Below are 57,671 nucleotides of genomic sequence, written 5' to 3' on the forward strand. Positions count from 1 at the left end.
CCCAACGCGCCCCAGTGGCAGGCGACACCTTCAGCCGCAACGCAGCCGCACGCCCGCTTAACCCTTCTTCAATCAATCTCTGAAACCGCGCCCGAAGAGCTTCCGGTAAAGGTGCCGACATGATCCACCTCCACATATGGTGAATCACAATTCAGCTCTCATGGGAATCCCAACGATTCAGGTATTTGGCGGGGTGCTTTAACACGCCGCTGTCACGCTCGGCGTTGCGGATGCTGCGCGGGTGGATGCCCCCGGAAAGCCCCTCGGGCACGGTGAGATCGCGTGGACCTATCGCCCTGCCTTCTGCTGACCGCCTGCAAGCGCCGGTCGCGGGCCGTTCGAAGGCACGCCCGTCCGTCTCGACCGCTATGCCCCGCCAAGTGTCGAACACCCGTCGGAGCGGCGCGTTCCTTCAAGTGGATCGGCGGCGCACTCACGGTGACGGCGGCCAGGTCTATCCCCTTGCCGCGCCAAGCGATCTGCGGGTCGAAGTCCGGGTCGTGGTGGTCATGAGCCACCTTGATCGGCCGGGAATCGTCGGGTCCATCAGAGCGGCAAGGTCCGGCATCAGTTTAACCGGGCGTCCGCGTGGGTGTTGGGCTGAATTGGGGTCTTTGGGGTCATTCTGCCTCCCCAAGGATGCCGTTAAGGGCGTCGAGATAGCGGTTCAACTGCTGTTCCTGCCAGTCCTGCGCCTGCGGCCAGGTGGCCGGGTCATTGATGCTGGCCGGGGTGGTCTGGCCAAGTTCGGTGCCGTCGCCGGAGCGGTTCTCGATCCCCAGCCGCGCCTCAAGCGCGGGGATGAGCGGCATGATCGTTGCCCGAAAATCCGGTGCGTTGCGTGTCGTGGCGCCGCGGACGAAGATGCCCGCCTGCGTCTGGCCGATCCAGAGGACGATCCGGACGTCGGGCGCCCTTTCGGGGTCCAGAGACCACCAACTGCCACGCCCCACGTTCAGGCGCGAGGTCGGGTGGCGGTCCTTGTAGCTTTGCCAATAGGCGAAGCGCTTGTCGCCAAGCTCCGAGCTGCCCTTGGCCGCGGCGGTGGCCTGCCGGGTGATCGTGCGCTCCCAGTCGTTGGGCTTTTCCACCACCTCGAAGATCGGCGCATAGGGGCTGTTGCCGATGCGCACGATGCGGGCCTTGATGGCGAAGAAGGATAAGCCATCGGCGGTGTGTTCGTTCAGCCAGCGGATCGCCGAGAGGTGCGGTTCGCGGAAGGCCGGGGCGATCCAGATCACGGTCTGCGCCTCCAGCCCGGCGAGATAGGTCATGATCTGGCCAAGGTGCGTGTGGTCGGTCTGTTCCAGCTGGTTCTCGATCAGGACGATGGAGTCGTCCATCGGGTTGCGGGCGAGGATGTCGGCCGAGAAGCTTTCCACCGCGACCTCTGTCCCGGTCAGTTCCAGCGGGATGCCGATGACCTCTGACAGGTGGTCGATGTTGGTGGCGAGCCAGGGGGTGAACTGATGCGCCTCGTGTTTCCAGGCCTCGCGCAGAGGAAGGTCGGTGAGGCGGCCAAAGGTGATGTCGGTCATGCGGGTTTCGTCTGAAGTCTGTCGGTGTTGGCCTTGTCCAGCTCCGGGCCGACGTCTTGGATCGGTTCTGTCATCGACCCAAACGTCCCGGCCGCGCGCTTTGCAATGCAGCAGAGTTGCGCATTCCGGACAGGGAAGCAAACCGCGAGGAACGGCCGTTCCCGGCCCCGTTGGCCCACCCCATCCGTGCGAGCGGACCGGCCCGGTCTGTCCCCTCCCGGTACCCCGGTTGGTGCTCTCCACGGTCCACGGGCAAGTGCAATGCCCACCTGCCCCGCATACGCATACCGGTTGATCGCGGTCCCCTATCCCAGGGCCGCGATCACGGCCTCTGTCCTTGTCACCAGGGACACGTTCTGCAACGCGTAGTCGATGCTGGCCCTGTGCCAGTCGGCGTTCATCGTCGAACAGCCGTCTTCCGGGATCACCATGACATAGCCCTTGTCGGCCCCGGTCCGCGCGGTGTGCTCGATCGACATGTTGGTCCAGGCGCCGGTCTCGATCAGGATGTCGCGGCCCTCGGCCTTGAGGATGGTTTCCAGGCTTGTCCCCTCCCAGGCCGACATGCGCATCTTTTCGACCACGTGATCGCCCTCCTGCACCTCGCAGCCGGGGGCCGGGGCCGCGCCCCAGGTGCCGCGCACCAGCGCATTGTTGTCGATCACCCCCTCGAACAGCGGCGCATTGAGCGTCAGCCCCCTTGCGCCCGGCGGCACGACGAAATGCACGTGGATCACCGGGATGCCCAGCTCGCGGCAGCGCCGCGCAAGGCGGGCGACGTTTTCCAGCGCGTTCTGGTCGCGGCAATGCTGCGGCGAGCCGGAGTCGGCAAAGGCGCCGCCCTCCATCACCACGTCGTTCTGCATGTCCTGGATGATCAGCGCGCAGCGCGCAGGATCGAGGCGCAGCACCTCTTCGCCCTTGGACCCGGCCGAACGGGCGGCCGGCGGCCGCGCCCGCATGAAGGGCTCATTGCGGGGGCCCACCTTGACCGGGACCGCGTAGACCGAGGTCGAGGCGCAGACATAGAGCGTGCGCCGATCCTCGCCGCCCCAGTGCAGGTTGGCGGGCAGTTCCGGGATCGCCACCTTGCCGATCAGCTTGCCCGCCGGGCTGTAGACCCAGAGCCCGCCCGGCGCCGTGACCCAGACATTGCCCTCGGCATCACATTTCATCCCGTCCGGCACGCCCGGCCTCAGGCTGTCCTTGATGCCGGAGGCAAAGATGCGACCGTTGGACAGCCGGCCGTCCCTGCCCACGTCGAAGACCCGGATGTTCACCTGTTCGGTATCGTTGATGTAGAGCAGCGACTCGTCGGGCGAAAAGCACAGCCCGTTCGGCATGGTGAAAAGGTAGCGGTCGACGACCAGCTGCGGTTCGGCCCCCGGCTGGTGGCCGGGGGGCAGGCGAAAGACCCCCTGCCAACCGAGCTGCCGGGGCCGTTCGACCCCGTAATGCGGCATCCGCCCGTACCAGGGATCGGTGAACCAGACCGATCCGTCGGATTTCACGCAGATGTCGTTGGGCGAATTCAGCTCGCGCCCCTGGAAATGGCTGGCCAGAACCTCGCGCCGCCCGTCCGGCGAAAACCGCGTCACGGAAGATGTGGCATGTTCGCAGACCAGCAGGTTCAGCTGCGCGTCATAGGTCATGCCGTTGCCCTTGTGCGACGGGCGCAGCACCTCGCGCACGCCCGCCCGGTCAAGCCTGCGGCGCACGTCGCCCGGCATGTCGGAGAACAGCAGGTAATGGTCGGCCGGGTGCCAGATCGGGCCTTCGGTGAAGATGAACCCCGAACCCGCCTGCCGGACGGGCGCGTGTTCGTCGATCAGGCGGCGAAAGGCGGGATCGAGGGCTTCGTGCGCCATCGTCGCGCCCTCAGGCCGGGAACCAGTCGCGTCGCGGGACGGACTGGCTGACAGGACCGGGCACCACCATGTCGAGCCGTCCCACGACCTGCCCGCGGTCGATCTTGGCCGGCTTGTCATGGATCGGCAGCAGGAATTTCGACGTGCCGTACATCAGCTTGCGGATCGCGCCCTTTTCGCCGCGCTTCGATCCGCCGTGGTTGCCGGTGACCTGGTATTCCTCGGGACCGAAGCTGCGCATCGGATTGATGATCTGGTCGTTGAAATCGTAGATCACGTCGCCGCAGATCGTCGCGCGCCCCTCCGCGGTCTCCACGTGCACGTTCATCGACCCTTCCGTATGCGCCCCTGCCGCCTCGATAAAGACGCCGGGCATCAGCTCGATCTCGCCGGTGATCTCCAGATCCTCGAGCCGCAGCGCGCCGGGATGGTGCAGGCGTTCGATCAGGTGGATGATGTCGGGCTTGGGGTATTGCGGATGCATCAGCCCCGAGACCGAGTATTCCAGCTCGCGCCGGTTGATGACCACGGTGGTGTTCATCGGGAAATGGTCGTCCTTGCCGGCGTGGTCGATATGCAGGTGGGTGTGCAACACGTAGCGCACATCGCCCGGCTTGACCCCGTGATTGGCCAGTTGGCGCTCGATCATGTTCTCATGGAATTGCAGGCCGCGCATCCCGAGCGTTTCCATGATGGCGTTGTCGCGGTAGCCGGTGTCCACCACGATGGGATATCGCCCGCCGAGGATGAGAAAGCCGTAGACCGGCACCCGCCGCACCCGTCCGCAATCGCGGCCGAGCACCAGAAACGAGCTTTCCAGCTCGATATCGCCGTAGTCGAGTATCCTGATTTCCAGGGCCATCCCCGTTCCTCCCTAGTTCAGCCGGTAGACCCGGCATGCGGTATCGTGGAAAATCATCGTCTGTTCGCCGTCCGACAGGCCCCCGGCCGCCTGCCGGTGCACCTCCAGAAGCGTCGCGTAATCGGTCCAGAGCTTTTCGATCGGGAAATTCGACCCCCAGAGGCAGCGACCCGCGCCGAACAGCGCCACCGTCTCGGAGGTGAGCCAGGCGATATGCGCCGGATCGCAGCGGTGCAGGAAGGTGCCGAAGCCCGACAGCTTGGCAAAGACATTCGGCCGCCGCGCGAGATCGGTCATGGCGCTGCGCCATGCCGCGCGGCCCTCGTCGGACAGATCCTCCAGCATCCCGGCGTGTTGCAGGACGAAACTCACCCTGGGGCAGGCTTCGGCCAGCGCGGCGGCACCCGCCATCTGCCCGTCAAAGACCTGCAGGTCGAAGGCCAGCCCGTAGTCCGCCAGCCGCGCCACGTTGCGCTGCACGGTCGCGTCAGAGCACAGGTCAGGCGACGCAGCGAACCGGTACAGCGGATTCTCGTGCCAGTGAAACTGCTGCCGGATGCCGCGCAGGCGGGGAAACCGCATGAGCCGGTCCAGCGCGGGGCGCACGTCCGGCACCGTCATGTCGGCATAGGCGACGATGCCATGCGGCCAGCCGGTCCTTGATGCCAGCGTCTCCAGCCAGTCCACCTCGGCCTCGGCCCGATCAGTGGGCCAGTTGGCCTGCACATAGACGGCCTTTTCCACACCTGTCCCGGCGCGGTCGTCCAGGTATTCCTCGACCGGGTAATCCCGCCGGATCGGCTCGTAAGGGCCAAAGATCCGCGGCTGCATCGGCCCCGAAAGCCAGGGCAGGTCCGCCTGCCGCCAGACATGGAAATGCGCGTCAACCACCCTCATCGCCGCGCCCCCTTGGAGAAGTGCAGGATCTCGCCCGCGATCGTGCCGGGGTCGGATCCGTCGCCCAGCCGGTCGAGCAGGGGCAGGATCGCTGTCATCGCGCCAGTTTCGGGCCGGTAGGCCGGATAGGCGGCCAGCGGCGAAAGCCACAGCACGGACCATGCCAACCCGTGCAGCCGCTGCATCGCGGCCACCAGCGCCTCTGGCCCGCCCCGCTCCAACCCGTCCGACACGACGATGACCAGCGCACCGCGGGCATGGGAGGCAAAGCGCGGCACGGAAAGGAAGACCGCCAGCGCCTCGCCCAGCCGCGTGCCGCCGTCCCAGTCGGCCACAAGCCCCGAGGCCAGCACCAACGCCTGCTCCGGGCTGCGGTGCCTCAGCGCCCGCGTGACGCGCGTCAGGCGCGTGCCAAGGGTAAAGGCCTCGACCCGCTCGCCGCCCTGCACCAGGGCATGCGCCAGCCGCAAGGCGCCGTCAGTGCCCGCCTTCATGCTGCCCGACACGTCGACCAGCATCAGCACCCGGCGTTGCCGCGTGCGGCGGCGGCGCGTGGGCAGCTGCGCCAGTTCCCCATCGCGGCGCAGCATCTCGCGGAAGGCGCGGCGCGCATCGGCCAGCCGCCCCTTGCCCGATGCGGTGCGCCGCGAGCGGCGGCGCGGCAGCGCGCCCGGCAAGGCACGGGCAAAGGCGCGCAGCATCGCCGCCTCGTCGCCCGGACCCAGGTCGCGGCGGAACAGGCGTTCGGCGGCGGTCGCATCGGCGCCCGAAGGCTCTTCCTCGTCGGCTTCGGGCATCAGGTCGAAATCGCCCGCGTCATAGCTGCGCGGCATCTCCTCTGGTTCACCCGGTGCGGGCGCGGCAAGGGTTTGGCCCAGGAAGACCCGGTTGAAGATCGCGTCGAACTGCGCCGCCCGCTCTGGCCCCGGCCCGTAGACCGCATGCGCCGCGCGCCGGATATCGCTGATCGAGCGCGGCCCCAGCAGGCCGGTTGCGGCGATGAAACTCTCGGTCTGCTCGGGCGAGGCAGGCAGGCCGGCCGCGCGCAGCATCTGCGGAAAGGCGAGGAAGGGATCGAGCGCGCGGGGGATCATGCCGCCGCCCCCGCCAGCAGCGCCTCGATCCGAGGTGCGATGAACTCGATATCGTCCTGGTCCTTGAGCGCGACCCCGATGGCGCGCAGGAAGGCGCTTGGCCAGGGCGCGCCGCCCTCGTGCAGCAGGGTCGCGGCCTCGGCCCATTCGACGGTTTCGGCAACGCCCGGCGGCTTGGCCAGCGGTTCGGCCCGCAGCGCGCCCACCGCGCGCACCACCCGCTCGGCGGTGTCGCGGGCGACGGTGGAGGACCGCATCATCACGATCTCCGCCTCCAGCGCGGGTTCGGGGTAGCCGATCCAGTGATAGACGCAGCGCCGCCTGAGGGCTTCGTGCAATTCCCGCGTGCGGTTGGAAGTCAGCACGACCACCGGCGGCATCTCGGCCCGGACGGTGCCGCGTTCCGGGATGGAGACGGTGAAATCGGACAGGAATTCCAGCAGGAATGCCTCGAATTCATGGTCGGCGCGGTCGATCTCGTCGATCAGCAGCACCCGGTCTTGCGGCGCTTCGAGCGCTTGCAGGATCGGTCGGGCGATCAGGTATTCATCGGCATAGAGGTTGACGTAGGCATCCCCGGCCTGCCGGATCGCCAGCATCTGGCGCGGGAAGTTCCATTCGTACATCGCCGCCGCTGCGTCGATCCCCTCGTAGCATTGCAGCCGCACAAGGTCGCGCCCGAGGACCGAGGCGACGGCCTTGGCGGCCTCGGTCTTGCCCACGCCCGGCGCGCCTTCGAGCAGCAGCGGCTTGCCCAGCGCCAGCGCGAGATAGACGGCGGTCGAAAGCCCCTCGTCCGCGATGTACTGGGCATCGCGCAGCGACCGGGCCAGAGGCCCGGGCCCGTCGATGCCCTGTATGACGCGGCGCACCACCATCAGGCGCCCCCCCGCCGGCCCGGCGCGGCAAGCCCGTTCGAACGGGTTTGGGCAACGGCCTTCGAAGGCCGTTGTCCCGCGCCCCGCACCGCCGTCACAGCTGCCTCCGCGGTTTCGCGCCGCCCTGCGCCTTCAGCGCGCGGAGCACCTTTTCGGGTGTCACGGGCAGATCGTCGATGCGGATGCCCACGGCGTCGTAGACCGCGTTGACCACCGCCGGCAGCACCGGGTTGGCGCACATCTCGCCCGGGCCCTTGCCGCCGTAGGGGCCGTCCTCGGCGGGGCGTTCCAGCACAGAGATGTGATGCGGCGCCAGATCTCCGGGGCCGGGCATGAGGTAGCCGTTGAAATCGACCGCGCCGTGGTCGCGGCTGGGGTACTGCGGCTCGGTCGTCTCCCAGGCCGCGTGGCTCATGCCCATCCAGGCGCCGCCGCGCAACTGCTGCTCCACCAACCGCGGGTTGAGCGCGCGGCCGACCTCGTAGGCCGATTGCATGTCGGTCACGGCAACGTCGCCGGTCTCGTCGTCCACCTCGACCTCGACCAGCATGGCGGCATGGGCAAAGGTGGTGACGGGCGACATTTCTCCGGTCTCGGGGTCCACCTCCGACAGCGGGATCAGGAAGATGCCGCGCCCGGCGATGGTTCGGCCCTGCTTGAACTGCGCCGCCTGCGCCGCCGCCATGGTGGTGATCGAACGCGACGGCGCGCCCTTGACGTGGATATTGCCCTTGCCGTCCGTCACCAGATCGGCGGCGTCCACCTCCAGCTCTTCCGCCGCCGCCTCCAACATCACCTGACGCGCTTCCTCGGAGGCACGGATCACCGCATTGCCCATCCGGTGCGTCCCGCGCGAGGCGAAGGAGCCCATGTCATGCGGGCCGGTATCGCTGTCGGCGGTGTCGACATAGACGTCCTCGATCGGCACGCCCAGCGTCTCGGCGGCGATCTGGCGGGTGACGGATTTCATCCCCTGGCCCAGGTCGATGGCCGACAGCGCCACGGTGAACTTGCCGTCCGGGTTGGAATGCACCAGCGCCTGGGACGGGTCGCCGCCCAGGTTCATGCCGATGGGGTAGTTGATCGCCGCAAAGCCGCGGCCGCGATGCAGGGCCATCAGCGCCTCCTGAAACCGGAGAGGGAGGAGAACCGCATCGCGCCGCTGCGCGTCGGTTTCTGCGCGGGCGCCGGGGCGGCGGGCGGCGCAGGCGGCTCGGGCGGGGTCCGCGCCGCCGAAGACGGCGCAGGCGGCGTCTGGGCGGCAGGCCTGTAGGCGGTCGCGGGCTGCGGCGCGGGGCGTGCGGTGGCGGGTTCCGCCGGGCGCGGCCCACCCTTGCGCGCGTAGCCTTGCGCCTCGAAGCCTTCGACACGCCCGGACGTGTCGGTCGCGGTCCGGGCGGGTAGCTGCGCCCGCGCTCCGCCACCATCCTTCAGCGAGGAGGCCGCGCGCGCCGCGTCCGAGATGCGGATGCCCGCCTTTTCCGCCACCACCTGGCAGCATTCGATCAGCGCGCAGTTCTTGGCCACGCGCCTGTGCGCCTTCATGTCGCCGTCGCGGTAGGCGTTGAGGATGCGCAGATCGACCGGGTTCAGGCCCACCGTCTCGGCCACCTTGTCCATATGCGCCTCGATGGCGAAATCGACCCCGGTGATGCCAAAGCCGCGCATCGCGGTGGCGGGCGTGCGGTTGGTGTAGACGCAGTAGACGTCGGCATAAACGTTGGGGATCGTGTAGGGGCCCGGCAAGTGCCCCACGCCCTTGATGATCGCGTAGGAGGACAGGCGCGTATAGGCGCCAGAGTCGAAATAGCCGGTGAACTTTCGCGCGACGATGCGGCCGTCCTTCATCACGCCGTCCTTGATGTACCAGCGTTCGGCGCCGCGCGGCGCGCCCACCTGCATCTCTTCCTCGCGGTCCCAGGCGTATTTCACCGGCCGCCCGGTCAGCATCGTGCCGAGGATGGCAAGCGGTTCGTGGATCGAATCCACCTTGCCGCCAAAGCCGCCCCCCACCGTGCCGCCGATGAAGTGCAGCCGCGAGGACGGCATCTTGAGCACCTTGGCCGCCGTGCCGAGCGAGAAGAACAGCGCCTGCGTGGAGGTGTAGCAGACGTAGCGGCCATTCTGTTCGGGGGCGGCGATGGCGCCGCAGGTCTCGATCGGCGCCTGTTCGATCGGCGACATCTGGTAGCGGCCTTCGACCACGTGGTCGGCCTCGGCAAAGCCTGCCTCCACGTCGCCATAGCGCAGCTTCTGGTGGTCGTACTTGCCGTGATAGACGAACTTGTTGGCGGGGTAGATGTCCAGCACCACGGGCGCGCCGGGCTTGATCGCCTCCTCCACGTCCAGCACGTGCGGCAGCACCTCCCAGTCCACGCGCACGGCGGCGACGGCGGCGCGGGCCTGCGCCTCGGTCTCGGCGATGACCGCAGCGACCGGCTCTCCACGATAGCGCACGCGGTCGGTGGACAGGATCGGTTCGTCGTCCAGGCCGAAATCCAGCAGCGACAGCAGCGTGTTCAGGTTCAGCGGCACATCCGCGCCGCGCAGGATGCGCACGACACCGGGCATGCGTTCCGCCTCGGCCGTGTCGATGCGGCGGATGCGGGCGGCGTGATGCGGCGAGCGCACGCAGCGCAGGTGCAACAGCCCGTCGAACAGGTGATCGTCGAAAAAGGGCGAGCGCCCCGTCACGTGGCCGGTGATGTCCTGCCGCCGTGTCGGCTTGCCGATCTCGTTGAGGTTGTCGTCACGCTCATCGGCGAACAGGTCCTTGCGGAACTCGATCTTGCCCGGTCCGGTCATCTCGGTCATGCGCGCATCCTCCCCTCGGCCACCGCGAGGATCGCGGCGATGATCGGCTCGTACCCGGTGCAACGGCACAGGTTGCCGCTGATCGCCTCGATCACCTCTTCGCGCGAGGGGCGCGGGTTGCGGTCGAGCAGCGCGCGGGCCGACATCAACATCCCCGGCGTACAGTAGCCGCATTGCGCGGCGAAATGCTCCATGAAGGACTCCTGCAACGGGTCGAGCGCGGGGCCTTGCGCCAGTCCCGCCGCGGTGCGCACCTCGCGGCCCTCGACGCTCTCGGCCAGCGTCAGGCAGGCGAGGTGCGTCGCGCCGTCAATGGTGACCGTGCAGGCGCCGCAGGCCCCCTGCCCGCAGCCGTATTTCGGCGAAAGATCCCCGACACCGCGCCGCAGGAAGTCGAGCAGGTTCTGCCCGTCGTCGGCAAAGGCCGCGCGCGGGCTGCCGTTCAGGGTGAAATTGACCGGTTTCTTGCCCATCAGCCCCGCTCCATCCGGTGCAGCAGACGCTTGAGGTACACGCCCGCAACCTCGCTTCGATACCAGCCCGAGGCGATGGGATCGGTCGGCGGGTCCAGCCCCTCGGCCGCCGCCGCGGCGGCGCGGTCGATGGTCGCGGCGTCCAGCGACTGGCCCTCGAGCAGACGTTCCACCGCCTGGCCGCGCAACGGCATCGGTCCCATCGCGCCCCAGGCGACGCGGGCGCCGCGGATGCGCCCGACCTCGCGCGGCAGGTAGGCCGCGACCGACAGGATGGACACGCCCTTGGGCGTGACCCGGCTGGCCTTGAGAAAGCCGAAGGCGCGGGGATCGCGCGGGCGCGGCACCTCGATCGACGCAACCAGCCCCGCATGGTCGCGGTCGCGCAGCATCTCCTCCACGGGCCGGGCCCCGCCCTGCCCCGCGAACACCACCCGCGCGCCCAGCGCCAGCAGGGCCGCGGCGAAATCGCCGTAGGGATGCGGCGCAAAGAGGTTGCCTGCCACGGTCGCCATGTTGCGCACTTGCGGCCCGCCGATGGCGCGCGCCACCGGGTGCAGGAAATCGAGGTCGCGGCTGGCCAGGACATCTGCCATGGTGACACCCGCGCCCAGGCTGACGCCGTCGCCGGTCGTGCGGATCGTGCCGAGCGCGGCGTCCGTCGTGCGCAGCACCCGCGCGGGTGCCGTGCCGGCGTTCACGTCGCGCATCACGATGGTGCCGCCGCCCAGGTAGACGGCGCCGCGCCCCAGCGCGCGGGCCGCCTCGGCCAGCGTGGCGTAGGTTTCCACGGTGGTGGTCATGCTCCCTCCAGTCCCATATGGCTGCGGATCGCGTCCATTCCGCCCTGGTAGACGTTTTCGGCCACCATCTGCCGCAACTCCTTTTCGCGCCCCGCGGGCGTGTCGAACCGGCTTTCCCAGTGCCAGAAGGTCATGTCGCCATCCGTCACCGGCGCCAGGCGCACGTGTGCGACGTAGTTCAGCAGCGGCACCGGCGTGTCGAGAAGGCAGTAGCTGAAGGCCATGTCCGCATCCGACAGCGTCAGCAGCTGCTCGCGCAGTTCCGAACCATCCTGGAGGTGAAAGCGGCGCACGCAGCCGATGCGATCCGACGTCCAGCCCTTTTCCACCACGCTGTCCCGCACGATCGGGTGCCAGCGGTCATGCCCGTTGAAGTCGCGCAGCACGTCCCACACCGCCTCGACGGGGGCTGGCAAAACCGTGCTCTTGACCACCTTGACCATGGTCAGCCCGCCATCCGCCGCTTGAGCGCCGAAAACCCGGCCTGAAAGACATCGTTGCCGATGCCCGTCACGAGACCCTCGGCATCGGCCTCGGCGCAGTCGAATTCGGCGGTCCATTCGGCAAAGGTGCGGTTGCCGTCCGTGACCGGCGTCAGGCGGATCGTCGCCACGTAGTCGGTCAGCGGCATCGGGCTTTCGAGAATCGCGTAGGTGCAGAACATGTCGTAGTCCGACAGGCCGAGCAGCTTTTCGCGGATGCGGTCGCCGTTTTGCAGGTGGAAATCCCGGATACAGCCGACCCGGTCGGCGGGTTCGCCATTTTCGATCCGGCTGTCACGGATGCGCGGGTGCCAGCGCGGCAGGCCGTTGAAATCGCGGATCCGTTCCCAGACCTTTGCCGCCGGCGCGTCGATGACGGAGGAAATGTAGACGCGCGCCATCTACTTCTTGCCTCCCTCGGGGGCCGCGTCACCCTTGCCGCCGCCGGACTTCTTCGTCGCATCGGCGATGCGCTGCATGTCCGACGCCTCGCGGATCAGCCCGCCCTGCTTGGACAGATTGCCGCCCTCGATGCCGATGTCGGACAGCAGCGAGTCGATCAGCGGCGCCTGCACGCGGTAGCGCAGGGCCGAGTTGATCACCTCGTCGGTCGGGCTGCCGTCGCGGCTGCCGCCGCCCCCGCCCGTGACGCCGTCCAGCTGCATGATCCGGATGTCCTGGATCTTTTCCAGCGGCTTGACCGAGGCGGCGACGATGCCTTCGACATGCTCCAGCATCTTGCGCTTGAACAGCGAATGGCGCGCCTCGTCGGTGAGAATGTTCTCGGCCTCGTTGATCAGCTTGGCCGCTTCGGCCTCGACAACCGCGCGGACCTGCGCCGCTGCGGCCATGTGCTTGGCCTCGGCGGCGGCCTTTTCGGCCATCAGCACGTCGATCGACTTGCGGCGGTTCGCGGCCTCGGTTTCGCGCACCGTCTTGACCTTTTCCTCGGCCTGGGCCGCGTGGGCGCGGGCGGCATCCGCCTCGGCCCTTGCCGCGCTTTCCTCGAGCGATTTCTGGTAGAGCGCGATGGCCTTTTCCATCTGCGCGGTCTCGACCGTCTTTTCGCGCGTCACCTCCAGCTGGCGACGGATCGTCTCGTGGTCGATCCGGATCTCGTCGAGCCCGCGCTCGGAGGCGATCCGGGCGCGTTCGATGTCCTCGCGGCTGGCGATCTCGGCTTCGCGGAGCGCCTGGACGCGGGCGATCTCGAGCTGTTCGAGCGACCGGCGCCGTTCGAGCCGCGCGGCTTCGACCGCGCGTTCACGTTCCACCTCGGCGGCCTCGATCTGGCGCTTGGCCACGATCTCGGCCTGGCTGACGCTGGCCTCGGCGGCGACGCGCTTCTGCTTGGCGTCGGATAGCTGCACCACGCGGGCCTGCTCGGCCTCCTCGACGGTGCGCTTGCGGTCGATCTCCTCGACCTCGCGGGTTTTCTGACTGGCGATGCGGTCCTTCTCGAGCGACAGCTCGGTCGCAACGCGGGCCTTCTCGACCGCCTCGCGGCGGGCGATCTCGGCGGCTTCCAGCGCCTGGTCCTTGTCGATCTCGCGGGCGCGGACCTCCTGTTCGGCGGCGATGCGCTCGGCCTCGAGCGCCCGCCTCTGGGCGATCCGCGCCTGTTCCACCGCCTCGTCGGCGGCGACGCGGGCCTCGTCGATCACGCGGTTGCGCGTGATCTCGAGCGACCTGGTGTCCTCGTCGGCGGCGATGCGGCTTGCGGCGATCTGCTTTTCGCGCGCGATGCGGGCCGCCTCGACGGCCTGGCCGGCCGCGATTTCAGCGGCCTCCACCGCCTGCTGCCGCGCGATTTCCAGCTCGCGGATGCGGCGGTCCTCGGCGATGCGCGCCTCGCTGATCTGCGCGTCCTGCAGGATGCGCATCCGCTCGGTCGCCTCGCGCGCGGCGATCTCGGCCTCGTCCAGCGCCTGCTGGCGGGCGATCTCGCGCTGGCGGATGTCCTCTTCGCCCTTGATGCGGGTCTGGGCCAGCAACAGGTCCTGCGCCATGCGCCGCTTTTCGTTGGCCTCGTTGGCCTCGATCTCGGCTTCGCGGATCGCCTTCTGGCGCGCGATCTCCAGCGCCTGGGTCTCGCGTTCCTTGGCGATGCGGGCCTCGGCCAGCGCCTGCTCCTGGGCGATGCGGGCGCGTTCCGTGGCCTCGCGCGCGGCGATCTCGGCTTCTTCGATGGCCTTCTGGCGGGCGATCTCGCGCGATTGCGTCTCCTGCTCGTTCTGGATGCGCGCTTCCTTGACGCTGCGCTCCTGCAGGATGCGCGCCGTCTCGGTGGCTTCGCGCGCGGCGATCTCCTCGGCTTCGTCCTCCTTCTGGCGGGCGATCTCGCGGGCGCGGACCGACCGTTCCGACGCGATGCGCGCCTCGGCGATCACCCGGTCGTTGGCGATGCGGGCCTTTTCGATGGTCTCGCGCGCGGTGATCTGCGCGGATTCCGCCTCGGTGTCGCGCTCGGCGCGTTCGCGGGCCAGTTCGGCGCGCTGCTGGGCGCGGCGGAATTCGACGTCGCGTTCCTGGCTCAGGCGGGCTTCCTCGCTCTCGCGCTCGATATCCAGCGCCAGCTTTTCGGCCTCGAGGTTGCGCGCCCGGATCTTGATCATCGAATCCTGCTCGATGTCGTTGCGCAGCTTGCGCCGCTCTTCGATGTCCTTGATGAGCGCGGTCAGACCTTCGGCGTCAAAGCGGTTGGAGGGGTTGAAATACTCCAGCGGCGTCTGGTCGATGTCGATGATCGCGACCGATTCCAGCTCCAGCCCGTTCTTTTCCAGGTCCTCCTGCGCGATCTCCTTGACCCGCGCCACGTAGGTGTGCCGCCCCTCGTGCATCTCGCCCATCGACATCTCGGCCGCGACGGCGCGCAACGCGCTTTCGAACTTGCCGGCAAGCAGCCCGTGCAGGTTCTGGGCCTCCAGCGTGCGCCGCCCCAGGGTCGAGGCGGCCTTGGACACCGCGGTGCGGTCGGACCGGACACGGACGTAGAACTCTGCCTCCACGTCCACGCGCATGCGGTCCTTGGTGATCAGCGCCTGTTCCCGCGTCCGGCTGACCGCCAGCGGCAGCGTGTTCATGTTCACCGGCGTGATGTCGTGGATGATCGGCCAGACGAAGGCGCCGCCGTCGATCACCACCTTTTCGCCCAGGAAACCGGTTCGGACAAAGGCGATTTCCTTTGTCGAACGGCGGTAAAGCCATTGCATGACCCAGTAGACGATGGCGATGACGACCACCGCCACGATGAGCCACAGGATGAGCTGCCCGATGATCTGGCCGGTCATGATCTCTCCTCCCCCGTTGCGCGGTCAGCGGCCCTTGATGGCCTTGAAAGCGCGTGTCTGTTCCGTCAGCGCAACCTCGGTCGGCAGGCGCTCCATCGAGGAGGCGCCGTAGAAACCGTGGCAGGCGGACGTGTTCTTCAGTATGAATTCGGCGTCCTCGGGCATGGCCACCGGCCCGCCGTGGACAAGGATGATGGCATCGGGATTGACCCGCAGCGCGGCCTCGGCCCAGGCATCGACCAGCGCCGGGCAATCGGACAGCTTGAGCGCCGTTTCGGCCCCGATGGCGCCGCCGGTGGTCAGGCCCAGATGGCAGACGATCACGTCCGCCCCGGCGCCGGCCATCGCTGCCGCGTCGTCCTCGTTGAAGACGTAAGGCGTGGTGAGCATCCCCTTGGCGCGGGCCATGGCGATCATATCCACCTCGAGCCCGTAGGACATGCCGGTTTCCTCGAGGTTGGCGCGGAAGGTGCCGTCGATCAGACCGACGGTCGGAAAGTTCTGCACGCCCGAGAACCCGATGCGCCTGAGGTCGTCCAGGAAGACATCCATCAGGCGGAACGGGTCGGTGGCGCAGACCCCGGCCAGGACCGGCGTCTTCCTGACCACCGGCAGGACCTCGGCCGCCATCTCGACCACGATGGCATTGGCGTCGCCGTAGGGCATGAGGCCGGCAAGGCTGCCGCGTCCGGCCATGCGGTAGCGCCCGGAATTGTAGATCACGATGAGGTCGATCCCGCCCGCCTCCTCGCATTTGGCGGACAGGCCGGTGCCCGCGCCGCCGCCGACGATGGGGATGCCGCGGTCGATCATGTCGCGGAACCGGGAAAGGATGGACTCTCGGTCGATCATCTTCGTGCCTCTCTCTTGCGGGCCGGACGGCCGCCATGCAGCTCGCGAAAGGCGGCGACGATGGCGGCGGCGAAGGCCGGGGCGTTGATGTTGTGCGGCAGGCGGATCAGCTGGCGTTGCGCGGTCTGGCGGACGGTATCCTCGAGCGCGGTGAACAGCGAATGCCGCGCCTGCGGATCGTCGAAGGGCTGGCCCGGCGCATCCAGCGCCGAAACGCCGCCTTCGGGCAGGAAAAAGCGCACCAGACCTTCCATCTCGTTCAGCCGTGCGCCGATCCAGCGGCCCATCTCGGCGGATTCCGACGGCGTGGTCCGCATCAGCGTGACCTGCGGGTTGTGTTCGTAGAACAGGCGGTCGCGGTATCGTTCGGGGACGGTGTCGGGCGGGCCGAAATTGACCATGTCCAGCGCCCCGACCGAGCCGATATAGGGGATCCGCTTGCGGATGACGGCGCCAAAGCGGTCCTCGGTCGCCGGGAAAACCCCGCCGAACAGCATGTCGCAGATCTCGGTCGTGGTGATGTCGATGACCGCCGGTATCTTGCCGGAATCGATCAGTTTTTCCATCGACTGGCCGCCGATCCCCGTGGCGTGGAACACCAGGCAGTCGTAGTCCGCGTCGAGCGCGTCGGTGATCTGGCTGACGCAGGGCGTCGTCACGCCGAACATCGTCAGGCCGATGGCGGGCTTGCCCGCCTGCCGTGCCGGGGCGGCCTTGCGGGCCGCGACCATGCCCACCATCGCCTGCGCGGCGTTGGCCAGCACCTCTTCGGTGATGGCGTTCAGGCCCTGCACGTCGGCCACCGAATGCATCATCATGATGTCGGCCGGCCCCACGTATTTCGACACCTCGCCCGAGGCGACGGTCGAGACGATCAACTTGGGCACCCCCACGGGCAGCGCGCGCATCGCCGGCGCCACGATGGCCGTGCCGCCCGATCCGCCCGCCGAAAGGATGCCGGCGATGCCCTCCTGCCGGGTGATCCAGCGCTGAAAAGCCAGCGTCATCCCCGCCACCGATTTTCCCCGGTCGCCGGTAAAGACCCCTGCGGCGCCGCGTGGATGAAACGCGGCGATCTGGTGCGCCGGGATCTCGGCGCCGGAGTGCCCGCCGCCGGTCGACAGGTCCACCATCCGCACCGGCAGGCCGGCCGCGCGGATCAGGTCGCGCATGTAGCGCAGTTCTGGCCCCTTCGTGTCCAGCGTCCCGGCCACGAGGATGACCTGCGCGCCGGACGCGGCAAGCGGCCGTATCTCGGCCTGCATCGTCTCGAAGGCCGGCGCACCGACCGTCACGACCCGCGCCGCGCGTTCGATCTGCGCCACCGGCACGGGCTGCGACCAGCGGGTCGGAGGTTTCGGGTTGGACAGGTAGATCTTGGCCGCCTGTGGGGCGGCGGGCCGGTCGCCGTCCGGCGTGTCCTGGCCGGACGGCGCCACGGTGGGCGTGTCGTCGTGGGCGTGACGCCCGACGCCCAAAAGCCGCTGTTGCAGGTCGCGGTCCGCCGCCAGTTCGCGGGCCGGCACGATCCGGTTGACCTGTCCGTTGACCATGATCGCCACGCGATCGGCCACCGCGCAGGCCACGCCGATGTTCTGCTCGATCACGACGACGTCCATGTCGCCTTCCTCGGCCAGCCGCAGCAGCATGTCTTCGACCTGCGAGACGATGACCGGCGCCAGACCCTCGGTCGGCTCGTCCATGACCAGGAGACGCGGATTGGCCAGCAGGGCCCGCGAGATGGCAAGCATCTGCTGTTCGCCGCCCGAAAGCTGGCCGCCGCCGTTCGACTTGCGCTCGGCAAGGCGGGGGAAGGTCGAATAGATGCGCTCGATGCTCCAGGCGCCGCCCTTGCGCTCGACCATCTTGAGGTGTTCGTCCACCGTGAGCGACCGCCACAGCCTGCGCCCCTGAGGCACGTAACCGATGCCGATGCGCGAGATCTCGGCGGGGCTGCGACCGGCCAGCGCCTGGCCGTGAAAGCTGATCGACCCGGACGCAACCGGCACAAGGCCCATGATTGCCTTGCACAGCGTGGTCTTGCCCATGCCGTTGCGGCCGACCACCGACAGGATGCCCGAGGGCAGCGCCAGGTTCACGCCCTGCAACGCATGGGACGCGCCGTAATAGACGTTCAGGCCCCGGATATCCAGCGCCGGGGCGCCTTTCCGCTCGCCGCGCTCAGCCATGGCCGCCCCCGAGATATAGCTCCTGCACCTCGGCGTCGCTCTCGATCTCCTCGGGCGTGCCCTCCTTGAACACCTTGCCGTTGTGCATCATCGTCACGCTTTCGGCGACGCGCAGGGCGACGTCCATGTCGTGCTCGATGATGATGTAGCCGATGTGCGACGGCAGGCTGGTCAGGATCGTCACCAGTTCGCCCCGCTCGGTCGGCGAGAGGCCCGCCGCCGGTTCGTCGAACAGGATGAAGCGCGGCGCGCCCGCCAAGGCCAGCGCGATCTCGAGCTGGCGCTGCTGGCCGTAGCTGAGATTGGCGACCGCCGTGCCGCTGGCCTCGGTCAGGTGCACTGCGTCGATCAGTTCCTGGGTGCGGGCGCGCAGGGCGTCCTTTGCATCCGGCCGCAGGAACGAAAACCGCCCGCGCGACACGCCCCGACAGGCGAGATAGACATTGTCCGAAACGGTCAGCCCGCCGAACAGCAGGCTGATCTGGTAGGTCCGGCGCAGGCCGCGGCGGATGCGTTCATAGGCCGGAAAGGCGGTCACGTCCTCGCCGAACAGCCGGATCGTGCCCGAGGTGGGCAGGAAATCCCCGGTGACGCAGTTGAACAGCGTCGTCTTGCCCGCCCCGTTGGAGCCGAGCACGGCGCGCCGTTCGCCCGAGCCGACGGTCAGGGTCACATCCTGGATGGCCGCCAGCGCGCCGAACATCTTGGTCACGCCGCGCAGTTCCAGCGCATTGCCGGAACTGACCGACCCGATCCGGTCCGCGGCGCTGGAGGTCTCGACCAGGGTCATTTGCCGCCTCCCCTGAGCGGATCGCGGGCCTTGCGCCGCCGCGCGCGCCAGCGTTCCCACAGGCCAAGCACACCGTCGGGCGAGAAGAAGACCACGGCGAGAAAACCGATGCCGATCAATAGTTTGAACCGCTCGCTCGACAGGCCGAAGGCGGTCAGGACATCCGGCGAAAAGGTCCGCAGAAGGACATAGATCAGCGCGCCGATGAACGGCCCGATGGGCCGCGAGATGCCCCCCACGACCGCGATGACAAGAACGTCGATGACCGCCGGAATGCCGGCCGTGCCCGGCGAGATCTGCGCATTCTGCCAGACCAGCAAGATGCCCCCGACAGCGGCAATCACGCTGGCCACGGTATAGGCCGCGACCCGGTGTGCCGTCACGTTGAAGCCGAGCGCCGCCATGCGCCGGGGATTGTCCCGCACGCCCTGAAGCGCCAGCCCGAAAGGCGCGCGCGAGAGGTAGACCACCACCGCGTAGCAGATCGCCGCCGCCCCCAGCGAGAGATAGAAGAAGGGCATGGGCTGACGCCAGTCCACGCCGAACAGCTGTGGCGGCACGACGAGGTTGAAGCCGGAATAGCCGTTGAAGATCTCGTAGTTCTGCCGCGTGAAGTAGAAGAAGGCCGCCGCGATGGCCAGCGTGATCATGATCGTGTAGATGCCCTCGGTCCGGACGGCGAGCGCGCCGACGATGGTGCCGAAGATCGCGGCGATCACGATGGCGACCGGGATGTAGACCCACCAGGGCAGGCCCATGCTGATCGCCGACACGCCCGACGTGCCGAAGATCGCGACCATGTAGCCCGCCATGGCCGCGACCGACATCTGGATCAGGCTGACCATGCCGCCGTAGCCGGCGAGAAACATCAGGCTCAGCGCGATGATCCCCAGGATGAAGGTCCAGCCCATCACCTGGAACAGGATGAAATCGTTGGCCCAGGCGGGCATGGTCAGCAGGATCAGGATCACCGCCCACCACGCCGCCGGCACCCGATCGATCCACATCGGCTGGAGGGCGGCGGGTTTGCGGCGCTGGTCGATGAGAGCCATTTACCGCGACGCCCCCAGCAGCCCCTGCGGGCGAAAGGCCAGGACGGCCGCCATGATGAGGAAGGTGAAGACCACCGAGTAGGTCGGCGCGTAGACCAGGCCCAACTGCTCGGACAGGCCGATCACCAGCGCGCCGATGGCGGCGCCCGGGATGGAGCCCATGCCGCCGACGATCACGACGACAAGGCTGGCCAGCAGGAAACGCGTGTCCTCGCCCGGCGACAGCGACTGGAACGTGCCGCCGACGATGCCGCCGATGCCGGCCAGCCCCGCGCCGAAGGCAAAGACCGCGAGAAAGACGTAGTGGATACGCACGCCCGAGGCGGCCAGCATCTCGCGGTCGTCGACGCCCGCGCGGATCAGCATCCCCAGGCGGGTGCGGTTGAGGATAAGCCACATGCCGACACCGATGACGATGGCTGCGAACAGGATCGCCATGCGCACGGCGGGGTAGCGAAGATAGGCGATCTCGCCCGTGTCGCGCACCGACGAGATCACCGGCAGCGTCATCGGCCCGGACAGCCAGTCGGGCGACAGGATCGTGTAGGACTGCCCGCCCCAGATCCACAGCAGGATATCCGCGATCACCACCGACAGCCCGATCGTGACCATGGTTTGGCGCAGCTCTTCTCCCTCCATCCGGCGGAACACCTGGTTTTGCAGGACCAGGCCAAGGATCGCGACAGCGACAAAGACGACCGGAAAGGCCAGCAGCCAGGATCCCGTCGCCTCGGACACCTCGAACCCCAGATAACCGCCAAGCAGGTAGAGCGACCCGTGCGCGAGGTTCACGTTGCGCATCAGCCCGAAGATCAGCGTGAAGCCCGCCGCCACGAGAAAATAGAGCGCCCCGAGCGTGACGCCGCCGAAGATCGCGTTCAGAAAGACACGCTTGCGGCCGAGGACTTCTTCGAGCGCGTCCGACCAGGGGGCAAAGACAAGCCACAGAAAGACCGCGACGACGATCGCGATGATCAGTGCCCAGACCGGATGACGCCTGACGAAATCCTGCACGCTGCCCTACTCCCGAGTCCCGGCCTGCTGCCGGAACGGACCGTGGAGAGCCTAGCGCGATGCCGCGCCCGTACAGATACCCGACAGTCTCATCCTTGTGCCCCTGATCGGGAAACCCGGTCAGGACAGGTGAACGGACCGGCGATAGACCGAGGGTGGCACGACACCATTGGCGATGAAGAAGCGCGAAAAGCTCGCCTGGCTCGAAAACCCGAGATCGAAACCGATATCGGCCACGGCCTCCTCCGTCGCGGCCAGCCGGTCGATCGCGCGCTCCATCCGGAGCGCGTTGGCATAGAGGTTGGGTGTCAGGCCGACCTGCGTGCGGAACAGCTTGAAGAAATGCGGGCGCGACAGGCCAACCTCGCGCGCGACGCAATCCAGCGCGACCGCTTCGCCGACGTTTTCCTGCATGAGCTTCAGCGCCTTGCGTATACGAAAGTCGCGCCGGGTAAAGTCGGGGCCGGTGAACGCGCTGCCGCGCATCGTCCATTGCCACGACTGGTCAAAGGACATCTGCGTCAGCGCGCAGAGCTTGTCCTCGAGCAGGTAGTCCTCGCGGTCGGGGTCCAGCATCGTCCGGGCCGTGGCGATGACAAGACGGTCGATCGGATCCGTCACCTCGACGCCGACCCGCCCGAAGGACAGCGAGGCCGAGGCACGCCGCGCGGCATCCAGGAACCACGCCGGACGGATGTAGAGAACCAGCGCAAGCGTCGGTTCCGCCGTGGTCACCGGATTGTAGTAATGCGCCTGCCACGGGCTGACGGCGACGGCCTGCCCGGGCGACAGCGGCCAGGCCTTTCCGTTCACGACGACCTGACCGGGCGGTCCCTGCACGTGATAGATCAGATGCCCTTCGCGATGCCCGTGCGGCACCATGCGGCGGTCCATCGAATACAGGCAGACGCGACCGAAATCTCCGTGAAACACGGACAATGACCCACTCATCGTCTCCCCCCCGATGCGTGCAATATGAAGGATCGGGGGTTGGCCCCCGTTATGGATATGTCCCACGTTAAGGCCAGTCGGCCCGATCTCCAAAGGGATTTGTCGCGTCTCATCGGCCCCTCACAACGCGGCCGCCATCATGGCTTCGTAGTCGCGGGGCGTGGCATGACGCGGATTGGTCTGGTTCACCGGGTCAGCGGCAGCCCTCCGGGCCGCCCTTGGCACCGCCGACATGGCCACGCCTGCCGCCGACAGGCGGACCGGCAATCCCACCGCCTCGGCCAGCCCGCGAATCGTGTCCGCCAGGTCCGCCTGCCGCCCGAGACCGAGCACCGTGCGAATGACCGGCAACCGGTCTTGCACCACCGGCGCGTTGAAGGCCAGGACCTCGGGCAGCAGGGCGGCGTGGAGCGCGCCGTGGCGCACCGGCACCTCCCGTTCGAGCCCGCGCGAGGCGGCCTCGATTCCGCCGAACCCCTTCTGCTCGGCCAGACCCCCGCTCAGCGCTGCCGCGAGAAGATCGCGGCGCGCGTCGATGTCGCGCCCGTCCTGCACAGCGGCGGCGAGGCTGCGCATCGCGCGGCGCAATCCCTCGAGGGCGATGCCATCGGCGGGCGGATTGAAGGCCGTGCTCAGAAATGCCTCAAGGCAATGGATCAGCGCATCCATTCCCGCGGCCGCCGTCTCGGCCGGCCCGCGCGCAACCATGAGCGTCGCGTCGCAGAAGATCGCCGCCGGGATCAGCGAGGGCCGCGTCGCATGGTGGGCAAACGCGACGCCCAAAGGCCCCAGCCCGACGCCGTCGGTCGCCGTGGGCACCGCGATCACCGGCGTGCCCGATCTGCCCAGGACCCGCGCCAGATCGAGCGTCGCAGCGCCGCCGAGGCCGATGATCCCGTCGCACCCCGTCTCGGCGAACAGCGCGGCCGCCGCGCGCAGGTCCTCATCCACCGGCAGATGCGGCCGCATTTCAAAGATCACCCCGGATGTGGAGAGCGGCAGCGCATCCTCGAGCCTCTCTCGTTCCTCACCCTCGGCGAGGGCGCTGTCGCAGACGATCATCGGTCGCCGGACGGCAAGGCGCGACAACTCCTCCAACAGCGCGTCCTCGAGCACCCGGTCGGCGAAATGGATTCTCGTCAGGAACGTGATGAGAGACATGGCGGAAGCCCCCCGCAGAACACGCCCGCACCGCTGGCCGGAAGACACACACTTGTCTGTGTAGGCCAGGAGGAGCCCACACAGATGAAACCGGGGCCGCTCATGCGCGGCCCCGGCCCGTTCTGGTACGCGGATCAGCCCTTGCCGCCGAGAGCGGCGCAATCCGGCGTTTCGCGCGACGGCAGACCCATGGCACGGAACTCGTCCGGGGTCATGCCGAGCGTCTGGTTCACGTTCTCGACCTTGCCGACCATCACGTTCTTCAGCCCGCCTTCGCCGTTGTCCTGCACTTCGTTGATGAACACCGTGCCGGTGGCCTGCCTGTTCTCGTTGAGCGAGACCGGGCCCAGGGGCGTGTCCAGCGGATCGTCCGCCAGCGCCGCGCGGAACTTGGCCTGGCCGTCGGACAGGTCGCCGTCGATCTCGTTCAGGGCGTCGATGGCCGCCAGTGCGGCGATGTAGTAGCCCACGCCGAACAGCGACGGCGACGGGAAGCGTTCGCTTTCCGGGAAGGCCTCCTGGTAGGCCGCGACATAGGCCTGCCATGCCGGATCGGGGTTGTCTTCGGCCAGCGCGCCCGAGGTGGGCGTGCCGACAAGCGCGTCCTTGGCCCGGCCCTTGGAGGTCAGCACCGTCTGGTCGGCCATGATGGTGCCGCCGATCAGGTTGGTCTCGGCGCCGGCCTGCGCGTACTGGTTGAGGAAGTTGATGGCATCCGTGCCGCCGACCCCGAGATAGATGGCGTCCACGTCATCGGGCAGCGCAGCGATCACGCCGCCGAAGTCGGACGATCCGAGCGGCACCCAGAAACGGTCCACGATCTCGCCGCCCGCGCGGCAGAAGTCGACCGCAAAGCCGAGGAAGTTCGTGTAGCCAAAGGAATAGTCTGCGGCCACCGTGGCGACGCGTTTCCAGCCCTTCTCGTTCACGACATAGGTGCCTAGGCCCGCGCCCCATTGTGCACCGTCGAGGTTGAACCGGAAGAAGTTCTCGGCCGGATCGACCCATGTCGTCTCGAGCGCGCCCGAGATGCCGTTGATCACCGTATGGTTGGGGATCGTCTTGGCATAGTCGCGCATGGCGATGCCTTCCGAGCCGGACAGCGGCCCGAGGATGAAGTCCACGCCGTCCTGCTCGATCAGTTTGCGCGCCTGCCGGACGGTGGTGTCCGGCGTGGTGTCGGTGGGCGCGACGACGATCTCGATCGGCCGCCCGCCGGCGACCCCTCCGGCCTGCTTGACGGCCAGTTCGACGTTGCGGACGCCATCCGCGCCACCGGCCGCAAATGCACCCTCGAGCGCGACAAGCACACCGATCTTGATGGCTTCCTGGGCCATGGCGCCTGCAGGAAGCAGAAGCGCCATCGCCGAAACCGAGGCGATCATTGCCTTCTTCATCAGTCTCCTCCCGTTCAAACGCAGGCCGTTCGTTTTCATGCCGCCATCCGCCGCCTGCACACAGAGCCTTGGGCAACGCCGAATTATAGGAAGCGGGAAGAGGCGGCACGACGCCCGGCCGTGGGCAATAATATCCCATCGTATCTTTTTTCGCCCCGCGCGGGCTGTCGCGGCCAAGCATGCCGACGGTTGACGACATCCGATTCGGCACGGCGTCGCCCGGTGCGACACGTTCTGGCGTCGATCTGCACGATCGCCGTCGTGCAGGGCGTCCCGAGGATTGCGATGTCACAGACGCAGGCAGCGCCAGGTTTCATCCCGGCGCATACGGATATCTCTGCGCGGCAAGACCCGGTCGGGAAGGACAGCCCGGCGTTCAGCGGCGCCAATGCCCCTGGGCCGTCTTGCACAGGTCCCTGTCCGGTCTGCGGGCGGAATGGCCGGCAAAGGACCGGAGCCCGAACAGGATGATCCGACGCGCGCGGAGCACCTGTCGCCCTTTGGATGTTGACAGCGGCACGCGGTTGAAGGCACCTTCCGGCCCGTCAATGGATGGAGTTTGCGTGCGGACAGGTCTCGTCTTGCTTCTTGCGTGGTTGGTGGCTGCGGTTGTTCTGCCGGGCGAAAGCCTGGCGCACGGCGTGGCCGCTGCGCATGACGATGTCGTGATGCAAGACATCGTCGAGCCGGGCGAGCAGGATGACACGACGGTGCTGCCCTGTTGCAATTACATGGCCGGTTGCGGGCATGCCGTCGTGTCCCCTGGCGCCGATATGGCTGTCCCGTTCTTGCTGCTGACCGCGCAGCACGTCCGGCCGCCCGGAAGTCCGGTCAAGTCGGTCTCTCCCCCACCGGATCTGCCACCTCCGCGAACCTGAGGATTTCTTGCGAACCGCGGGCCTCAGGCTCGTGACCGTTCACCGCCGCGGGCTGCATGTCCGCGCGATCAAGGACTTCAGGATGAACAAGATATTGCTGGCTGGGGCTGTAGCGGTCTTCGCTGCGGCTGCCGGCTACCTCTACACATCGCGGACGGGCCCCGACCTCGCCGCTCCCGACACCGTACCCGGAGGCGCCATCGTCACCGTCGCGTTGCCCGAAACGCTCACTGACCAGGAAAGGATGGGCAAGACCGCCTTCGAGGCCGTTTGCGCCGCTTGCCACGGCGAGAATGCCGCCGGCAAGCAGGGCTTTGGCCCACCGCTGGTCCACAGGATCTACGAACCGTCGCACCATGCCGACATGGCGTTTCACCTCGCCGCGGAACGGGGGGTGCGCGCGCACCACTGGACCTTTGGCGACATGCCGCCGCAACCCGGTCTGACGCGCGCCGACGTAACCGCCATCGTGGCCTATGTCCGCACGTTGCAGCGCGCCAACGGGATCATGTGAGAGCTTTCCCCAATCGGGTCTGGCGGCCGGGGTCAGACCCCGGCCGCCGGGTCTTGACATGATGGCGCGCAGTCGCCGCCGGCAAACACCACACTTCGGATTGACCCAGACAAGGAAACCGACCCCATGAAGATGAAGAAGACGACGCTTGCCCTGACCCTGATCGCCCTTGGCACCGCCGCGCTGGCGCATACCGGCGTGCAGAACAGGGACGTGATGGCCCGCATGGTGGTCATGTCCACCATCGGCGACCAGATGAAACTGATCGGCAGCATGGCCAAGGGCGAAGCCGCTTTCGACGCCGACGCGGTGAACGCCGCGCTGATCGAGATCGCGGCGCAGTCGGCCCAAATCCCCTCGATGTTCGAGACGAAGGCGCTCGACCCCAAGTCCGAGGCTCTGCCGGCCATCTGGGAGCGGTTCGACAGCTTTACAAAGCAGGCAAGGGAGGCGGAGTCCGTGGCCGAGCGTCTGGCCGGGACCGTGACGGCGGTGGACGATCTCGGACCCGTGCTGGCCCAGGTTGGCGAGACCTGCAAGGCCTGTCACACGACCTTCCGCAAGTGACGGCCGGCGTGCCGACAGCGGCCTGAGCGCATCCGGTCCCGGGCAAGGCGTGCCGGGGCCGGCGCGATGAAAAGGGCAGACGGCGCAGGCGCGCGCCGGGCCGTCTGCCCCCCCTGTTCCCCGGTCAGTCGACCTGGAGTTCCGTCACCGTCAGCTTGCCGTTCACGCGGTCGGCCACGAATGTGACCGCCTGGCCCTCGGCCAGCCCGTCCAGCATCGCCGGATCGGCCAGGTCGAAGACCATCTTCATCCCCGGCATGTCGAGGTTTTCCAGCGGCCCGTGGTCGATGGTGATCTTCTTCCACTTCAGGTCGATCTTGGTGATCGTGCCCTGGGTCATCGGCATCATGCCGGTTTGGGCCGTTTCCGCCAGCGCGGCGCCGGAAGTGACCAGCGCGAAGGCAAGGGCAAGGAGCGTTTTCATGTGATGTGTCCTTTCGTGACGATATGGGGCGCCCGCGATGGCGGTGCGCCGGGGGTGAGGATCAGTTGTGGTCCAAGTGGCTGCGCGGGGTCAGCAGGGTGGCAGGGCTGGTGTTGCGGGCTTCCTCGGGCAGGTCGCCGGTCCACTCCCAGGCCTGCGTGCCCGGCGGGTTCACATACCAGCCGGGATCCGAGTAGTCGCGGGGCGCGATGCCCTGGCGCACCTTGACGACCGAGAACATGCCGCCCATCTCGAGCGGCCCGTAGGGTCCCCAGCCGGTCATCATCGGCACGGTGTTGTCGGGCAATTCCATCGACATCTCGCCCATGTCCGCCATGCCGGCGGTGCCCATCGGCATGTAGCCGGGCTGGTGCTGGCGCACCATCCGGGTCAGCCTTCGCTTGTCTGCACCGATGTAGGTCGGCAGGTCGTGGCCCATGGCATTCATTGTGTGGTGCGACTTGTGGCAGTGGATCGCCCAGTCGCCCTCGTGCACAGCGTCGAACTCGTAGGCGCGCATGGCGCCCACGGGGATGTCGATGCTCACCTCGGGCCAGCGGGCGCTTTTCGGCACCCAGCCGCCATCGGTGCAGGTGACTTCGAAGTCGTAGCCGTGCATGTGGATCGGGTGGTTGGTCATCGTCAGGTTGCCGACGCGCACCCGCACCCGGTCGCCCTTGGCCACCACCAGCGGGTCGATGTCCGGGAAGATCCGGCTGTTCCAGGTCCACATGTTGAAGTTGGTCATCTCGGCCACCTTCGGGATGTAGGTGCCCGGATCGATGTCGTAGGCCGCCAGAAGGAAGGCAAAGTCGCGGTCGACCGGCATGAAGGCCGGGTCGCGCGGGTGCACGATGAACAACCCCATCATGCCCATCGCCATCTGCACCATCTCGTCGGCGTGCGGGTGGTACATGAAGGTGCCGGATTTCACCAGGTCGAACTCGTAGACAAAGGTCTTGCCCGGTGGGATCGCCGGGTGGCTCAGCCCGCCCACGCCGTCCATCCCCGAGGGCAGGATCAGCCCGTGCCAGTGGACCGAGGTATGCTCCGGCAGGCGGTTGGTGACATAGATGCGCACGCGCTCGCCCTCCACCGCCTCGATGGTCGGGCCGGTGGATTGGCCATTGTAACCCCAGAGCCGCGCCATCATGCCATCCGCCATGATGCGCTCGACAGGTTCGGCGACCAGGTGGAATTCCTTGACGCCTCCGTTCATCCGCCAGGGCAGCGACCAGCCGTTCAGCGTGACCACCGGGTTGTAGTCCGGGCCCGATCCGGGCCGCGGCGGCACCTGGGTGCGCGGGTCGTCGGTCATCGCCGCCTCGGGCAGGTCGCGAAAGCGGGTCTCGGCGGCGGCGGCAGAGGCCAGCACGGCGCCCGCGCCCGCGGTCAGAAGTTGCCTGCGGTTCATTCGTCTCCTCCTGTGGGGCGGCCGCCCCAGATCACGGCGGTCAGGTCGGCCTCGGCGCGCCAGTAGTCGGCCTTGGCCTCGGCGGTGGACAGTTGTGCCTCCAGCCCCTCGCGGGCGTCGGCGATCAGGTCGAAGGTCGAGGTCAACATGCCGTTGTAGGTGCGCAGCGCCTCTTCATCGATCACCCGGCGCAGCGGCAGCACCTCGTCGTGCCAGTGCCGCGCGATGCGGTACTTGCCGGTGACGGCGGCATGCGCCGAGCGCGCCTCGGACCGCGCGTTGACCGCCTGCTGGGCCAACTGGTGCGCGGTGCGCATGTATTCCAGTTCGCCCTTGCGCGCGGCCAGCTTGCCGGTGTCGTAGAGCGGGATCTCAAGGCCAACTTCGAGCACGCGCGCGCGCTCGGTCTCGTCGGTCCTCTCGACCTCGACCCCGGCAACGATCTCGGCGTCGCTCAGCACCCGGGTGCTGCCGGTCAGCCGGTAATCCTGCGCGATAGCCTCCAGTTCCAGCCGCCCGATGGCCAGGTCGACGCGATGCTCCAGCGCCAGCCTTTCGATGTCGCTGCGGCCGGGTTGCCGTCCGGGCAGCGCCGGCAGGCGGTCGGGCACGTAGAACGCGATGTCGGCGCCCCAGAGGCCCATCAACCGGGTCAGCTTTTCCTTGGCCAGCTGCGCCTCCAGCCGCGCATCGGCACGCTGGACCGCCAGTTCGGCGGTAAAGACATGCTCGCGCGCCTGGTCACCCCGGTTCATCGCCCCAGTGCGTCCCAGTTCCGCCGCCAGTTCCGAGGCGGCATCCGCCGTCCCCTGCGTCTGGGCGATCAGCGCCGCCGCCTCGAAGGCCGCGACCGCGTCAATCCAGGCCCGGCGCGTTTCGGCCGCCAGCGCGACGGTCTCGCCCACCGCGGCCAGCTGCGCCTGGCGGAACCGCGTTTCGGCCAGAGCCTTGCGCGGCTTCTGCGTCGCCAGGTCGATCAGTGCAGCGGCGATGGTCGCCTCGGCCGACCGGGTGAGCCCGGTCTGGCCCAGCGAGATGCTGAGCGTCGGCACCGGGCCCAGCGCCACCTCCCAGAGCTCGGTCGCCGACAGGCCCAACTCGGCATAGGCGGCCTGCAAGGCGCGGTTGTTCATCAAGGCGATCTGCACCGCCAGGCCGGGGCCTATGGTCTTGCCCTGCACCAGGCCACGCACGCGGGTCTCTGTGGCGGCGATCTCGGCGGCGGAGGTTGCCCAGACGCTGTTCGCACCCGTCGCACGGCGCGTGCCATCGGCGACAAAGGCGAAACCCGCCTTCGGATCGGAGGCCTTGCCCACCAGCGCCGGATCGGCGCAGGCCCCCAGCAACAGCGGCAGGATCAGCCCAAGGGACCGGGTTCGCAGGCTCATGACGACCCTCCCGGCGCCTGCGCGTCGTTCAGCTGCCGCCAGTCCATCGGTTCGGCGATCTCGCGGTGGGTGTAGACCACGTGCGGGCCCGGCGGCGCGGCGGCGTTGAGGTCAGGAATCGCGGCTCGGGTCAGAGGTCCGGCCTCAGGCAGGGCTGCGGGCTGCGTGCAGCCAGCAAGCACCAGCGGCACGAGGGCCGCATATCTCAGTTTCATCGGTAAACTCCAGCAATGATCATCGGATCGAAGGCCACACGGCCCCTGCGAAAACGATGTCAGGCCCTGGGAGGTCGTCGCAGCCCGTAGGGGTCCGTCAGATCCGTGAGATCCGTGACAGACCATCCGGCGATAAAGCCCGTGACAGCCGGCGCGCCGGCAGCGCCATCGGCAGCCAGCGACATGCCGACGACGCAGCCATGGGCACAACACGGGGCCATGGCCAAGTCATCGTCCTGCCCGGATGCCGGTTCGGCGGCCGGAGCTTGATGGCCATGGTGGCCATGCATGCCATACGCCGCGTCGGCTGTGGATTGCTGTGTGCATGTGACATGATCGGCGACGACAATCTGCACGATCGGAGCGATCGCGATCATCAGGCTCGTGATGACAAGAACCAGGGCCAGGAAATGCCGTCCACACATGGCCGAGATCGTTGAACCAATGAAGTCGATCTGACAAGTCACGACCTTGTCAGCGCAGGGGATATTTGCGCGGGGTCGCCGGGCTATGGTCCCGCGGCCGGTTTCCCGGCTCGGGGCGTTCTGCCCTGCACGGCTAGGCGCGGATCGCCCGCGCCTTCGTATCGCGCGGCGCCTGCTCTCGCACCGATCCTCGAGGTGGTCCCCGTTTCCCGACAGAGTTGCAGCGCAGCCAAGTCTGCCCGTTGATCAGGATGCGGCTTTCGGCGCTCGCTGGTGCGGAATCGCTCCACCGCCCGTTTCCGTACCGGGCTGCTGTTCCGATTTTCGAAGGCATTCAAGTCGCCGCACGATGTTTACCGGGGCGTTATTGCTGCTGCGCAATGCGAAGCCGCAAGGCTCTGACATGCCGTGAAATCAATGGTGCCCCCACACGGCAAACCGGGCAGAGGAGAAACCATTTCCGCGCCCACGGTTAAACACCCAGTTCCGTTGCAGAAATCGTCTCCGAGACCGTGTTCGGGGCGATCCATGCAACCGCTCCTTTGTGGGGCAGACTGTGGAGCAGACTATGAGCAACAAAACCTCGCCCCTTTCAGACGGCTTGGAACTGCGCGGGCGGATGTACTACGCGCGGTTTCGCGTTCCCACCCGGTTCTGCAGCGTTGAACCGCGGCGCGAAGTCAACAAATCGCTTAAAACACGCGATCGCCGGCAAGCCAGGGTCAAGCTCGAGCAAATGCGCACCCAGCTTGAACTGCAGTGGGAGACCCTGCTTGCCGAGAAGGAGGGCCGGAGCACCATCGACAGCTTCATCCAAATGACGAATTTCCTGGAATCCCTCTCGCTGCCTTTTCGCCCTTTGCAGAAGATCGTGAGCGGACCGCTCGAAGATATGCTGGCCCGAATCGAAAAGATCGAAAATTTTGGCACGACCTCGGAGGCGGTTCCTGCCGTTCTTGGCGCCAGACAATTGCCCGACGTGAAGGTGTCGGAAATGGCCGACCTGATGAAGCGCCACCACGCGACCAAGATCTCGCGAAAGAACGCGTATCAGACCCGGGCCTGGGTGTCGAAATATGAGCGGGCGGCTGCTTCCTTCATCGAAGTTGTCGAGGACAAACCGATAAGCCAGATTTCAGAAGCCAACGCGATGGCCTTCAAGAAGCACTGGCTGGAACGTCTGGAAAAGACCAAGCTGACGGCGAACTATGTGAACAAGCAGATCCGGCATTTCCGCCAGATGATCGACACCTACTACGAGATGTTTGGAGTCCCAATGAGCGAGCGTCGCAACTCGTTCGAGGGCATGAACCTCAAGAACGCAGGATCATTTTCTAATGACGAAGGCACCAAGCTTCCGCTCCCCTCCAACTGGGTGCAGCGAGTCGTGTCCGGCTACGTCTTTGCTGGCTTGGACAAAGACCCTCAAGCCCAGGATATTGCCATCGTTGTCGCGCAGACTGGTGCCCGGCAGAGCGAAATCTGCGATCTGCCGCCGCACAACATCGTTCTCGACCATCCGATCCCGCATGTCATCATTGGTTTCGTGAACCGCGATGACTTCAAATCCGAGATCAAGAACAAGGCATCCGAGCGGGTCATCCCGCTTGTCGGACCGGCTCTGGACGCCATGCGCCGCAACCCCAAGGGTTTCCCCAAGTATCGTGGCAAAGGCACGATCAGCAATGAAATCGGCCGATATCTTCGGGACAACAACCTTTTCCCTGCGCCCACGGATGCAGAAAAAGCTGAAATTGCGCGTCGTGCCGAAGCCCTTGGCCGCAGTGTCAATCATGCGTTGCAGCGCCCCTTTACATTTGGCTCGACCCGTCACACTTTCGAAGACCGCATGCTGGCGTTGGGCTTCACCAACGAAGAGCGGGCTTACATGATGGGCCATTCTCTGACCCAAGTGCGTGGTCGCCCGGTCTACGGCAGTGGTCCTGACGTCGCGCTGCGCGCCTTGTACATGGAGCTGGTTTCTTACCCGACGGACACGTGGTCTCCGCGTCCCAGCGACGAGCTGTGGGCCAAAGTCGACGCGCACCTCTTGGAAATGGGATTTGAGCTCCGCCGTCCTCGTGCGCAGGCTGCGTGATGCTGTCCGGTGTGCGACCAGATCAGATGCTGATTTCAGTGAGCATCGAAGATTTTCGGGTCTTGGGGTCTTGGGGAAAAAATTTCCCTATTACCCACGAGAAAAGCAGGACGCGCGCCAAACTTTCGTGATGAGTCAACACAATGACACGTAGTCAATCGTAACATAGGTCAGGCCGTCAAGGCGCAATACCATACTCACAGTCGTAACAATTAGCGGGATCACTGCAACAGCAACATGCCGCCGACAGTGCCCCAGGTTCTTTCCATCTGCTCCTTGATGTGTCGCTGCTCCCGATCGAAATCGCTCTCTGTTTGCCACGGCGCTGGCGTCGGCGACGAATTCGCCAGAGCTACACCGGCGTCGAAAAGCATCTGGAGGAACTGTTCCATGCTGGCCTTGCGGGCAGCGTCAGACTTCGCTTTTTCTTCCCGAATGCGCTCCAACATGGACCCCGCCAGAGCACTGCCCTGACCCGCGGCCAACATGAGATGGGTATTCGCCTGGCGCACATCCTGTTTCACACCCTTGCCGTAATAATAAAGCAGCGCAAAATGGGCCTCTCCATCCGGACGCCCTGCTCTACTTGCTCTGAGATACCATCCCTTGGCCTGTCGATAGTTCTGTTCTATACCGCGGCCGAACTCATAGGCGTTCCCCAGTAGGATCATTGCATCAGGGTCCCCCTGCTCGGCGGCTTTCTTGTACCAACTGGTCGACTGCACGAAATCTGCCGGAACCCCGATCCCCTTTTCATAAATTCGCCCCAGATGAATCTGGGCTTCCGGGTATCCGCCTTCGGCCGCTTGCCTGTAATACGCCATCGCCTTGTTCGCATCCCGCGGCACACTCTGCCCGGCCTCATGAACCAATGCCAATGCGTAGGCGGCCTTGGCATTGCCCATCGCCGCAGCCTCTTGATAGAGCCTCAACGCTTCCGGAACATTCTGCGGCACATTCTTCAATCCACTCGCATAGGCATGCCCCAACATCACCATGGCGTCCGAATGGCCGCTCGCCGCGGCCTTCTTGAGCCACTCGACGGCAGTCGCCCGAAGACCGATAATCTGTGTCTTGTTCAATTTCAGGACCCGTGCATTCCAATACATTTCCGCGATGCTGAATTGCGCCTCCGGCCACCCCTCTTCCGCCGCGGCAAGCATCATGTCGTAGCCAACAGATTCGTCCTGCACGGCGCCTTCACCCGACAGCAGCATGGCGGCGTAATACGTCCGGCCGGCCAGATCACCCTGATCAGCAGCGGCCTTGAAGTAACCCGCCGCCTTGTAGATTTGCCGCACTGTTCCGGTACCGTTGGCGTAGATCAGGCCGAGTTGCAGCTGTGCCTGGATATCTCCTGCCGCGGCAACAGGCTCGAGTGCCACCCGCGCCGCTTTGAAATCGCCAGCATCGTAAAGAACCATCGCCTCATCGAAACTCTGGCCAAACACGGGAGACGTCAAAGACACTGCGCAAGAAGCAGATAGTAGAATACAAGCCGCCGAATGCCGAAAGATATTGCCTCGCATCAAATCTCATCCAATTCATTTTGGGCAGGCTGGTCGAACGCCAGCCCCCTGTTTCGCCGTCATATGATTCAGTCTACACTGTCCACAGTGGGCTCTGTCTATACAATACGCCCGCTTTTTCTCAGAATAGTGCTTCATTGGAGGAGGTGGCAGTGTCCATGGCAAGATGGACCTCGCGCCATTGGCGCCTTACCTGAACGCCATGCTTGCACGCCTGCCGTTCGCCATCGCCCAGGAACTTGATGCCGGTGCTGTCTGGCATCCGGCAGGGTATCCCGCAGGGATGCCCCAAAAGGGCACCAGCAGGTTCAGCCGCCCGCCAGAATGGCGCCAGGGATCTGCACCTCCGGGGTCTTCTGCCTGCGAGACAGGGTCGAGTAGTCCGGAACGGGCCAGTCGGTCGTGTCGCGAAAGTGCAAAAGGCTGGCGACCATCCCGGAGGTCTGCCTGAACGGCAGCTCGAACAGCACTTCTATCCCCTTCCGGGTATCCGTCGGACGTGACCGTCGTTGACGTTCAACTTGGCTGCCAATTCCACGGTGCGAGTTGGTCGATGCGGTTGATCTTGTGAACGGCGATGTGGGTCAGAACCCAGGTCAGCCAGGCTTCCGGATCGACGCCGTTCATGCGTGCGGTCTCGATGAGCGTATAGGCAAGGTCGACCTACACCACCGAAGGTGCGCCGCCGGACTGAATCTTTTGAAACTCCGCGCGGTACTTCGCCATCAGATCCGCGGTGTCAGACGCTTCGGCCTTTATACTCTCGATCTCATGATCGAGGCGCACAAGCAGAGGCAAATAAAGTTCGCCGTCAGGCCGCGTGTTGACGATTTCCAGCATCTTCGTGCGTGCATTTTCGAGTCGTTCGAGGAACATCGCATTCTCCATCCACTTTCGAGCCGGGGAGGAGGTTGGTTCGGCTTGGGCGCCGCGGAAAAAGATTGGCGAAGAAAGTTACAAGGCGAAGAAAAGAATTGATTTTCTGGCATGCGGACGACCAGCCCGACATACGCCAGGCCGGCTGTCATTGCTTACGAGGGATCATCCATGGACCGCTGCCGCGCGCATCTTGCGCTCCCGGACGCGCCAGTCGCGGCTCAGGAGACTACCGGGAAGGCGCCTCTTTTTCGCCCTGCCTGTGAGTGAGCGCTGCTACTGTTGTCTGAAGCAGGGGAAGACAACCTCTGCCGGTTACAGCAGCGGCATCTGAAACTCGATCGCCAGTTGGGCGGGCACGTAGGCTGCCCTATCCTGCTGCCAGATATCCTGCCAAGCAAGGCGATGCGGGAGGTAATCTACCGGTCGGATATCGACCGCAGCGAGCAGCTTCCTTGTGGTCGCGTATCCCAGCTGTAAACGGTGGGCGGCAGACGTGTGAAAAAACGTGGACCCAGCTCCCTTTAAGGAAATGGGTCCCGGGGCGATTACCCTGAATTTCTCAGCACACAATTTGTCCGGGATTTGGCGGAGACGGGAAGTCCACGGACCTCCCCTCTCATCACCTGCCCCATCTAAGGCGTCAGCAGGCTTTCCGGCGAGCACCCCCTGAGCATTCAGGCAGAGACACCACGTTGCACGCATCTCCCGCCCGATGGCTCGAGTCCTCTTGGTTGCGATAGGCCATGAGCAGCCGCTGGAGGCGTTTTTTGTTGCGCCAGCCCTCCTGCGTGCGGTCGCGTTCCCGGATAGCGTCATATTGCTTCGCGAGAAACTCGGCCTTTCGCTGCCGGACATCCTGTTGTGATCCAGCAACGCTGAAAACTTCATCAAAGAGCGCGGGGGAAGTTTCCACCCGATCGAGCGCGCTCAGGATTTGGGCGATGCGATCCCGCGTCAGTTCCTTGCTTTGCTTCTTGCTCAAACGGCGCTGGACGTCTCGGACCGTCACTTGCGCCAGCCCGTTGCTCAGCAAGCTCTCCCGGACCCTGGCAATCTTCTCGATCTGGCTCCGTCCCTCGGAGCCATACTCGCGCATCATGATGAGCGTGCACTCGAGATGGTATTCCGCATACTTCGTTGCCAGTTCCGCGGTTTCCAGATCGATTTTCCGGTTCGACTTTCCGAGCAGAAACTGCAGCACGACGAGATAGCTGAGAACTGAAAAGCCCGTGCGTCGGATAAACGAGCCCGGCAAAACTCCATCGCCCCAATTGCTCCTCAGGCTCCGCCACCAGTTCTCGAGGTACGGCAGGACTTCGTCATTCAGTTTGTAGGTTTCGAGCGCGCCCTTCTGAGCGCACAGGGCGTACCAGACTTCCCGAAGCTCGTTCTTCCGGGACTCGAACTCTTCCCCTGCGAAGTAGAGGAAATGGTCGAACATGTCGGTGTCACTACGCGGCTCCGCGATCACGTAGTTGAACCGCTGGCAAAACCCGTCAAGCATACTTGCCGCATCGACATCATCGGTCCAGGTTTCCCGGACGCTGAGGCCCAGGAACGTGAAATGGGGGTCTTGAATTTCGAGCTTAACCGCCTCACCTTTCAGTCGGTTAGAAATTGGCTTGTTCGAGTAAGCGTCCAGCATCCAAGGCTTCATCCGCGCGAAATTCGATTGCGTGAGGATCATGTGGAACATCTTCCCGGCCTCGTCCTGATACCAGTAGCCCCCATTGTTCTCCTTCACCTCGATAATCCACTGCGCGTCGCTCCCTGCCTTGGGGAGCATGCGAACGAAGTCGTTTTTCCCCTTGGGTAGGAGGATCTCGGCCACCTTGTCGGTCGCGAGCGTTTTCGAGCTGGCGGACGGAGCCAAGGCCATGGTCCACAGGATCGGGCGTTGGCATCCAAGTCCGGGTATCCAAAGGGTTGCGCCACCCTGCGTGAGATAGGAGGACGCGATCATGATGAGTTGGATTAGCGGCAGCACGTAGCTGACATCGGTCTTCTTGAAATAGGAGCTGATATGCTCGAGGTAGGAGCCTTTCGGGATCAGGCTGTCCACCGACAGGGCTTCGGGGCATTCCCGGATTGCGAGCATTGCGATAATCTGCTCCCGCTCACCGTCATTGAGCGCGCGCCGTCTCCCCTTCTCGAGGACATGGAGATTATGAAATAGCTCTTGTTCCTTCTTCTGGTTCCGGTTGGTCTTTCGGGTCTTCGTTGTCATGTTGTGCACCTTTTGGGCTGATCAGTGCACGGGAGATGCCGTCACTCCCAAATGGGCCTGCATCGGTTTGATCTCCGGTCCGGGGAAGTCCTCGACCGTCGCCGACGACCGACACCCCCACTATGGCTTTGATATTTTGAATGTATTTCTGACCCGACCAACCGACAAAGAACCGACAAACCGCCTGAGAATGACTGAAAGCATTCCAAGGTCGTCCTGCAAATTACCATGCGGTAACAGCTGTATGAACCACTCTGGATTTCCCGGAGTTTCTAACACCTGAGAAGGATGAAGCCCCATTGGCAAAACTAAGAATTGAAGCGCTGTCCCGTGTCTCGAGGAAGGGGACAGCGCATTTTTATTGGCCCTTGGCACTCAGCAGCTTTCGAGCAATTCCGCGGCGATCCGCCGGGCGTCAAGAAGCCAACGGACAGCGTTGATGCGATCCGCCAGGACCAAGGCGAGGCTGCGCAGAACGAGCAATTCGGAGCCTGTTTCGGAATACACCTCCTCGGTTCGCGGTGGTCCGATACCGTATTCATCTTGAATGCAGATTCGTCGGCACTCGCTATCAGCAGCTCTGGCCAGATTCTCTGCGAAGTCGCGCAGGGTCTTGACGTCAATGGAGCCGAAAATGGCCTGATTACCAATCTCGGTAGAGATCTGCTTGGCAGCACGTGCCATCGCACTTCGAAAGAAGCCGGTTTCAAGCGCGGCTTCGATCCCTGTTTTCAGCTTGTCAGCTTCGCCAAGCGCTTCTTCGATGCGCTCGATCAGTTTTTCGTCTGCCTGCAAGTTGCTCATGCGCAGCCCTCCGCGTCGACAGTTTCGATCGCGTCGGCAAGAGCTTCGGTGAGTTGGCAGTTCTCAGCGATGTAAGGCGCTTCCAGATCAAGCTCACCGAAGTACCAAGATTCGGGCCGATCGAAATCTTGAACGTGTTCGAGACTGAGCAGGCCGTACAGCGCCTGCGCCTCCTGTCGAATTTTCCGCGTCATGCGCGGCTCCCGCGACAGTGCGTCGATCAGGCGTCGCGTACGCTTGAGCCATGCGGGACCGCCGAGCAGGAGCGCAGCATTCTGCAGTGCCTCGCCGTGCTCATGAACAAAGCGATGGATGGCTGTGTTGGTGGAAGGAAAGTCAAACATATTTTTCTTACTTCTTATGCCGCGTGCGAGATGCAGGCGGTGACAACACTTTGCCTTTCGTGGATTGATTTCATTGAGTAATTTCCGGGGTTCGCGTCCTCCTGTTCTTGTGTGGTGTTGCCGTTTGAGTGTCGCGGCTCTCGCAAAGAAGAGCTGCGAAAAACAAACGACAAACCGACACGTCCCTTTCCTTATGTCTTTCTTTTTTTCCGGGGTGCCCGATGGCTTCGCATCATCCTGTTCGGACCTCCTCGATCCTGCCGTTTCGGAGCCGCAGGCGATCCTTCACCAAGGCTTGCACGGCCGGCGTCGGTGGCCTCGCGCAGCTTGTGTGCGGCTTGGATCTGGACAGCATTGGCGCGATAGGTCTCGGTCGTCGCGGCCTGCGCGTGGTTGAGCACTTCGCTCGCCAGGGCGGCCTGTTCCGGAGCCTGCGACACGATGAAGCCGGCCACGATGTTGCGGATCACCTGCGGCGTTACGCGTTTTCCGAACAGACGCAGGCACTGATCCCCGACGGATTGGCTCAGATAGTCCGGTGCGACCGGCTTGCCGCGGCTGCCGACGAAAAGCGCGGTTTCCTGCGCCGGCGCGACAGTGGCGCGATGGTGCGTGACATAATCTTGTAGTTGGCACCGGAGGTCAGGGGTCAGCATGCGCTGGTCTCGCTTCTTGTCCTTTGTTTCGCTGGCCGACAGGTATAGCGTCGTCAGATCCGGATCGAAGTTGTCCTTCAGATCGAGCGTCGCAAGCGACTCGAGCCGGATCGGAGAATTCACGAGCAGACTGAGCGCGAGCCCGGTGCGTGCAAGCTTGTTCGCGGACGTCCGCGATCTGAAGCCCGGGTCTGCCAAATGGTGGCGCAGGGCAACATCGGAACAGCTTCGCGCCGCCAACCGCAATTCGGCGAGGTCGACAAGTCGGCCGTCGTTGCGGGACGGTTGCAGCGCAGCTTGCTTCTTCAACAGTTTCAGCACCGGATTGACCCAGTTCCAATCGCGGTCCGGGAACAAGGCTTGGCCCAGGAGTTTCAATCTCTGAACCTCGCCACGCACGGTCGCGACAGAGACCGCGCCGCGTCGGAAAGCGGATTGGCGGTCATCAAGCCGTTGTTTCAACGTCACCGGAGTCACGTCTTCTGCCAGATCATTTGCGCGGCAGAAGTCGAAAAAGGCCCAAGCGGACTGTAATCTTGATTGCAATGTATCGACTGACCAAGCCTCGACAAGAAGCCCGTCGTTCAAGTCTTCCGCGCAGAAATGCAGTTTCGGCTTCGCCGCCAGCTGCCATTCCAGCGGCAGGCGGTGCCAGTTCCGCTGGATTTCGCGAATCAGCGCCGCGCGCTTGCTCTCTGTCTCGACGCGCGCGTCCCGGGCAAAGGCGTTTGATCCCGGGAAAACGGCTTGCAATGCCTGCCGCATCGATGCAGCCAATTCCGGCCGTAAATCTTCGCATCTGCGTTCAATCAGCGCCGACGTGATCAAATCGGGTGGCAGATCGTCCTGTGCCGCAGCGCGGAGCCAGCGCCCCAAGCCTTGCTCCAGCCGCGGGCGTTGAAAGTCCGAAGCATTGGCAAAGGCCGCTTCGAACCGGGAACGTAGATCTTCCGGCCACTTTGCCAGCGCGACGGAAAGTCGGTGTTTCGGCATCGTTCAATGCTCCATCTGCTGCTCGATAACGATGCGGAAATCGACATGCGACAACACGCGACGGCTGTATTGATCGAGCAATTTCAGGTAGTTCTTCTGCGCGACGATCTTGCTGACTTCGGCGTAATACGCCCGTGTTGTCTCGATCCGTTTATGTCCCAGCACTTCCTGGACAAGCCCCATCGCGCTCGGATCCATGTCGAGGATCACTTTTCCCGCGATGTGGCGCATTACTTGCATGTCCATGCGCAACTGGCAGTACTTCCAGACGTGCTGTCTGAAGCGTGCGCAGAGCTTGCTTTTTGCCATGTAGCCGAGTCCATCCGCATAACCGCCGTTTTCGCCGCGTTCCTTGCGTTCCGTGCTGGCACCCGGGAAGAGGTGCTCGTTCTCGGCATGCGCCTCTGCGTTTTCTGCAAGCACGGGGCGATAGATCTCGATGTAGCGTTTCAGCATCCGTACTGTTTCCGGATCGATGGTTACGTGGACAGACCGCAGGTTCTTCATTTCTGCTGCCGGCAGAATCATCCGCCCGTCGCCCTGCCCGATCGGCAAGCTCAAGTGAGGTTGTTCACCGAAAGCCCGCAGGCGCGCGAAATTCGTGCGCCGCATCGGCGTGACACGCTGTGAAAGCTGCGCGATCAACGCCGATCGCGCCAGCCCGGCCTGCGCCAGAGTTGGACGTGCCTTGCCGTGTTTGACCCAGCGTTCCGCTTCACGCCAAAGCGTTTTGGGCGCTTGGAACCAGCGCGACAGCGCCGAGTCGTCGTTGAACTGGCGCAGCATCTCGTCGTGATGACGACCGATCTTGCGCTCTTCGTAGACGTAGCCAAGGCTTCCGTCAGCTTTCAACTTTGAGCCGACAACGCTGGGGTCCAGCTTCATGGTCAGTGCACGAACGGGTTCAAGCAAATCCCCTGGCAGATCGCAGGACTTTCCGACGCTGTAGAGCGCCTGCACGACAGAGCACTCATAGCGCCCCTTCTTGTGCGTTTCCCAGTTCTGCCCCTGCGCTTCGACGCGCGCCCGACGCTTGCCACGGATCGCAGCGACCGCCGCCAGAAGACACTCCGGTCGGAACAAGTCCTCCAGCGCTTTAGGCTTATTCCGCACCGCAGGGTCGCTCTCGGCGGCGTGCCAGACCCGCTTGACAGCGTCCCGCAGGTTGCGCTGCGTTCCTGGTTCGCGGGTCAGCATTGGCTGCGTTTTGGCTTTGTCCTGTAGTTCGCCAAGCCCAAGCTCGTCGTCCTCTTCTTTTATGAAGGAGGACCAATTCAGATCGCCTTGGGGCGCAACCATCTTGTCCGTCAGCGCATCGACCCTTGACCGGATCGCGTCCGGCACCGCGATCCAGGTGACATCGGGCAAGCGATCTTGCCGTCCCGCGGGCCGGAAGGGCGCGGCACTCATCTTTTCTTCCGAGATCACGTCGTTCCAGATCCGTCCCGCACGGCGCAGTTTCTCGCGATGACTGTCGGATTTGCTCGCGATTTCTTGGGCAGAAAACTCGGCCAGGAAAGTTGCATCGATTTCATTTGGGCTCAGTTTTTGCTGGTCCGCGCGCAGAGCGAGCCTGCGAAAGATCGCCGTTTCTGATTTTGCGTGGGGCGGCGTGCGCGTCGCAAGTTTGTCAAGCAGCATCCGCCATTGCTCTGGCAAGGCTTTGACATCCGACTCACGCCCGCTGACGGCGTTCGGATCGACGAGCTTCACCGCTGCGCGGATCTGCGAAAGCTTGTTGACGAGCGACTTCGCGGACTGCACTTGCAGATCTTCCGGGCGCAATCGGTGCAACATTGGTTCGATGACCACCGATGTTGCAACGATCTGCTCCGGGGCGCTGGCTTGCGAGGTCGCGAGTTGGCGGATTGCCTGCACGCTGCGTTTTGCGGCCTCAGGCTTGCAAACGCTGTCGACGGCATCAATCGCGTCAGCGAGCGTTGGCAGCCGACCACGCAAGCGCAATGCCAGCGACCGCCGCACGGAATCCGCCCACGCGCGCTCCGCGCGGCGGAGATCACTGAGGATCTGGCTTTGTCGCGCGCCGAGGGATTCCCGCTGCTCCGGCGTGATCGTGCTGCAGACGTGAAAGAGCTCTTCGACGGCGGGATCGCCCTCTTGCATCAGCGTCTCACGAAACCTCCGCACAGAGACAATTGTCGCAACCCGCGTCGCGGCGTTCATCGGGGTCAGTCGCAACACAGCGATGAGGTCGGTTGTAGTCCCGTGAAATTCGCGATCATCAAACATTTTTTCTGTCCTTTCTTGTTGAGTATCCGGGGTGTTCTCCAGGCGCGTTCGGAACAAAACGCGCCTGGAGAACACCTCGGAAACTGCCGACAGGGGCAGACAAAGAGCCCCCTTTCCCGCCGCTGGCTGACAGGGGGCGACACAGGACGACATGGGGGCAAAAGGGGTGGTCCACATTCCAACGCAATGGAGACCGGCTATTTCCCCCGAGAAGGATAACGCATTGAAAGTAAGTCATTTTATTCAACGTCATTTTTCGACATCCGAACGCAATAATCGATCCAGATCGCTTGCATTTCTTGCTCGATGCCCTGGAATTTCCACAGTGACAGCGCGGTGATTCGCCAGCGTCCGTTTGGGCGTTTGCCATGCAGGCGCCCCTCCGCCAGGTACCGCTGTATTTGCCGCTCGGACTTGCGCAAAAACTCGGCCGCTTCGCGGGCCGAAAAAGTGTCATCCGGGGATACGATCATTATTGTTCTCCTTTCGTCCTCTGTCGAAAAGGAGATACGCACGTTGGCGACGGATCAAAATATCGGGTTTGTTTGCCGCAGACGACTGCGTGCCAAGAACACGTTTCCGCGAATCCGAGACCGGGAACGAGGGGAACGCAGGATAGTATCAAGAAAGAGCCCTGCCATGCACTGGTCACTCATGCGAACGGCCACAGGACACACGCCGAATTGACCTTCGCCGAAGCACAGCTTTCCTGAAACAGCCGTTCACTTCGACAAGAAAATAGTCGCTTTAGGCGCGAGTGCTCTCCAAATCGCTGACGCGAGCCAAGGCGCGCTGGCCGCAGGCAAGCACTCTTCGCTGTGATTTTAGCTCTTGGCTTTTCGACTTTCGCGCAGCCAGAAGCTTTCGCCGTTCATCTCCAGGATATGCACATGAAGGGTCAGGCGGTTGAGAATGGCGCCCGTGAGGCGTTCCGATCCCGCACCACGCAAAAAACGTTTTTCCCGTATTCGCGACTTTCCTTAGGTGTTTGATCTCACGGTTTTATGGTGTGATCCTTTCGCAGGAATGGAAGGAAGCATTATGGGACAGGTTCGTCATGGCAGCGCCACGACCACGCACGCCGTCAGAGCAGCAATACAGCGATCGCAAGCTTCGATCGCGAAATCGCCAGTACAGGCGGTGCGCCGATCGAGGCTCGCAGCGACGAAGGCGACATCCTTTGGCTCGGAGGTGTGAGTGCTGGACGTAATCTCCCCAAAAGCGCTGGATGAAATTTCCCCAGTTTGGCGCTGTTGCCGATGGTCCGGGGGGCATGCCCCCCGGACCATCGGCGGCGCAGAATTACCCCTGCTGATGCCAATGGAAGGGCGCGCAGGTGGTGGAATTGAGGGAGATCGTGATGATCTTGGAATTGAAGCGGCAGGGCCTCGGCGTCAGCGCGATCGCGCGGCAGACCGGGCTCGACCGCAAGACTGTGCGGAAATACCTCGAGCGCGGTCTCGAGGTGCCGGTCTACGGGCCGCGCGAGCCGGAGGAGCGGCTGGCTGAGGAGTATCGCAGCTACCTGGTCGACAGACTGGCGGCCTGGCCGGGACTTTCGGCCCGGCGGCTGCACCGGGAGATCAAGGCGATGGGCTTCGAGGGGGCCTATTCGACGCTGACGGAGTATCTGCGGCTGATCCGCCCGGCTGCCCCGCGCAAGTTCGAACGGCGCTTCGAGACGCCCGCCGGGCAGCAGGCGCAGGTCGATTTTGCCGAGTTCCAGGTCGAATTCACCTCGGAGCCCGGCGTAATCCGCAAGGTCTGGTTGTTCAGCATGGTGCTGGGACACAGCCGCTGGCTCTGGGGGCGGTTCTGTCCGAACCAGACGCTGGAAACGGTGATGCGCTGTCACATCGCTGCCTTCGACATGATGGGCGGGGCCTGCACCGAGGTGCTGTACGACAGGATGAAGACCGCGGTCATCGGCCAAGATGCAGCAGGCATCGTGACCTACAACGCCTCGCTCGTGGCTCTGCTGGGGCATTACGGATCAGCCCCGCGCGCCTGCCAGCCCTATCGGGCGAAGACCAAGGGCAAGGTCGAACGGCCCTTCCGCTACGTGCGGCAGGACTTCTTCCTGGGGCGCAGCTTCCGCGACCTGGAGGATCTGAACGCCCAGTTCGAGGAATGGCGGACGACCATCGCCAATCCCCGGATTCACGCCACCACGCAGCGGGTCGTCGACGAGCATTTTGCCGAAGAGCAGCCGCACCTCGTGGCCCTTCCGGTCCGGCCCCATGACGCGGTCCTGACCGTGGAGCGTCGGATCAGCCAGGAGGGCATGGTCGCCGTTGGCGGCAACCAATACAGCGTCCCGGACACCACCCGGCGCCGGATCGTCGAGGTCCAGAACCATCCGACTGAGGTGCGCATCTTCGAGGACGGTCAGCTGATCGCCTGCCATCCGGTGCTCGAGGGCAAGAACCAGAAGCGTGTCGATCCCAGCCATCGCAAGCCGGTGCCTGCAGTGCGCCGTGCCGCCATCGAGGTCCCATCTCCAGCGGACACCGCAGTGTTGCGCCGGTCATTGGCCTTCTACGAGGCCGTCGGTCAGCGCCTGGCCAGCCAGCCGGAGGGCCGTCCATGATCCCGGTCACGGAACGCATCCGCCAGAGCCTGGTCAGCCTGCACATGGCCCGCGCCCTGGAAACGCTGGACCAGGTCCTGAGCCGGCTGGAAAAGGGCGAGATGACCGCCATCGAGGCCATCGACGCCCTTTTGGCGGAGGAGCTGACCCTGCGCGAAGGACGCCGCGTCGGTGTCGGCCTGCGCACCGCCCGCCTCACGCCGATCAAAACGCTGGAAAGCTTCGACTTCTCCTTCCAGCCTTCACTGGACCGCCATCGCATCATGGCCTTGGCGCAGTTGGAGTTCATCAACCGCGCCGAGGTGCTGCACTTCCTCGGCCCGCCCGGCACGGGCAAGAGCCATCTGGCCACTGCCCTCGGCGTCGCCGCAGTGAAGGCGGGCCGCAGCGTCTACCGCTGCACCCTGGCCGAGCTCATCGATGCCCTGACACAGGCCGAACGCAAGGGGCGCCTGCCGGAAAAGATCCGCTTCTACGCCCGGTCTTCGCTGCTGATCGTTGATGAAATCGGCTACCTGCCCATCACCAGCGGCGGCGCCAATCTGTTCTTCCAGCTCGTCAACGCGCGCTATGAGAAAGGGGCGATGATCCTGACCTCCAACCGCGGCTTCGCCGAATGGGGCGAGGTCTTCGGCGATCCCGTCGTCGCCACCGCGTTGCTGGATCGGTTGCTGCACCACGCGGTCGTCGTGCAGATCGAGGGCGCCAGCTACCGCCTGCGCGGCCACGCCGACCTGATGCCCGAGCACACCCGGTCGCACGCCACCATCACCCCGCCACCGCCCCAGAAAAGGCGCGGTCGGCCACCCAAAAACGGAGGTGCCAATCACCTGCACGGCTGATCCCCGAACCCGTTAGGTGGGGAATTTTGCGCCAGCACTTCTGGGGAACTTTGATCCAGCATTTACAGGAGGCACAGACCTCAGCCGAGACCTGGCCGAGATCAAGCGCTGCCTGTCGCGGCTGACAGGGAACGCATCCAGGGTCTGCCACGCCGTGGAAACTGAAGCAGCGCTGGACCGCAAACGGGCGCAGCTCGCAAGGGGCTAAACTGGGGATACCCTGAATACCAATAATTGTTGCCCGATCGCACCCATACGGTCGGGTCTACCTCCCTCATAAGTGCACCCGCCCCTTTTGTTATCTCCGAGCCCATAGGTCTTTTTTGCAGACCTATCGACTATTTCGCACTACCAACATCCTATGAACAAACCAAGCGATTCACATATGACCCGATGGCAACGCGACCGGTGTGGATTCATCGAGCACCCGATATTTTGGCATGGATCGATCGGGCTCGCCGATCTGATGGAGGTCATGGGCATCAGCCGTGCCCAAGCGTCAAAGGATCTCAATGGCTACATCGCCGACCATCCTGATCACCTGTTCTACGACAACAGCGCGTGAACTTACATCATGGGGTCGGCGTGCGAGGCACACTACCTTTTAATCGATCCCGGCGCGCTTCTGGCAGACATGGCGGCGGTGGCGCTCGGTGCGCCGGTACCGCAATCGGATTGGTTCGACGAATCCCCGGCAGTGCTGACACCTGCCATCCCGGCTCGCGGGCTGTACCCGTTCACCGTTCGCAAGGTGCTTCTGACGTGCAATCAGGGGCGTCGACTAAGCCTAACATACCAGTCGATGTCTTCGCCTTTGCCCGAGCGGCGACAGATTGCGCCCTACGGCCTCGTGCAGGATGGATTCCGATGGCATGCGCACGCATTCTGCTTTCGAGACGGCATATTCAAAGACTTCGTCGTTGGGCGGATGGCAAATGTGTCTTTGGGCGACACAGCAGGGATCGACATTGCGACCGACACAGCATGGACCGAAACCGTAGCTCTACGGATCGCGCCGCATCCTGTTCTTTTTTTGATAGCCAGCGCCGGGTGATTGAACTGGACTACGGCATGGTCGATGGGACAGCAGTGCTTGAAGTTCGCCGCTGCCTCCTGTTCTACAATCTCAAACGACTGGGCCTCGACGGCGACGCTGCCGCGCGGCGCCCGGAAGACCAGCAAATCGTCCTGCTCAATGCGGACGATGTCCTGACCCTGCTTGGAAGCAATGCGAAATGACCGAGAGCGGCGACAAATACCGGATGTCCTTCACGACAGGCGGCTTGTTCCTCAACGAGAGCCTGGAGTTGACTCGAGTGCACGAGCCTGGGGAGCCCTGGGCCGATACCGTTGCGAGAGCCATGGAAAGCGGGACAGCTTCGCTGCCGAAGTCCGCGTCCAACAAGCGCACCCTTCGCGAAATCGGCAACCGCATTCGCACACTGTCGGACGACGAACGGCAGTTCCTTCTGGCGACGGCCGACCGTTCCGATCAGCAGGCGATCCTGTGGCTCGCGATGTGTCGCGCCTATCGCTTCGTCCGGGAATTCGCCGTCGAAGTCGTTCGGGACAGGCATCTGTCCTACCAGCTGGAGCTGCCCTACTCCGCTTTCGACATCCTGCTGGATTCCAAGGCTGAATGGCATCCCGAATTGGAGAAGCTGAGCGACAGCACGCGACGTAAACTTCGCCAGATCCTCTTTCGCATCATGCGCGAAGCTGCGATTATTACCCAGGATGACCGCATTCAGACCGCAATCCTGTCTCGGCGCCTGTTGCAAATGATTGAAGAACGAGACCCTCGGGAGTTGGCGTACTTTCCCGGTATCCCGGTCAGTGGAGGACCGAATTGAAGATTGAATTGACGCGCAAGGAACGCGCGGAACATCTATTTCGCGTGATCACCAGCAAGCGATTTCTTTCCAAGCAAGGTTTGGGCAACGAGGTTCCTTTTTTCATCTGCCCCTTTCCCGCCGAGGCCGGGCTGACTATGGTCAATGACCGGGCGGATTTGATCTCGCGCCTGGGGCATTCCGGCGTGCGTGTGCTCGATATCGACCTCTACGACCTCGCCCTCGAAATCCTGCGCGAGCGGGACATTCTCGAACAGCTCATCGAGGTCGAAGCCGACAGCGACAAATCTGAAATCAAGGAGTTGCTCCAAGGGGTTCTTGATCCCGAGACACACCTGGTGCCAAAGATCGGCGAGGCCATCGCGGCTGTGCCGCATGATGTCATCTTCCTGTCCGGTGTCGGCGAGGTCTATCCATTCATCCGCTCTCACAACGTTCTGAACAACCTGCAGAGCACAGCCAAGGTCGCGCCGACGGTGTTGTTCTTCCCTGGTTCCTACACGCATGCTCTTGCGACTGGCGCGTCGCTGGACCTGTTCGGTCTCCTGCATGACGACAAGTATTATCGCGCATTCAATATCCTGAATTACGAGGTCTGACCCATGTCCCAGTTGATGAAAGATATTTTCGAGAAGCCGGTCGATCGCGCAATTGACGGGGTCATCAAGGCGGATGATGAAGCCAGCCTTCGCATCGAGCTGGACGAATATGTCATCACCGGAGAAATCGGGCAGAAGCTCGAGCAATTCCTCGAAGCCTACAATAACTACACCACGGCGAATGGTGTGTGGATCTCTGGGTTCTTCGGATCGGGTAAGTCACACCTGCTGAAGATGCTCGCTCTGCTGCTGGAAAACCGCCAGGTCGACGGCGCAACCGCGTACGAGATCTTTGCCGCGAAGCTCAAGGACGATCCGATGCTGAAGGGGCTGCTCGACAAGGCAGTCGCCATTCCGTCCCGGTCGATCCTGTTCAACATTGACCAAAAGGCAGATGTCATCTCGAAGACCGATGCGGACGCCCTGCTCTCAGTCTTCCAGAAGGTTTTTGACGAAGCCTGTGGGTATTACGGAAAGCTCGCGCATATTGCCCGTTTCGAACGCGACCTCGACCAGCTCGGACATCTTCAAGACTTTCGGGACGCCTATACGCGAATTGCAGATGAGCCATGGGAGGATGGCCGCGAGATTGCGAAGCTTCGCGGTGCCAAGATCGCACAGGCCTATGCCGAGGCGACGCAATCCGACCCAAGCGATGCAAAGGGCATCCTCGACCGCTATCGACAGGACACCAACATCTCGATCGAAGACTTCGCGGACACCGTCAAAGCCTGGATCGAAAGGCAGCCCAAGGGCTTTCGCCTGAACTTCTTCGTCGACGAGGTTGGCCAGTACATCGCCGACAACGTCAAGCTGATGACCAACCTTCAGACCGTGGCCGAGACGCTGAACACGCGCTGCAAGGGGCGGGCCTGGATCATCGTGACCTCCCAGCAGGACATGGAATCCATCGTCGGGGACACGCGAGCGTTTCAGGGGCAGGACTTCTCGAAGATCATGGCACGCTTCGGCGTTCGAATGCCGTTGAACTCTCAAGATGTCGCCGAGGTCATCCAGCGTCGCCTGCTTGCGAAGACCCCTGAAGGTGAAGTGGCGCTCGGACATCTGCACGACCGCGAGGAAAACAACCTCAAGACATTGTTTGATTTCGCGGACGGCTCAATGAAGCTCAAGAACTATACAGGGCGGGATCACTTCATCTCCAGCTATCCGTTCCCTCCGTATCAATACACCCTGTTCCAGGAAGCCATCCGCGCACTGTCCCAGCACAACGCCTTCGAGGGGCGTCACAGCTCGGTCGGCGAACGGTCGATGCTCGGTGTTTTCCAGGAAGTAGCCAAGAAGCTCATGGCACAGCCAGTGGGCGGGCTGGCGACCTTCGACCTTATGTTTGAAGGCATCCGGACGGCTCTAAAATCGAATGTCCAGCAGTCCATCCATCTCGCCGAACGGCAGATCCAGGATATCGACGCATTTGCCGTTAGCGTCCTGAAGGCGCTCTTCTTGGTGAAATACGTCAAGGGTTTCAAGCCGTCGGTTCGGAACATCTCGATCCTGCTGCTGTCCGAGTTCGAGGCTGACCAGACTGAGCAAAAGCGCAAGATCGAGGAAGCCCTGGGCTACCTGGAGCGCAACACGCTCATCCAGCGCAACGGCGAGGTCTATGAATTCCTGACCGACGAAGAAAAGGACGTCGAGGCCGAGATCAAGGCGCTCGACATCGACCCGTCCGAGCTGTCGAAAGAGCTGGAGACCCTGGCCTTCGACACGATCCTGAAGGTCCGCAAGATCCGGCACGCCCAGACGAACAACGAATACAGCTTCACCCGCAAGCTGGATGATCATGCCACCGGCCGCGAGTACGAACTGGCTGTCAATGTCATCTCGCCCTACAGCGAACATGCCGACAGCCCGGATGCCATCCGCATGGCCACAATGTCGCGCGAGGAGCTTGCCGTCGCGCTGAAGCCGGACAGCAATTTCGTCCGCGACCTCTTGCTCTTCAAGCAGACAGACAAGTTCATCCGGCAGTCTCGCACCGGCTCGCCGCAGCCTGGCCGCGATCGCATCATCGCCGAGAAGGGCGAGCAGAACGGGCGACGTGCCAAGGATCTCGAATTGCGCCTTCGCAGGTTGATGGGTGAAGCTCGGATGTTCGTTCGCGGCGACGAGCTGGAAATCGGCAGCGAGGACCCGCAGGATCGGGTGACGAAGGCCTTCCAGTCACTGGTCGACAAGGTCTACACAAACCTCTCGATGCTGCGCGGTGTAGCCTACTCCGAAGCAGACGTTGCCAAATCGGTCCGACAGGACAGCGGCCTCTTCGGGGCTGGCGGCAGCGGCCTGACCGAAGCGGAACATGAAGTTCTCGGCTTCGTGAACCAGCAGAAGCGCAACGGCCTCAAGACCTCCGCCAAGAGCCTTGTGGAACGCTTCACGGCCAAGCCTTATGGTTGGCCCACCCCGGCCGTCCTGTGCATCACGGGCAGTCTCGTGGCGCGCGGCAAGGTCGAGGCGCGTGTGGACGGCACACTGACCGAAGGCCCCGACTTGGCGAAGGCGCTCACCAACAGCCACGCCCTTCCGAACATCCTGCTCACCACGCAGCAAGAGTTCACCAACGGACAGATCAATGCGGCGAAGAAACTCTACCAGGACCTGTTCAGCAAGCCCGCTGCCGGTACCGATGCCCGTGAACTCGGCGCGGAGTGGCTGGCCAGCGTCTCGGAGCTTGAAGCCGACGTTGACGCCCTGACCCGGCAGTCCCACGACTACCCCTTCCTCGCTGCGCTGGAGCCGTTTCGCGACCGCCTGCGCAGCATGAAGCAGCAGTCCCCGTCCTGGTTCATCTCCGATGCGCCCCAGCACGAGGATGCGCTTCTGGACGCCAAGGAGGACATCTACGACAAGGTCAAATCCTTCATGGGTGGCGCGCAGAAGGCCATTTATGACGATGCGCGCGACACCTTGACCCGCCACGGTCCGAACCTCGAGCAGGTCGATCCCATGGCCGCCGCGAAGATCCGCGCGGCGCTGGAGGATCCGAACTGCCACAAGGGCAGCATCATCCAGGATCTAAAAAACGATCTCTACGATCTGCGCAACGAGGTCGACCAGGCGATCCTGGCCGAGCGCAAGGCCGTCATCGCCGCCGTGGACTCAGTGGCCGCCAAGATCACCCAGATGCCGGAGTTCCAGCAGCTGGATGCGGACAAACAGGCGAAACTCACCAGGCGGCTCGACCTCGCCAAGGCGGGGCTCGACACGATCACCCAGATCTCGCAGCTCCAGGTCCGCGCCATGACCGCGCAAAGCACCCTCACCGGCGAGGTCATCGCAGAGATGGATCGCCTCGCCCGTCCGCCGCAGGCCCCTTTCACGCCGAAACCGGGCGCAGCCGAACCCCCTGCCCCTGCGCCGCAGGCGCCGACGTACATCAATGCCTCGCAGATCAAGGTGCCCTTCACCAAGGCCTACCTGTCGGATGATGCGGACGTGACCGACTACCTCGAAGAACTGAAGAAGACCCTGCTGGCCGAGATCCACGCAGGCAAGAAAGTGATCGTCTGATGGACACCAACACGCTCAAGAAATTTGCCGCCGCAGCCCGGAACCTGCTGATCGACCAGGTCACGGCCAAGCTCGACCTCGTCCTCGCTGAAGGGGCCAATGCGCGCCGCGAACATCCCGCCGCCATCAAGGCGCTGGAAACCGCCATCAAGACCCACGGCAAAAAGCAGGTCATCGAACAGACCGCCTATACCTGGTTCAACCGCTTCACCGCCCTGCGCTTCATGGATGTGAACGGCTACACCCAGGTGCGCATCGTCTCGCCCGCCGAGGGCGCGACCCGGCCCGAGATCCTGTCCGAGGCCATGGCAGGCAACCTGCCCGACGGTGCCCCCGCGACCATCGCCGCCCTGCTGGATGGGCGCGCGCCCTCGAATGACCCGCAGGCCGAGGCCTATCGCCTGCTGCTCGTCCATGCCTGCAACGGCTGGCACGCGCACATGCCCTTCCTCTTCGAGGAACTCGACGACTACACCGAACTCCTGATGCCCGAGGATCTGCTGTCGCAGACCTCGATCCTCGCCCGCCTGCGCGAGGTGATGACCGACGACACCTGCCGCGATGTCGAGATCATCGGCTGGCTCTACCAGTTCTACATCTCGGAGAAGAAGGATCAGGTCTTCGCGGGCCTCAAGAAGAACCAGAAGATCACGGCTGAGAACATCCCCGCCGCGACGCAGCTGTTCACACCCCATTGGATCGTCCGCTACCTGGTGGAGAATTCGCTGGGGCGGCTCTGGCTGCTGAACCGACCCGACAGCCGTCTGGCCGAGCGGATGGACTATTACATCGCGCCCGAAGAGCCGGAGACGGATTTCCTGAAGATCACCCGCCCCGAAGAGATCCGCATCTGCGATCCCGCCGCAGGCTCGGGGCACATGCTGACCTATGCCTTCGACCTGCTCCACGCCATCTACGAGGAAGAGGGCTATGAGGCGACCGAGATCCCCGCGCTGATCCTGACGCACAACCTGACCGGGGTGGAGATTGACGACCGCGCGGGCGCGCTGGCCGCCTTTGCGCTGGCGATGAAGGCGGCGGCGCGGCTGGGGCGGCGGCGGTTCCTGCGGATGGAGGCAAAGCCCGACATCTGCGTGTTGCAGGACGTGAGCTTTACCCCGGCCGAGTTGCAGGACGTGGCCGCCGTGGTGGGCAAGGATTTGTTCACCGATGAACTGCGCGAGACGCTGGGGCAATTTGAGCAGGCCAAGAATTTCGGCTCGCTGATCGTGCCGAAGCTACGCGATCCGGCAGAGACGCTGCGGGTGGTCGAGGCACGGGATTTCGGCTCTGACCTTCTGCTGAAGGATGTGCAGGAGCGCGTCGTCACCGTGCTGCGCATGGCCGAGGCGCTGTCGCCGAAGTACCACGTTGTGGTGGCCAACCCGCCGTATATGGGCAGCGCCGGAATGAATGCTACCCTGAAGGGGTGGATTGAGAAGAATTTCAAAGCTGCAAAGCTCGATGCAATGACCTGCTTTATGGATCGCGCATCAGGACTCACGAGAGCTAAAGGAACTTGGGGGATGATAAACCTACCAAGCTGGCTGTTCTTGGGGTCTTACTCAAAGTTCAGAACTTCGTTTCTACTGAGAAACAGGATCTCTTCATTTCTTCATCTCGGGCGGGGTGTCTTTGGCCCTGACTTCGGATCAATAGCTTTCGTCGTAAGCCGACACCAAGGTAAAGAGCGGCACCGGGGTTCTTATTTCAAACTTTATGAGCAACACTCGTTGGTTCGGACACCTGAAGAGATTCAAAGAAAGTTCTTGGAGCGTGACTGCGAAACGTTTTTAAGCGACCAAAGCAACTTCTTGAAAATTCCAGGTGCCCCTGTCGCATACTGGCACAGTTCGTCGGTCTACAAAGCGTTTGAGGGGCGCCAAGTTTCTCTTGTTGCGCGGCCGATGATTGGTATCCAGAGCGGAGACAATGACCGATTTTATCGGCAATGGCAGGAAGTAGGCCGATCTGAAATATTGACGTCACTGAAGTCCGTGGATGACACCGCAGGGAAGACGGTATGGGCTCCGCTTCAAAGAGGCGGCGATGCGAGAAAATGGTTTGGAAATAACTCGTACGTGGTAAATCTGTCGAACTCGGCGGAAGAAATCCAGAGTGTCACCAATAGCTCTCTGAGAAACTCTTCACAGTATTTCCAACAGTGCATTTCCTGGAATCGGCTCTCCAACGGCAGATTCTACCCCCGCTACGTCGACAACGGTTTTGCCTTTGATGACGTGAGCCCGTTTTTGACAACTACCCACGAAGCCAAGATCAATGATCTACTTGCGTGTCTTGGCAGTTGCGCGTCTCATTTCTTCGTTCGATCATTCTCTACAGGCTACAAGACCGAAGTAGGCCATGTCGCGCCGCTGCCGTTGCCGAATGAGGCAATCGGCGCAAGTGATTGGAACGTTGAGATACGACGTTTGGTGTCTCTCGCCCGCACCGACTGGGACGCCTACGAAACCTCCTGGGATTTCACCACGCTCCCGCTCCTCTCGCCTGATCATCGCGGCGAGACGCTGGCGGAGAGCTATGCCGCGCTCCGCGCCAACTGGCAGCGCATGACGGACGAGATGCGGCGCCTTGAGGAAGAGAACAACCGCATCTTCATCGACGCCTATGGTCTGCAAGACGAGCTGACCCCCGATGTGCCGATTGAAGAGATCACCCTCACCTGCAACCCCGCCTATCGCTATGGCGTGAAGGGTTCCGAGGCCGACCGCGAAACCCGCCTGCGCGCCGACACCATGGCCGAGTTCCTCAGCTACGCCGTGGGCTGCATGTTCGGGCGCTACAGCCTCGACGCGCCGGGCCTGATCCTCGCCAATCAGGGAGAGCGGTTGGAGGACTACCTCGCCCGCGTGCCGGAGCCCAGCTTCACGCCCGACGCTGACAACGTCATCCCCGTGCTGGACGAGAACTGGTTCCCCGACGACATCACCGAACGCTTCCGCCTGTTCCTGCGCGTGACCTTCGGCGAGGCGCATTTCCGCGAGAACCTGAAGTTCATCGAGGACAGTCTGGGCAAGGACATCCGCAAGTATTTCACCAAGGATTTCTACGCCGACCACGTGAAGCGGTATAAAAAGCGCCCGATCTACTGGATGTTCTCCAGCCCCAAGGGGACGTTCAACGCCCTGATCTACATGCACCGCTACCGCGCCGACACGGTGTCGGTGCTGCTCAACGACTACCTGCGCGAGTTCATCTCCAAGCTGATCGCCGAACGGGAGCGGCTGGAGAAGCTGTCGGATGATCCGACGGCGACGCAGGGCCAGCGGACCAAGGCGCTGAAGGAGGCGGGCGTCGTTGCGAAACAGATCGACGAGCTGAACGAGTGGGAGCGCGAGGTGATCTTCCCGCTGGCGCAGCAGAAGATCGAGATCGACCTGGATGACGGGGTGAAGGCGAATTATCCGAAGTTCGGCACCGCGCTGAAGAAGATCACAGGTCTGTCTTGAGAGGGCTGAGCTGATGTCGGATCGCATTCAAGCCGGGCTGTCGCGGCTGTTTGAGGAGCATAGGATCGTCTTCTGGTATGACGCTGCTCGCGATCTGCGCGAGGAGTACGAGGCCGTGTATCTGCCGGGTGTCGAGAAGGTCGAGATCGCCAACAACGAGTTCGGCCTGAAATACCGGATGCTGCGGCAGGAACCGAAGACGAAATTCCTGGTGTTCAAGGACGGGCCCGAGCCGGAGATGAAAGACAACTGGCTACTGGACCTGCAACTGGCTACGGCCGTGTTCAAGGCCGACCAGGCGGCGATCTGGTTGTCCGAGATCGGCCTGCCCGGCAAGTACGAGGCCGTGGTGCGCGAGCATCTCGAGTTCTACCGCTCTGCCCGGCGACTGGAGCGGATGAAGGCGCTGGAACAGGAGCGCCCCTCGCAATCGGTCAGCGAGGCACGCCGCAACATGTTGGCCGTTTGCGCCGACGCCGATGGCGCGCTGGACACGGTGATCGAGGCACTGCTGGGTCAGCTGGCACGGGGCAGCGACGACGGGCTACGAGTGATCGAACGCTCCGGCCTGCTGGAGTTCTTCTGGACGCAGGTCGAGGGCGCTTATGGCTACGCATCAGATGCGCCGGACTTCGAGGATTTCGCCATCGCGCTGTTCCACTCGGCCTACCGGCGCTCTTTGGGCGAAGACGGCACGCTGAACGCCGAGGCGCAGCTTGTCTTCAACCGCTGGAAAAACAGCCGTCTGCACGCCGAGGCGTTTGAGAAACTCAGCGGTCGCTATCAGACCCTTCTCAAGATCCCCGACGACCTGAAGTCACGCGAGTTGAAGCCACTGGGATCCCTGGATCACTTCGAGGAAATCGACCGCCAGATTATCCGCCTGCTGGTGGGCGCGATGTCCAGCCAGACGGTGAGCGCTGCCGAGGTCCTGAAAATCGTCCGCGAGCGTCGCCAGAGCCATTGGTACGCGCGCTACAAGGATGTGTACGAGGCGATCGGCTACGCCACCGAGTTCCAGCAGGCGCTGGCCGAGGCGGTGCTGACGATGTCCTCGCCCGCCGAAGGGGTGAAGCGCTACGTGGCCAGCTGGTTCAAGATCGACCAGTTCTACCGCAAGTTCATCTACCACATGCAACGTAGCGGACAGGCGTCTCTGCTGGACGCGCTGTTCCAGAGCGTCGAGAACCGCTACACGACGAGTTTTCTACTTGCCGTGAACGATGCTTGGCAGGACCAGATCGCGAAGCTGTCCGACTGGAAGGTCGGAAGCTTTCCGCGCCAGGCCGATTTCTATATGGATCAGGCGGCAGAATTCCGTCGCCTGAAGACGCCGCAGAAGGTGGTGGTGATCATCTCGGATGCGCTGCGCTACGAGGTCGCCGAGGAATGCCTGCGCGAGATCCGCAAGCTGGACCGTTTCGATGCCGAGCTAACCCCGATGATCTCGGCGCTGCCGAGCTACACCCAGCTTGGCATGGCGGCGCTGTTGCCCAACCGGCAAATGACGATCGGCCCGGATGGCAACGTCGCCTCCCACGGTCAATCCGCGCAAGGCACGGCCAACCGGGAGAAGATCCTCGGGATGGGCCGCCCCGGAGACCGCGTGATCGCGATGAAGGCCGACGACTTCATGGCGATGAAGGCGGATGACGGGAAGGTACTCTTCCGCGATCACGACGTCTTCTACCTCTACCACAATCGCATCGACATCGTCGGCGACAAGTTGGCCACCGAAGACCGGACGACCGAAGCCGTCGAAGATGCCATCGAAGACATCACGAAGTTGGTGAAGAAACTGACGACCGCCAATTTCAGGAACATTCTGATCACGGCGGACCATGGTTTCCTGTACCAGCATCGCGCGCTGCACGACGCTGAATTCTCCGTCGCGGAACCGGCCGGCGCGGAGATCCTGCAACGGGGTCGCCGCTTCGTCCTGGGACACCAGCTCAACGAGACGCCCGGCATGAAGAAATTCACCGCGGCCCAGCTTGGCCTCGCGGGGGATTTGGATATTCTCATCCCGAATTCGATCAACCGCCTGCGTGTCAAGGGCTCCGGGAGCCGGTTCGTCCATGGCGGCGCCACGCTGCAGGAGATCGTCATCCCGGTGCTGCGTGTCGGCAAGCGCCGCGAGACCGACGTCGGCAAGGTCGGGGTTCAGATCATCTCCACGGGTAAGAACCTTATCACCTCCGGACAGATCGCGGTCAGCCTGTACCAGACCGAACCGGTGTCCGAGAAGCTGCAGGAACGGACCGTCTGTGCCGGGATTTTCGCAGATGATGGCACTCTCGTTTCTGATGAGCATGAGCTCACCTTCGACTTTGCCTCGGCCAACGCGCGTGAGCGCGAGCTCCCGGTCAAGTTCCTGCTCTCGCGGGATGCAGACCGGTACAACAATCAAGATGTCCAGCTGAAGCTCCGCGAACGGGTCGGCAAGACCAGCCACTTCGAAGACATCGCGGCCCAAAAGTACCGTCTCCAACGCGGGATGGCGACCGATTTTGATTTCTAATGGCGCACCTGCCCGCGACGGAAAGTAGATCGCAACGATGAACGACGTTGATACAAGAACCGCTTTCCTGGTGCCCTCGGAGACTCTGTCCTCCGAACCAACACCTTTCGCAGACGCCTGTAAGCGGCGCTGCTTCAGGCTGTTGCGAATGGTGGCAATCCTCCATGGAAAGGGTTTTCATGGTTTACGGGTCTATCCCTGGCTGTATCCTCTTGCCTACCGCGTCGAGATTTATCCCGCGAAATTTTCCGGTCC

Annotated in this window: 49 protein-coding genes and 3 pseudogenes (1 of these 52 running past the window's edge); 14 read left to right on the plus strand and 38 right to left on the minus strand. The window is 64.0% G+C overall.

The annotated features are described in order from the left end of the window. Nucleotides 1-620 precede the first annotated feature (620 nt). The 22 genes from MAA8898_RS22115 to MAA8898_RS22220 form a co-directional block, all read right to left on the minus strand. Nucleotides 621-1,538 carry a hypothetical protein gene (locus MAA8898_RS22115; RefSeq protein WP_094023203.1) on the minus strand — a complete coding sequence of 306 codons (918 nt, stop codon included), beginning with the start codon at nucleotides 1,536-1,538 and terminating at the stop codon, nucleotides 621-623. 305 nt (nucleotides 1,539-1,843) lie between these two features. Beyond that, on the minus strand, nucleotides 1,844-3,406 hold the full coding sequence (locus MAA8898_RS22120; RefSeq protein WP_094023204.1) for an isochorismatase family protein: 1,563 nt from the start codon (nucleotides 3,404-3,406) through the stop codon (nucleotides 1,844-1,846). 10 nt (nucleotides 3,407-3,416) lie between these two features. Continuing rightward, complete coding sequence (locus MAA8898_RS22125; protein ID WP_094023205.1) at nucleotides 3,417-4,268, minus strand: N-acyl homoserine lactonase family protein; 852 nt, start codon at nucleotides 4,266-4,268, stop codon at nucleotides 3,417-3,419. A gap of 12 nt (nucleotides 4,269-4,280) precedes the next feature. Then, entirely contained in the window at nucleotides 4,281-5,165 is an 885-nt protein-coding gene (locus MAA8898_RS22130) for an amidohydrolase family protein (RefSeq protein WP_094023206.1), read from the minus strand. Beyond that, the gene (locus MAA8898_RS22135; protein WP_094023207.1) at nucleotides 5,162-6,259 is read right to left on the minus strand and encodes a vWA domain-containing protein; all 1,098 of its coding nucleotides are present in this window, start codon (nucleotides 6,257-6,259) and stop codon (nucleotides 5,162-5,164) included. Before MAA8898_RS22135 ends, MAA8898_RS22130 begins: the two co-directional genes overlap by 4 nt. Then, nucleotides 6,256-7,137, minus strand: a complete 882-nt coding sequence (locus MAA8898_RS22140; protein ID WP_094023208.1) for an AAA family ATPase — start codon at nucleotides 7,135-7,137, stop codon at nucleotides 6,256-6,258. The genes MAA8898_RS22135 and MAA8898_RS22140 overlap by 4 nt, the downstream gene beginning before the upstream one ends. A 94-nt stretch (nucleotides 7,138-7,231) precedes the next feature. Continuing rightward, nucleotides 7,232-8,254, minus strand: a complete 1,023-nt coding sequence (locus MAA8898_RS22145) for a xanthine dehydrogenase family protein molybdopterin-binding subunit (protein WP_094023209.1) — start codon at nucleotides 8,252-8,254, stop codon at nucleotides 7,232-7,234. Beyond that, nucleotides 8,254-9,951, minus strand: a complete 1,698-nt coding sequence (locus MAA8898_RS22150) for a xanthine dehydrogenase family protein molybdopterin-binding subunit (RefSeq protein ID WP_094023210.1) — start codon at nucleotides 9,949-9,951, stop codon at nucleotides 8,254-8,256. Before MAA8898_RS22150 ends, MAA8898_RS22145 begins: the two co-directional genes overlap by 1 nt. Beyond that, nucleotides 9,948-10,424, minus strand: coding sequence for a (2Fe-2S)-binding protein (locus MAA8898_RS22155; RefSeq protein WP_094023211.1), 477 nt, complete (start codon nucleotides 10,422-10,424; stop codon nucleotides 9,948-9,950). The genes MAA8898_RS22150 and MAA8898_RS22155 overlap by 4 nt, the downstream gene beginning before the upstream one ends. Then, a complete protein-coding gene (locus MAA8898_RS22160; protein WP_094023212.1) occupies nucleotides 10,424-11,227 on the minus strand; it encodes an FAD binding domain-containing protein in 804 nt (267 codons plus the stop codon). The genes MAA8898_RS22155 and MAA8898_RS22160 overlap by 1 nt, the downstream gene beginning before the upstream one ends. Beyond that, entirely contained in the window at nucleotides 11,224-11,670 is a 447-nt protein-coding gene (locus MAA8898_RS22165) for an SRPBCC family protein (protein ID WP_094023213.1), read from the minus strand. The genes MAA8898_RS22160 and MAA8898_RS22165 overlap by 4 nt, the downstream gene beginning before the upstream one ends. A gap of 2 nt (nucleotides 11,671-11,672) precedes the next feature. After that, nucleotides 11,673-12,110, minus strand: a complete 438-nt coding sequence (locus MAA8898_RS22170) for an SRPBCC family protein (RefSeq protein WP_094023214.1) — start codon at nucleotides 12,108-12,110, stop codon at nucleotides 11,673-11,675. Beyond that, nucleotides 12,111-14,999 carry a flotillin family protein gene (locus tag MAA8898_RS22175; RefSeq protein WP_094023215.1) on the minus strand — a complete coding sequence of 963 codons (2,889 nt, stop codon included), beginning with the start codon at nucleotides 14,997-14,999 and terminating at the stop codon, nucleotides 12,111-12,113. Nucleotides 15,000-15,023: 24 nt separating this feature from the next. Further along, a complete protein-coding gene (locus MAA8898_RS22180) occupies nucleotides 15,024-15,851 on the minus strand; it encodes a phosphoenolpyruvate hydrolase family protein (RefSeq protein WP_094023216.1) in 828 nt (275 codons plus the stop codon). Beyond that, entirely contained in the window at nucleotides 15,848-18,040 is a 2,193-nt protein-coding gene (locus MAA8898_RS22185) for an ABC transporter permease (protein ID WP_094023217.1), read from the minus strand. The genes MAA8898_RS22180 and MAA8898_RS22185 overlap by 4 nt, the downstream gene beginning before the upstream one ends. Continuing rightward, on the minus strand, nucleotides 18,033-18,830 hold the full coding sequence (locus MAA8898_RS22190) for an ABC transporter ATP-binding protein (protein WP_094023218.1): 798 nt from the start codon (nucleotides 18,828-18,830) through the stop codon (nucleotides 18,033-18,035). The genes MAA8898_RS22185 and MAA8898_RS22190 overlap by 8 nt, the downstream gene beginning before the upstream one ends. After that, complete coding sequence (locus MAA8898_RS22195; protein ID WP_094023219.1) at nucleotides 18,827-19,882, minus strand: branched-chain amino acid ABC transporter permease; 1,056 nt, start codon at nucleotides 19,880-19,882, stop codon at nucleotides 18,827-18,829. Before MAA8898_RS22195 ends, MAA8898_RS22190 begins: the two co-directional genes overlap by 4 nt. Next, entirely contained in the window at nucleotides 19,883-20,896 is a 1,014-nt protein-coding gene (locus MAA8898_RS22200; protein ID WP_094023220.1) for a branched-chain amino acid ABC transporter permease, read from the minus strand. A 120-nt stretch (nucleotides 20,897-21,016) separates the two neighbouring features. Beyond that, nucleotides 21,017-21,790: an AraC family transcriptional regulator gene (locus tag MAA8898_RS22205; protein WP_176445277.1), complete on the minus strand. Its 774-nt coding sequence runs from the start codon at nucleotides 21,788-21,790 to the stop codon at nucleotides 21,017-21,019. Nucleotides 21,791-21,967: 177 nt separating this feature from the next. After that, nucleotides 21,968-23,008, minus strand: coding sequence for an iron-containing alcohol dehydrogenase (locus MAA8898_RS22210; RefSeq protein WP_094023222.1), 1,041 nt, complete (start codon nucleotides 23,006-23,008; stop codon nucleotides 21,968-21,970). A gap of 134 nt (nucleotides 23,009-23,142) precedes the next feature. Then, entirely contained in the window at nucleotides 23,143-24,405 is a 1,263-nt protein-coding gene (locus MAA8898_RS22215) for an ABC transporter substrate-binding protein (protein WP_094023223.1), read from the minus strand. Nucleotides 24,406-24,950: 545 nt separating this feature from the next. Then, nucleotides 24,951-25,214 carry a hypothetical protein gene (locus MAA8898_RS22220; protein ID WP_094023224.1) on the minus strand — a complete coding sequence of 88 codons (264 nt, stop codon included), beginning with the start codon at nucleotides 25,212-25,214 and terminating at the stop codon, nucleotides 24,951-24,953. Between the two features lie 151 nt (nucleotides 25,215-25,365). Between MAA8898_RS22220 and MAA8898_RS22225 the strand changes: the two genes are divergently transcribed. Together MAA8898_RS22225 and MAA8898_RS22230 are read left to right on the plus strand one after the other, a co-directional pair. Then, nucleotides 25,366-25,797: a c-type cytochrome gene (locus tag MAA8898_RS22225; RefSeq protein WP_094023269.1), complete on the plus strand. Its 432-nt coding sequence runs from the start codon at nucleotides 25,366-25,368 to the stop codon at nucleotides 25,795-25,797. A 126-nt stretch (nucleotides 25,798-25,923) separates the two neighbouring features. After that, on the plus strand, nucleotides 25,924-26,364 hold the full coding sequence (locus tag MAA8898_RS22230) for a c-type cytochrome (RefSeq protein WP_245853576.1): 441 nt from the start codon (nucleotides 25,924-25,926) through the stop codon (nucleotides 26,362-26,364). 124 nt (nucleotides 26,365-26,488) lie between these two features. On the opposite strand, the gene MAA8898_RS22235 is transcribed toward MAA8898_RS22230, so the two are convergent. The 5 genes from MAA8898_RS22235 to MAA8898_RS22255 form a co-directional block, all read right to left on the minus strand. Next, the gene (locus MAA8898_RS22235; RefSeq protein ID WP_094023225.1) at nucleotides 26,489-26,788 is read right to left on the minus strand and encodes a copper-binding protein; all 300 of its coding nucleotides are present in this window, start codon (nucleotides 26,786-26,788) and stop codon (nucleotides 26,489-26,491) included. A gap of 61 nt (nucleotides 26,789-26,849) precedes the next feature. After that, on the minus strand, nucleotides 26,850-28,202 hold the full coding sequence (locus tag MAA8898_RS22240) for a multicopper oxidase family protein (RefSeq protein WP_094023226.1): 1,353 nt from the start codon (nucleotides 28,200-28,202) through the stop codon (nucleotides 26,850-26,852). After that, the gene (locus tag MAA8898_RS22245; RefSeq protein WP_094023227.1) at nucleotides 28,199-29,590 is read right to left on the minus strand and encodes a TolC family protein; all 1,392 of its coding nucleotides are present in this window, start codon (nucleotides 29,588-29,590) and stop codon (nucleotides 28,199-28,201) included. Before MAA8898_RS22245 ends, MAA8898_RS22240 begins: the two co-directional genes overlap by 4 nt. Continuing rightward, on the minus strand, nucleotides 29,587-29,805 hold the full coding sequence (locus MAA8898_RS22250) for a hypothetical protein (protein WP_094023228.1): 219 nt from the start codon (nucleotides 29,803-29,805) through the stop codon (nucleotides 29,587-29,589). Before MAA8898_RS22250 ends, MAA8898_RS22245 begins: the two co-directional genes overlap by 4 nt. A 59-nt stretch (nucleotides 29,806-29,864) precedes the next feature. Then, the gene (locus MAA8898_RS22255; protein ID WP_176445278.1) at nucleotides 29,865-30,182 is read right to left on the minus strand and encodes a hypothetical protein; all 318 of its coding nucleotides are present in this window, start codon (nucleotides 30,180-30,182) and stop codon (nucleotides 29,865-29,867) included. 616 nt (nucleotides 30,183-30,798) lie between these two features. On the opposite strand from MAA8898_RS22255, the gene MAA8898_RS22260 reads away from it, so the two are divergent. Next, nucleotides 30,799-32,328, plus strand: a complete 1,530-nt coding sequence (locus tag MAA8898_RS22260) for a DUF6538 domain-containing protein (protein WP_141194919.1) — start codon at nucleotides 30,799-30,801, stop codon at nucleotides 32,326-32,328. Between the two features lie 221 nt (nucleotides 32,329-32,549). Here the strand turns inward: MAA8898_RS22260 and MAA8898_RS22265 are convergent, their stop codons facing one another. From MAA8898_RS22265 to MAA8898_RS26915, 11 genes and pseudogenes are all read right to left on the minus strand, one after another. Continuing rightward, nucleotides 32,550-33,752, minus strand: a complete 1,203-nt coding sequence (locus MAA8898_RS22265; RefSeq protein ID WP_176445279.1) for an SEL1-like repeat protein — start codon at nucleotides 33,750-33,752, stop codon at nucleotides 32,550-32,552. A gap of 232 nt (nucleotides 33,753-33,984) precedes the next feature. Then, nucleotides 33,985-34,333: pseudogene (locus tag MAA8898_RS22270) on the minus strand (transposase); the annotation flags it as partial. A gap of 40 nt (nucleotides 34,334-34,373) precedes the next feature. Further along, a pseudogene (locus MAA8898_RS22275) lies at nucleotides 34,374-34,508 on the minus strand (transposase domain-containing protein); the annotation flags it as partial. A gap of 12 nt (nucleotides 34,509-34,520) precedes the next feature. Then, complete coding sequence (locus tag MAA8898_RS22280; protein ID WP_094023232.1) at nucleotides 34,521-34,733, minus strand: hypothetical protein; 213 nt, start codon at nucleotides 34,731-34,733, stop codon at nucleotides 34,521-34,523. Between the two features lie 643 nt (nucleotides 34,734-35,376). Beyond that, nucleotides 35,377-36,963: a DUF3987 domain-containing protein gene (locus MAA8898_RS22290; protein ID WP_094023234.1), complete on the minus strand. Its 1,587-nt coding sequence runs from the start codon at nucleotides 36,961-36,963 to the stop codon at nucleotides 35,377-35,379. A gap of 375 nt (nucleotides 36,964-37,338) precedes the next feature. Beyond that, nucleotides 37,339-37,767 (minus strand): hypothetical protein, encoded by a 429-nt coding sequence (locus tag MAA8898_RS22295; RefSeq protein ID WP_094023235.1) that lies wholly within the window; start codon nucleotides 37,765-37,767, stop codon nucleotides 37,339-37,341. Beyond that, nucleotides 37,764-38,111, minus strand: a complete 348-nt coding sequence (locus tag MAA8898_RS22300; RefSeq protein WP_094023236.1) for a hypothetical protein — start codon at nucleotides 38,109-38,111, stop codon at nucleotides 37,764-37,766. Before MAA8898_RS22300 ends, MAA8898_RS22295 begins: the two co-directional genes overlap by 4 nt. A 191-nt stretch (nucleotides 38,112-38,302) precedes the next feature. Beyond that, nucleotides 38,303-39,760, minus strand: coding sequence for a site-specific integrase (locus MAA8898_RS22305; protein ID WP_094023237.1), 1,458 nt, complete (start codon nucleotides 39,758-39,760; stop codon nucleotides 38,303-38,305). Between the two features lie 3 nt (nucleotides 39,761-39,763). Beyond that, nucleotides 39,764-42,010, minus strand: coding sequence for a site-specific integrase (locus tag MAA8898_RS22310; RefSeq protein WP_094023238.1), 2,247 nt, complete (start codon nucleotides 42,008-42,010; stop codon nucleotides 39,764-39,766). 239 nt (nucleotides 42,011-42,249) lie between these two features. Then, nucleotides 42,250-42,483, minus strand: a complete 234-nt coding sequence (locus MAA8898_RS22315) for a helix-turn-helix domain-containing protein (RefSeq protein ID WP_094023239.1) — start codon at nucleotides 42,481-42,483, stop codon at nucleotides 42,250-42,252. A 351-nt stretch (nucleotides 42,484-42,834) separates the two neighbouring features. Beyond that, nucleotides 42,835-42,948 (minus strand): annotated as a pseudogene (locus tag MAA8898_RS26915) (ATP-binding protein); the annotation flags it as partial. 398 nt (nucleotides 42,949-43,346) lie between these two features. Between MAA8898_RS26915 and istA the strand changes: the two are divergent. The 11 genes from istA to MAA8898_RS25985 all read left to right on the plus strand — a co-directional run. After that, nucleotides 43,347-44,600, plus strand: a complete 1,254-nt coding sequence (gene istA / locus MAA8898_RS22320) for an IS21 family transposase (protein ID WP_094023240.1) — start codon at nucleotides 43,347-43,349, stop codon at nucleotides 44,598-44,600. Beyond that, entirely contained in the window at nucleotides 44,597-45,442 is an 846-nt protein-coding gene (gene istB, locus MAA8898_RS22325) for an IS21-like element helper ATPase IstB (protein WP_094023241.1), read from the plus strand. Before istA ends, istB begins: the two co-directional genes overlap by 4 nt. 385 nt (nucleotides 45,443-45,827) lie before the next feature. Further along, the gene (locus tag MAA8898_RS22330) at nucleotides 45,828-46,007 is read left to right on the plus strand and encodes a BrxR family helix-turn-helix transcriptional regulator (RefSeq protein WP_094023242.1); all 180 of its coding nucleotides are present in this window, start codon (nucleotides 45,828-45,830) and stop codon (nucleotides 46,005-46,007) included. Between the two features lie 69 nt (nucleotides 46,008-46,076). After that, complete coding sequence (locus MAA8898_RS22335; RefSeq protein WP_176445280.1) at nucleotides 46,077-46,496, plus strand: WYL domain-containing protein; 420 nt, start codon at nucleotides 46,077-46,079, stop codon at nucleotides 46,494-46,496. Next, on the plus strand, nucleotides 46,493-46,681 hold the full coding sequence (locus MAA8898_RS22340) for a BrxR family transcriptional regulator (protein WP_094023244.1): 189 nt from the start codon (nucleotides 46,493-46,495) through the stop codon (nucleotides 46,679-46,681). The genes MAA8898_RS22335 and MAA8898_RS22340 overlap by 4 nt, the downstream gene beginning before the upstream one ends. Continuing rightward, nucleotides 46,678-47,295: a DUF1819 family protein gene (locus tag MAA8898_RS22345; protein WP_094023245.1), complete on the plus strand. Its 618-nt coding sequence runs from the start codon at nucleotides 46,678-46,680 to the stop codon at nucleotides 47,293-47,295. Before MAA8898_RS22340 ends, MAA8898_RS22345 begins: the two co-directional genes overlap by 4 nt. Next, nucleotides 47,292-47,894: a DUF1788 domain-containing protein gene (locus MAA8898_RS22350; RefSeq protein ID WP_176445281.1), complete on the plus strand. Its 603-nt coding sequence runs from the start codon at nucleotides 47,292-47,294 to the stop codon at nucleotides 47,892-47,894. The genes MAA8898_RS22345 and MAA8898_RS22350 overlap by 4 nt, the downstream gene beginning before the upstream one ends. A gap of 3 nt (nucleotides 47,895-47,897) precedes the next feature. Then, nucleotides 47,898-51,425: a BREX system P-loop protein BrxC gene (gene brxC / locus MAA8898_RS22355; protein ID WP_094023246.1), complete on the plus strand. Its 3,528-nt coding sequence runs from the start codon at nucleotides 47,898-47,900 to the stop codon at nucleotides 51,423-51,425. After that, nucleotides 51,425-54,895 carry a BREX-1 system adenine-specific DNA-methyltransferase PglX gene (gene pglX, locus MAA8898_RS22360; RefSeq protein WP_094023247.1) on the plus strand — a complete coding sequence of 1,157 codons (3,471 nt, stop codon included), beginning with the start codon at nucleotides 51,425-51,427 and terminating at the stop codon, nucleotides 54,893-54,895. The genes brxC and pglX overlap by 1 nt, the downstream gene beginning before the upstream one ends. Nucleotides 54,896-54,908: 13 nt before the next feature. Continuing rightward, nucleotides 54,909-57,416: a BREX-1 system phosphatase PglZ type A gene (gene pglZ, locus MAA8898_RS22365; protein WP_094023248.1), complete on the plus strand. Its 2,508-nt coding sequence runs from the start codon at nucleotides 54,909-54,911 to the stop codon at nucleotides 57,414-57,416. A 37-nt stretch (nucleotides 57,417-57,453) separates the two neighbouring features. Then, nucleotides 57,454-57,671 carry the 5' end (the start) of a hypothetical protein gene (locus MAA8898_RS25985; protein ID WP_141194923.1) on the plus strand. Its footprint extends 415 nt past the window's final position, so the window shows 218 of its 633 coding nt (coding positions 1-218); it begins with the start codon at nucleotides 57,454-57,456; the stop codon falls past the right edge of the window.

It is taken from the genome of Antarctobacter aquimaris, from assembly GCF_900184945.1.
GTDB lineage: Bacteria > Pseudomonadota > Alphaproteobacteria > Rhodobacterales > Rhodobacteraceae > Maliponia > Maliponia aquimaris.

Coding starts and splice junctions, on each gene's coding strand:
- MAA8898_RS22115 (WP_094023203.1), bottom strand. CDS start 1,538: ATGACCGACATCACCTTTGGCCGCCTCACCGACCTTCCTCTGCGCGAG.
- MAA8898_RS22120 (WP_094023204.1), bottom strand. CDS start 3,406: ATGGCGCACGAAGCCCTCGATCCCGCCTTTCGCCGCCTGATCGACGAA.
- MAA8898_RS22125 (WP_094023205.1), bottom strand. CDS start 4,268: ATGGCCCTGGAAATCAGGATACTCGACTACGGCGATATCGAGCTGGAA.
- MAA8898_RS22130 (WP_094023206.1), bottom strand. CDS start 5,165: ATGAGGGTGGTTGACGCGCATTTCCATGTCTGGCGGCAGGCGGACCTG.
- MAA8898_RS22135 (WP_094023207.1), bottom strand. CDS start 6,259: ATGATCCCCCGCGCGCTCGATCCCTTCCTCGCCTTTCCGCAGATGCTG.
- MAA8898_RS22140 (WP_094023208.1), bottom strand. CDS start 7,137: ATGGTGGTGCGCCGCGTCATACAGGGCATCGACGGGCCCGGGCCTCTG.
- MAA8898_RS22145 (WP_094023209.1), bottom strand. CDS start 8,254: ATGGCCCTGCATCGCGGCCGCGGCTTTGCGGCGATCAACTACCCCATC.
- MAA8898_RS22150 (WP_094023210.1), bottom strand. CDS start 9,951: ATGACCGAGATGACCGGACCGGGCAAGATCGAGTTCCGCAAGGACCTG.
- MAA8898_RS22155 (WP_094023211.1), bottom strand. CDS start 10,424: ATGGGCAAGAAACCGGTCAATTTCACCCTGAACGGCAGCCCGCGCGCG.
- MAA8898_RS22160 (WP_094023212.1), bottom strand. CDS start 11,227: ATGACCACCACCGTGGAAACCTACGCCACGCTGGCCGAGGCGGCCCGC.
- MAA8898_RS22165 (WP_094023213.1), bottom strand. CDS start 11,670: ATGGTCAAGGTGGTCAAGAGCACGGTTTTGCCAGCCCCCGTCGAGGCG.
- MAA8898_RS22170 (WP_094023214.1), bottom strand. CDS start 12,110: ATGGCGCGCGTCTACATTTCCTCCGTCATCGACGCGCCGGCGGCAAAG.
- MAA8898_RS22175 (WP_094023215.1), bottom strand. CDS start 14,999: ATGACCGGCCAGATCATCGGGCAGCTCATCCTGTGGCTCATCGTGGCG.
- MAA8898_RS22180 (WP_094023216.1), bottom strand. CDS start 15,851: ATGATCGACCGAGAGTCCATCCTTTCCCGGTTCCGCGACATGATCGAC.
- MAA8898_RS22185 (WP_094023217.1), bottom strand. CDS start 18,040: ATGGCTGAGCGCGGCGAGCGGAAAGGCGCCCCGGCGCTGGATATCCGG.
- MAA8898_RS22190 (WP_094023218.1), bottom strand. CDS start 18,830: ATGACCCTGGTCGAGACCTCCAGCGCCGCGGACCGGATCGGGTCGGTC.
- MAA8898_RS22195 (WP_094023219.1), bottom strand. CDS start 19,882: ATGGCTCTCATCGACCAGCGCCGCAAACCCGCCGCCCTCCAGCCGATG.
- MAA8898_RS22205 (WP_176445277.1), bottom strand. CDS start 21,790: ATGGACCGCCGCATGGTGCCGCACGGGCATCGCGAAGGGCATCTGATC.
- MAA8898_RS22210 (WP_094023222.1), bottom strand. CDS start 23,008: ATGTCTCTCATCACGTTCCTGACGAGAATCCATTTCGCCGACCGGGTG.
- MAA8898_RS22215 (WP_094023223.1), bottom strand. CDS start 24,405: ATGAAGAAGGCAATGATCGCCTCGGTTTCGGCGATGGCGCTTCTGCTT.
- MAA8898_RS22225 (WP_094023269.1), top strand. CDS start 25,366: ATGAACAAGATATTGCTGGCTGGGGCTGTAGCGGTCTTCGCTGCGGCT.
- MAA8898_RS22230 (WP_245853576.1), top strand. CDS start 25,924: ATGAAGATGAAGAAGACGACGCTTGCCCTGACCCTGATCGCCCTTGGC.
- MAA8898_RS22235 (WP_094023225.1), bottom strand. CDS start 26,788: ATGAAAACGCTCCTTGCCCTTGCCTTCGCGCTGGTCACTTCCGGCGCC.
- MAA8898_RS22240 (WP_094023226.1), bottom strand. CDS start 28,202: ATGAACCGCAGGCAACTTCTGACCGCGGGCGCGGGCGCCGTGCTGGCC.
- MAA8898_RS22245 (WP_094023227.1), bottom strand. CDS start 29,590: ATGAGCCTGCGAACCCGGTCCCTTGGGCTGATCCTGCCGCTGTTGCTG.
- MAA8898_RS22250 (WP_094023228.1), bottom strand. CDS start 29,805: ATGAAACTGAGATATGCGGCCCTCGTGCCGCTGGTGCTTGCTGGCTGC.
- MAA8898_RS22255 (WP_176445278.1), bottom strand. CDS start 30,182: ATGATCGCGATCGCTCCGATCGTGCAGATTGTCGTCGCCGATCATGTC.
- MAA8898_RS22260 (WP_141194919.1), top strand. CDS start 30,799: ATGAGCAACAAAACCTCGCCCCTTTCAGACGGCTTGGAACTGCGCGGG.
- MAA8898_RS22265 (WP_176445279.1), bottom strand. CDS start 33,752: ATGGTTCTTTACGATGCTGGCGATTTCAAAGCGGCGCGGGTGGCACTC.
- MAA8898_RS22280 (WP_094023232.1), bottom strand. CDS start 34,733: ATGTTCCTCGAACGACTCGAAAATGCACGCACGAAGATGCTGGAAATC.
- MAA8898_RS22290 (WP_094023234.1), bottom strand. CDS start 36,963: ATGACAACGAAGACCCGAAAGACCAACCGGAACCAGAAGAAGGAACAA.
- MAA8898_RS22295 (WP_094023235.1), bottom strand. CDS start 37,767: ATGAGCAACTTGCAGGCAGACGAAAAACTGATCGAGCGCATCGAAGAA.
- MAA8898_RS22300 (WP_094023236.1), bottom strand. CDS start 38,111: ATGTTTGACTTTCCTTCCACCAACACAGCCATCCATCGCTTTGTTCAT.
- MAA8898_RS22305 (WP_094023237.1), bottom strand. CDS start 39,760: ATGCCGAAACACCGACTTTCCGTCGCGCTGGCAAAGTGGCCGGAAGAT.
- MAA8898_RS22310 (WP_094023238.1), bottom strand. CDS start 42,010: ATGTTTGATGATCGCGAATTTCACGGGACTACAACCGACCTCATCGCT.
- MAA8898_RS22315 (WP_094023239.1), bottom strand. CDS start 42,483: ATGATCGTATCCCCGGATGACACTTTTTCGGCCCGCGAAGCGGCCGAG.
- istB (WP_094023241.1), top strand. CDS start 44,597: ATGATCCCGGTCACGGAACGCATCCGCCAGAGCCTGGTCAGCCTGCAC.
- MAA8898_RS22330 (WP_094023242.1), top strand. CDS start 45,828: ATGACCCGATGGCAACGCGACCGGTGTGGATTCATCGAGCACCCGATA.
- MAA8898_RS22335 (WP_176445280.1), top strand. CDS start 46,077: ATGGCGGCGGTGGCGCTCGGTGCGCCGGTACCGCAATCGGATTGGTTC.
- MAA8898_RS22345 (WP_094023245.1), top strand. CDS start 46,678: ATGACCGAGAGCGGCGACAAATACCGGATGTCCTTCACGACAGGCGGC.
- brxC (WP_094023246.1), top strand. CDS start 47,898: ATGTCCCAGTTGATGAAAGATATTTTCGAGAAGCCGGTCGATCGCGCA.
- pglX (WP_094023247.1), top strand. CDS start 51,425: ATGGACACCAACACGCTCAAGAAATTTGCCGCCGCAGCCCGGAACCTG.
- pglZ (WP_094023248.1), top strand. CDS start 54,909: ATGTCGGATCGCATTCAAGCCGGGCTGTCGCGGCTGTTTGAGGAGCAT.